The organism is Cobetia sp. MMG027 (assembly GCF_027947415.1).
Lineage (GTDB): Bacteria > Pseudomonadota > Gammaproteobacteria > Pseudomonadales > Halomonadaceae > Cobetia > Cobetia marina.
The window spans coordinates 115,344-173,014 of sequence record NZ_JAQJIO010000004.1 but is presented as its reverse complement, the minus strand read 5'-3'; the positions used below and the strand labels follow the sequence as shown (position 1 = coordinate 173,014).

The 57,671-nt window shown below is 61.2% G+C and carries 47 protein-coding genes and 2 pseudogenes (1 of these 49 only partly in view); 37 read left to right on the top strand and 12 right to left on the bottom strand.

Features of this window, described 5'->3' with window-relative positions; genetic code table 11:
* The 9 genes from PJK54_RS06625 to PJK54_RS06585 form a co-directional block, all read left to right on the top strand.
* On the top strand, positions 1-917 hold the 3' portion of the coding sequence (locus PJK54_RS06625; RefSeq protein WP_077376097.1) for an APC family permease. 508 nt of this gene lie to the left of the window's left edge; the window shows 917 of its 1,425 coding nt (coding positions 509-1,425); the start codon falls outside the window, past its left edge; its stop codon occupies positions 915-917.
* 158 nt (positions 918-1,075) lie between these two features.
* The gene (locus PJK54_RS06620) at positions 1,076-2,569 is read left to right on the top strand and encodes an NAD-dependent succinate-semialdehyde dehydrogenase (RefSeq protein WP_271302525.1); all 1,494 of its coding nucleotides are present in this window, start codon (positions 1,076-1,078) and stop codon (positions 2,567-2,569) included.
* Between the two features lie 111 nt (positions 2,570-2,680).
* Positions 2,681-3,967, top strand: coding sequence for a 4-aminobutyrate--2-oxoglutarate transaminase (gabT, locus tag PJK54_RS06615; RefSeq protein WP_371861075.1), 1,287 nt, complete (start codon positions 2,681-2,683; stop codon positions 3,965-3,967).
* 306 nt (positions 3,968-4,273) lie between these two features.
* On the top strand, positions 4,274-5,698 hold the full coding sequence (locus tag PJK54_RS06610) for an amino acid permease (RefSeq protein WP_271302524.1): 1,425 nt from the start codon (positions 4,274-4,276) through the stop codon (positions 5,696-5,698).
* Positions 5,688-6,683, top strand: coding sequence for a homocysteine S-methyltransferase (gene mmuM, locus PJK54_RS06605; protein ID WP_271302523.1), 996 nt, complete (start codon positions 5,688-5,690; stop codon positions 6,681-6,683). The genes PJK54_RS06610 and mmuM overlap by 11 nt, the downstream gene beginning before the upstream one ends.
* 241 nt (positions 6,684-6,924) lie before the next feature.
* Positions 6,925-7,578: a DsbA family oxidoreductase gene (locus PJK54_RS06600; protein WP_271302522.1), complete on the top strand. Its 654-nt coding sequence runs from the start codon at positions 6,925-6,927 to the stop codon at positions 7,576-7,578.
* A 165-nt stretch (positions 7,579-7,743) separates the two neighbouring features.
* Positions 7,744-8,679 (top strand): pyrimidine-specific ribonucleoside hydrolase RihA, encoded by a 936-nt coding sequence (rihA, locus tag PJK54_RS06595; RefSeq protein ID WP_271302521.1) that lies wholly within the window; start codon positions 7,744-7,746, stop codon positions 8,677-8,679.
* A gap of 16 nt (positions 8,680-8,695) precedes the next feature.
* A complete protein-coding gene (locus tag PJK54_RS06590) occupies positions 8,696-10,363 on the top strand; it encodes a GMC family oxidoreductase (protein ID WP_271302520.1) in 1,668 nt (555 codons plus the stop codon).
* A gap of 15 nt (positions 10,364-10,378) precedes the next feature.
* Positions 10,379-10,744, top strand: a complete 366-nt coding sequence (locus PJK54_RS06585) for a glutaredoxin family protein (RefSeq protein WP_271302519.1) — start codon at positions 10,379-10,381, stop codon at positions 10,742-10,744.
* A gap of 262 nt (positions 10,745-11,006) precedes the next feature.
* Here PJK54_RS06585 and PJK54_RS06580 read toward each other — a convergent pair whose 3' ends face one another.
* The gene (locus PJK54_RS06580; RefSeq protein WP_271302518.1) at positions 11,007-11,714 is read right to left on the bottom strand and encodes a hypothetical protein; all 708 of its coding nucleotides are present in this window, start codon (positions 11,712-11,714) and stop codon (positions 11,007-11,009) included.
* Positions 11,715-11,887: 173 nt separating this feature from the next.
* On the bottom strand, positions 11,888-12,553 hold the full coding sequence (locus tag PJK54_RS06575; RefSeq protein WP_271302517.1) for a GntR family transcriptional regulator: 666 nt from the start codon (positions 12,551-12,553) through the stop codon (positions 11,888-11,890).
* A 420-nt stretch (positions 12,554-12,973) separates the two neighbouring features.
* Here PJK54_RS06575 and PJK54_RS06570 point away from each other — a divergent pair, with 420 nt between their 5' ends.
* The 4 genes from PJK54_RS06570 to madM all read left to right on the top strand — a co-directional run bounded on the left by PJK54_RS06570 (position 12,974) and on the right by madM (position 17,725).
* Positions 12,974-14,455, top strand: a complete 1,482-nt coding sequence (locus PJK54_RS06570) for a malonyl-CoA decarboxylase (protein ID WP_333781910.1) — start codon at positions 12,974-12,976, stop codon at positions 14,453-14,455.
* 180 nt (positions 14,456-14,635) lie between these two features.
* On the top strand, positions 14,636-16,195 hold the full coding sequence (locus PJK54_RS06565; RefSeq protein WP_271302516.1) for a malonate--CoA ligase: 1,560 nt from the start codon (positions 14,636-14,638) through the stop codon (positions 16,193-16,195).
* Between the two features lie 284 nt (positions 16,196-16,479).
* Positions 16,480-16,953: a malonate transporter subunit MadL gene (gene madL, locus PJK54_RS06560; RefSeq protein WP_077376063.1), complete on the top strand. Its 474-nt coding sequence runs from the start codon at positions 16,480-16,482 to the stop codon at positions 16,951-16,953.
* A gap of 10 nt (positions 16,954-16,963) precedes the next feature.
* Positions 16,964-17,725: a malonate transporter subunit MadM gene (gene madM, locus PJK54_RS06555; RefSeq protein WP_077376060.1), complete on the top strand. Its 762-nt coding sequence runs from the start codon at positions 16,964-16,966 to the stop codon at positions 17,723-17,725.
* Between the two features lie 181 nt (positions 17,726-17,906).
* Here the strand turns inward: madM and PJK54_RS06550 are convergent, their stop codons facing one another.
* Positions 17,907-18,788 (bottom strand): alpha/beta hydrolase, encoded by an 882-nt coding sequence (locus tag PJK54_RS06550; protein ID WP_271302515.1) that lies wholly within the window; start codon positions 18,786-18,788, stop codon positions 17,907-17,909.
* A 155-nt stretch (positions 18,789-18,943) separates the two neighbouring features.
* Complete coding sequence (locus PJK54_RS06545) at positions 18,944-21,115, bottom strand: TonB-dependent siderophore receptor (RefSeq protein WP_271302514.1); 2,172 nt, start codon at positions 21,113-21,115, stop codon at positions 18,944-18,946.
* Between the two features lie 135 nt (positions 21,116-21,250).
* Here PJK54_RS06545 and PJK54_RS06540 point away from each other — a divergent pair, with 135 nt between their 5' ends.
* From PJK54_RS06540 to PJK54_RS06500, 9 genes are all read left to right on the top strand, one after another.
* Complete coding sequence (locus PJK54_RS06540) at positions 21,251-22,255, top strand: helix-turn-helix transcriptional regulator (RefSeq protein ID WP_271302513.1); 1,005 nt, start codon at positions 21,251-21,253, stop codon at positions 22,253-22,255.
* A 168-nt stretch (positions 22,256-22,423) separates the two neighbouring features.
* Positions 22,424-23,731: an O-acetylhomoserine aminocarboxypropyltransferase/cysteine synthase family protein gene (locus PJK54_RS06535; RefSeq protein WP_271302602.1), complete on the top strand. Its 1,308-nt coding sequence runs from the start codon at positions 22,424-22,426 to the stop codon at positions 23,729-23,731.
* Between the two features lie 364 nt (positions 23,732-24,095).
* A complete protein-coding gene (locus tag PJK54_RS06530) occupies positions 24,096-25,088 on the top strand; it encodes a TRAP transporter substrate-binding protein (protein WP_191237075.1) in 993 nt (330 codons plus the stop codon).
* Between the two features lie 2 nt (positions 25,089-25,090).
* Positions 25,091-25,684 (top strand): TRAP transporter small permease, encoded by a 594-nt coding sequence (locus PJK54_RS06525; protein ID WP_271302512.1) that lies wholly within the window; start codon positions 25,091-25,093, stop codon positions 25,682-25,684.
* A complete protein-coding gene (locus PJK54_RS06520; protein ID WP_136937720.1) occupies positions 25,681-26,970 on the top strand; it encodes a TRAP transporter large permease in 1,290 nt (429 codons plus the stop codon). Before PJK54_RS06525 ends, PJK54_RS06520 begins: the two co-directional genes overlap by 4 nt.
* A 3-nt stretch (positions 26,971-26,973) precedes the next feature.
* Complete coding sequence (locus PJK54_RS06515) at positions 26,974-27,753, top strand: aldolase/citrate lyase family protein (RefSeq protein ID WP_271302511.1); 780 nt, start codon at positions 26,974-26,976, stop codon at positions 27,751-27,753.
* 90 nt (positions 27,754-27,843) lie between these two features.
* Positions 27,844-29,580 carry a thiamine pyrophosphate-binding protein gene (locus PJK54_RS06510; protein ID WP_271302510.1) on the top strand — a complete coding sequence of 579 codons (1,737 nt, stop codon included), beginning with the start codon at positions 27,844-27,846 and terminating at the stop codon, positions 29,578-29,580.
* 1 nt (position 29,581) lies between these two features.
* Positions 29,582-30,919 carry a Zn-dependent hydrolase gene (locus PJK54_RS06505; RefSeq protein ID WP_271302509.1) on the top strand — a complete coding sequence of 446 codons (1,338 nt, stop codon included), beginning with the start codon at positions 29,582-29,584 and terminating at the stop codon, positions 30,917-30,919.
* The gene (locus PJK54_RS06500) at positions 30,916-32,448 is read left to right on the top strand and encodes an aldehyde dehydrogenase (protein WP_271302508.1); all 1,533 of its coding nucleotides are present in this window, start codon (positions 30,916-30,918) and stop codon (positions 32,446-32,448) included. Before PJK54_RS06505 ends, PJK54_RS06500 begins: the two co-directional genes overlap by 4 nt.
* 149 nt (positions 32,449-32,597) lie before the next feature.
* Here PJK54_RS06500 and PJK54_RS06495 read toward each other — a convergent pair whose 3' ends face one another.
* Positions 32,598-33,602, bottom strand: a complete 1,005-nt coding sequence (locus tag PJK54_RS06495; RefSeq protein ID WP_084208581.1) for a LysR family transcriptional regulator — start codon at positions 33,600-33,602, stop codon at positions 32,598-32,600.
* A gap of 187 nt (positions 33,603-33,789) precedes the next feature.
* Here PJK54_RS06495 and PJK54_RS06490 point away from each other — a divergent pair, with 187 nt between their 5' ends.
* The 5 genes from PJK54_RS06490 (at position 33,790) to PJK54_RS06470 (ending at position 39,444) form a co-directional block, all read left to right on the top strand.
* Complete coding sequence (locus PJK54_RS06490) at positions 33,790-35,217, top strand: sodium:solute symporter family protein (RefSeq protein ID WP_164850310.1); 1,428 nt, start codon at positions 33,790-33,792, stop codon at positions 35,215-35,217.
* A 676-nt stretch (positions 35,218-35,893) separates the two neighbouring features.
* Positions 35,894-36,883: a TRAP transporter substrate-binding protein DctP gene (gene dctP / locus PJK54_RS06485; protein ID WP_271302507.1), complete on the top strand. Its 990-nt coding sequence runs from the start codon at positions 35,894-35,896 to the stop codon at positions 36,881-36,883.
* A gap of 10 nt (positions 36,884-36,893) precedes the next feature.
* Complete coding sequence (locus PJK54_RS06480) at positions 36,894-37,445, top strand: TRAP transporter small permease (protein ID WP_271302506.1); 552 nt, start codon at positions 36,894-36,896, stop codon at positions 37,443-37,445.
* A gap of 3 nt (positions 37,446-37,448) precedes the next feature.
* Positions 37,449-38,753 (top strand): TRAP transporter large permease, encoded by a 1,305-nt coding sequence (locus tag PJK54_RS06475; protein ID WP_271302505.1) that lies wholly within the window; start codon positions 37,449-37,451, stop codon positions 38,751-38,753.
* Positions 38,754-38,775: 22 nt separating this feature from the next.
* Entirely contained in the window at positions 38,776-39,444 is a 669-nt protein-coding gene (locus tag PJK54_RS06470; RefSeq protein WP_024953007.1) for an RraA family protein, read from the top strand.
* Positions 39,445-39,616: 172 nt separating this feature from the next.
* On the opposite strand, the gene PJK54_RS06465 is transcribed toward PJK54_RS06470, so the two are convergent.
* The gene (locus PJK54_RS06465) at positions 39,617-40,123 is read right to left on the bottom strand and encodes an OsmC family protein (protein ID WP_271302504.1); all 507 of its coding nucleotides are present in this window, start codon (positions 40,121-40,123) and stop codon (positions 39,617-39,619) included.
* A gap of 159 nt (positions 40,124-40,282) precedes the next feature.
* On the opposite strand from PJK54_RS06465, the gene PJK54_RS06460 reads away from it, so the two are divergent.
* The gene (locus PJK54_RS06460; RefSeq protein ID WP_271302503.1) at positions 40,283-41,386 is read left to right on the top strand and encodes a hypothetical protein; all 1,104 of its coding nucleotides are present in this window, start codon (positions 40,283-40,285) and stop codon (positions 41,384-41,386) included.
* A gap of 294 nt (positions 41,387-41,680) precedes the next feature.
* On the opposite strand, the gene PJK54_RS06455 is transcribed toward PJK54_RS06460, so the two are convergent.
* Positions 41,681-42,625 carry a hypothetical protein gene (locus PJK54_RS06455; RefSeq protein WP_271302502.1) on the bottom strand — a complete coding sequence of 315 codons (945 nt, stop codon included), beginning with the start codon at positions 42,623-42,625 and terminating at the stop codon, positions 41,681-41,683.
* 204 nt (positions 42,626-42,829) lie between these two features.
* On the opposite strand from PJK54_RS06455, the pseudogene PJK54_RS06450 reads away from it, so the two are divergent.
* A pseudogene (locus tag PJK54_RS06450) lies at positions 42,830-43,838 on the top strand (IS30 family transposase).
* A 161-nt stretch (positions 43,839-43,999) separates the two neighbouring features.
* On the opposite strand, the gene PJK54_RS06445 reads toward PJK54_RS06450, so the two are convergent.
* Both PJK54_RS06445 and PJK54_RS17875 read right to left on the bottom strand, forming a co-directional pair.
* Entirely contained in the window at positions 44,000-44,668 is a 669-nt protein-coding gene (locus tag PJK54_RS06445; RefSeq protein ID WP_271302501.1) for a hypothetical protein, read from the bottom strand.
* The gene (locus PJK54_RS17875; RefSeq protein WP_442870670.1) at positions 44,665-45,327 is read right to left on the bottom strand and encodes a hypothetical protein; all 663 of its coding nucleotides are present in this window, start codon (positions 45,325-45,327) and stop codon (positions 44,665-44,667) included. The genes PJK54_RS06445 and PJK54_RS17875 overlap by 4 nt, the downstream gene beginning before the upstream one ends.
* Before the next feature lie 29 nt (positions 45,328-45,356).
* On the opposite strand from PJK54_RS17875, the pseudogene PJK54_RS06435 reads away from it, so the two are divergent.
* A pseudogene (locus PJK54_RS06435) lies at positions 45,357-45,683 on the top strand (transposase); the annotation flags it as partial.
* A 54-nt stretch (positions 45,684-45,737) separates the two neighbouring features.
* On the opposite strand, the gene PJK54_RS06430 reads toward PJK54_RS06435, so the two are convergent.
* The 3 genes from PJK54_RS06430 to PJK54_RS06420 form a co-directional block, all read right to left on the bottom strand.
* Positions 45,738-46,316 (bottom strand): hypothetical protein, encoded by a 579-nt coding sequence (locus PJK54_RS06430; RefSeq protein WP_271302500.1) that lies wholly within the window; start codon positions 46,314-46,316, stop codon positions 45,738-45,740.
* Positions 46,317-46,588: 272 nt separating this feature from the next.
* Complete coding sequence (locus tag PJK54_RS06425; RefSeq protein ID WP_271302601.1) at positions 46,589-48,247, bottom strand: sigma-54 interaction domain-containing protein; 1,659 nt, start codon at positions 48,245-48,247, stop codon at positions 46,589-46,591.
* A 248-nt stretch (positions 48,248-48,495) separates the two neighbouring features.
* The gene (locus PJK54_RS06420) at positions 48,496-48,636 is read right to left on the bottom strand and encodes a hypothetical protein (RefSeq protein ID WP_176493996.1); all 141 of its coding nucleotides are present in this window, start codon (positions 48,634-48,636) and stop codon (positions 48,496-48,498) included.
* Positions 48,637-48,694: 58 nt separating this feature from the next.
* Here PJK54_RS06420 and speB point away from each other — a divergent pair, with 58 nt between their 5' ends.
* From speB to PJK54_RS06385, 7 genes are all read left to right on the top strand, one after another.
* Positions 48,695-49,645, top strand: a complete 951-nt coding sequence (speB, locus tag PJK54_RS06415; RefSeq protein ID WP_176493997.1) for an agmatinase — start codon at positions 48,695-48,697, stop codon at positions 49,643-49,645.
* Positions 49,646-49,953: 308 nt separating this feature from the next.
* Positions 49,954-51,270, top strand: a complete 1,317-nt coding sequence (locus PJK54_RS06410; RefSeq protein WP_084209696.1) for a YjiH family protein — start codon at positions 49,954-49,956, stop codon at positions 51,268-51,270.
* 161 nt (positions 51,271-51,431) lie between these two features.
* A complete protein-coding gene (locus PJK54_RS06405; protein WP_271302499.1) occupies positions 51,432-53,084 on the top strand; it encodes a 5-guanidino-2-oxopentanoate decarboxylase in 1,653 nt (550 codons plus the stop codon).
* Between the two features lie 151 nt (positions 53,085-53,235).
* Positions 53,236-54,600 carry a purine-cytosine permease family protein gene (locus PJK54_RS06400; protein ID WP_271302498.1) on the top strand — a complete coding sequence of 455 codons (1,365 nt, stop codon included), beginning with the start codon at positions 53,236-53,238 and terminating at the stop codon, positions 54,598-54,600.
* Positions 54,597-55,373: a carbon-nitrogen hydrolase family protein gene (locus PJK54_RS06395; protein WP_271302497.1), complete on the top strand. Its 777-nt coding sequence runs from the start codon at positions 54,597-54,599 to the stop codon at positions 55,371-55,373. The genes PJK54_RS06400 and PJK54_RS06395 overlap by 4 nt, the downstream gene beginning before the upstream one ends.
* Positions 55,370-56,113: an MBL fold metallo-hydrolase gene (locus PJK54_RS06390; protein WP_271302496.1), complete on the top strand. Its 744-nt coding sequence runs from the start codon at positions 55,370-55,372 to the stop codon at positions 56,111-56,113. The genes PJK54_RS06395 and PJK54_RS06390 overlap by 4 nt, the downstream gene beginning before the upstream one ends.
* An 80-nt stretch (positions 56,114-56,193) precedes the next feature.
* Positions 56,194-57,660, top strand: a complete 1,467-nt coding sequence (locus tag PJK54_RS06385; RefSeq protein ID WP_271302495.1) for an aldehyde dehydrogenase family protein — start codon at positions 56,194-56,196, stop codon at positions 57,658-57,660.
* The last annotated feature ends 11 nt before the right edge of the window (positions 57,661-57,671 follow it).

The following is a 57,671-nucleotide window of genomic DNA, read 5'->3' as shown; positions in this document are numbered from 1 at the left end:
AGGTCGTGACCGGAGTGATCCTGATCGCCGGGGTACTGTTCGTGACCGGCGCCCTGTTCGAGGGGGACGTCGCCAACATGACGCCGCTGTTCACCCAGTCTGAGGGTGGCGTGACGGCCGGCATCATCGCGGTACTGGTGCTGGTGCCCTTCCTGTTCGTGGGCTTCGATGTCATCCCCCAGGCCGCCGAAGAGATCAATCTGCCCTACAACGCCATCGGCAAGGTACTGATGATGTCCGTGGTACTGGCAGTGGTGTGGTATGCGCTGATCATCCTGGCCACCAGCCTGGCACTGGATCACGACGCGCTCGTCGACAGCTCCCTGAGCGTGCCGGACGCCATGCAGGCGCTGTTCAACACGCCATGGGCCAGCAAGCTGATGATCCTCGCAGGTATCGCCGGCATCATCACCAGCTGGAACGCCTTCTACATCGGTGGCTCGCGCGCCATCTACGCCCTGGCGCATGCCGGCATGCTGCCGGCCGCCCTCGGCAAGCTGCACCCGAAACACAAGACACCGACCAACGCCGTACTGCTGATCGGCCTGCTGTCCTGCATCGCGCCCTTCTTCGGTCGTCCGGCACTGGTTTGGATCGTCGATGCCGGCGGGCTGGGTATCGTCATCGCCTATCTGTTCGTCGCGATCTCGTTCCTGATCCTGCGCATCCGCGAGCCCGAGATGCCACGTCCGTTCCGCGTGCGTCACGGCAAGCTGTGCGGTGTGCTGGCCATCCTGCTGTCCTTCGGCATGGCCTGTCTGTACCTGCCGGGCAGCCCTTCCGCACTGACCGGCACCGAGTGGATGATCTTCGGCGCCTGGATGGCACTGGGCCTGGTGATGTACGCCATCGCCCTCAAGCAATTCGGCCGTGAATACAGCGACCGCATCATGGCACCGGCCTTCACCGCTCACTGAGCAAAGGCCTCGTCATGTGACCGCCGGGCAGGTCCGTCCGCCTGCCCGGCCCCATCGGACTCGACTACCGCGAGCCGATATCAGGACAGTCCGCGCGATTCGCCAGCGCTGTCCACTCAATGAATGCACTGCACGCCAGACCGCCAGAGGAGCTTCACATGCCCCGTTCCGCCCTCCCGCTCAGCGACTTCCTGAAGCGCTACGTCAACTCGGAAACCAGCAGCGACGTCTTCGTCCCGGCGCTCATTGGTACCGAGCACCGCGAGACCGGCACCACCTTCAACGTGACCAATCCGGCCACCGGCGAGCAGCTGGCCCGTGTCGCCGAGGTCAGCGCCGATGACACCCGTGACGCCGTCGCCGCGGCCGAGGCCGCCGGCAACGCCTGGAAGAAGGTGCCGGTGAAGGAGCGCTCCGCCCTCTTGCGTCGCTGGTTCGACCTGGTGCTTGAGCACCGGGAAGACCTCGCCCAGCTGATGACCCTGGAACAGGGCAAGCCGCTGGCGGAATCGCGTGGCGAGGTGACCTATGGCGCCTCCTTCATCGAATTCTTCGCCGAAGAAGCCAAGCGCATGGCCGGTGAGACCCTGCCGTCCCACGGCGCCGACAAGCGCCTGATGGTGCTGCGCGAGCCCATCGGTGTGGTGGCGGCCATCACGCCGTGGAACTTCCCGCTGGCGATGATCACCCGCAAGTGCGCGCCGGCGATCGCCGCAGGCTGTGCCGTGGTCATCAAGCCGGCCGAAGCCACCCCGCTGACCGCACTGGCACTGGCGGATCTGGCACTGGAAGCCGGCCTGCCGGCAGGTCTGATCAGTGTCGTCACCGCCATGAAGCCGATCGCCATCGGCGAGGTGCTGACCACCGACCCGCGCATCCGCAAGGTCTCCTTCACCGGCTCCACCCCAGTGGGCAAGACGCTGATGGCGCAGTGTGCCTCCACCGTCAAGAAGACCGCCATGGAGCTGGGCGGCAATGCGCCGTTCATCGTCTTCGATGACGCCGATGTCGATGCCGCCGTCGACGGTGCCATCGCCTCCAAGTTCCGCAATGCGGGTCAGACCTGCGTATGCACCAACCGCTTCCTCGTCCAGGACGGCGTCTACGATGCCTTCGTCGAGAAGCTCGCGGCGCGGGTAGCCGCCATGCAGGTCGGCGATGGGCTGGTCGATGGCAACACTATCGGTCCGCTGATCAATGACGCTGCCGTCAGCAAGGTACAGAGCCACGTCGATGACGCCATCGGCAAGGGCGCGCGCCTGGTCACCGGTGGCAAGCCGCACGCCCTGGGCCACAGCTTCTTCGAGCCCACCGTGCTGGCCGATGTCACCACCGAGATGGTGGTGGCGGATGAGGAGACCTTCGGGCCGCTGGCACCGGTGTTCCGCTTCCACAAGGATGAAGACGCCATCGCAATGGCCAATGACACGCCCTTCGGCCTGGCAGCCTACTTCTACGCCAACGATTACCGCCGCATCTGGCACACGCTGGAAGCGCTGGAATACGGCATGGTCGGGGTCAATGAGGGCCTGATCTCCACCGAGCTGGCGCCCTTCGGCGGCATTAAGGAGTCCGGTCTGGGTCGTGAAGGGTCTCACCACGGTCTGGAAGAGTTCACCGAGCTGAAGTACGTCTGCATCGGCGGACTCTAATTTTGTGAGGACGCCTTGAGAGGACGTCTCACAACGTTATCCCACCACGTTTACTAGACAACGGTGACATGGCCCGCGCCATGCCACCGGCAACAAGAAAAGGAACCTGACATGAGCCACTCTCAGCTGAGCAACGAACAACTCGACGTCCTCAAGCACAAGTACGTCGCCAAGGGTGCCGTCACCGCCACGCCGCAATTCGCCGACACCGCGCTGAACGCCGAGATCTGGGATGCAGACGGCAACCGCTGGATCGACTTCGCCGGCGGCATCGGCGTGCTCAACCTGGGTCACCGCCACCCGAAGGTCGTCGCCGCAGTCAAGGCACAGCTCGACAAGGTCATGCACACCGCCGCGGGCGTCATCTCCTACGCCCCGTACGTGCAACTGAGCCAGAAGCTGGCCGAGCTGACGCCGGTGCGTGGCCCGGAACGCAAGACCCTGCTGGTCAACTCCGGCGCGGAAGCGGTCGAGAACGCCATCAAGATCGCACGTGCCGCCACCGGCCGCAGCGGTGTCATCACCTTCGACGGCGCCTTCCACGGCCGCACCATGATGACCCTGGCGATGACCGGCAAGGTGCTGCCGTACAAGAACGACTTCGGCCCGATGCCGGGTGACATCTTCCGTGCGCCCTACCCGAACCCGATTCACGGCATCAGCGAAGAGCAGTCCCTGAACGCCATCCGCACCCTGTTCAAGACTGACATCGCACCGCACCGCACCGCCGCCATCGTCATCGAGCCGGTGCAGGGCGAAGGTGGCTTCTACATCGCCTCACCGAGCTTCCTGACCGCGCTGCGTGAGCTGTGTGACGAGCACGGCATCCTGCTGATCGCCGATGAAGTGCAGTCCGGCTTCGCGCGTACCGGCAAGCTGTTCGCGATGGAGCACAGCGGCGTCGAAGCCGACATCATGACCATGGCCAAGAGTCTGGCCAACGGCATGCCGCTGTCGGCTGTCGTCGGTACCGCCGAGGTGATGGATTCCTCCGGCCCGGGCTCTCTGGGCGGCACCTACAGCGGCAACCCGCTGTCCTGCGCCGCGGCCCTGGCCGTCATCGACGTCATCCGCGAAGAGAACATCCTGGAGCGCAGCACCCAGATGGGCGAGCAACTCGCCGCGCGTTTCGCCCAGTGGGAAGAACGCTTCGCGCATGTCGCTCACTCACGCAACCAGGGTTCCATGGCGGCCTTCGAGCTGGTGGACGCCGATGGCAAGCCGGACCCCGCCGCGACCGCGGCCGTATGTGCCAAGGCCAAGGAGCTGGGGCTGATCCTGCTGTCCTGTGGTTTCTACTCCAACTCCATTCGCGTGCTGGTGCCGTTGACGGTCGAGCCGGAAGTGCTGGAAGAAGGTCTCGACATCGTCGAGAAGGCGCTGGAAAGCCTCGTCTGATCGGTTGCCTTTTCCGACACACGTGTAACAAAACGGCCACCTTCGGGTGGCCGTTGTCGTTTCCAGCGCCACTCGCTGCGCTGGAGGGAAACCCTGGGCCGAGAAATGAATCGCAAGCTCATTACCCATCTAACCATATAGCCAATCAACCCAAGCAGCCTTTTGTGGCAAGTAATTGATTAAATTATGATATTCGCTGCATTTCTGCGTATTCCCGACCGATTCTCGCCATGCCACACGCCATCGTGAACGACGGCTGCCAGAGAGAGACCTTTCTCATCGGCAGCACCTCGAGTGACCCCTACCATGACTGACAGCAACGCCCACGACTTCAAACGCAGCATGCAGCAGCGCCACCTGGTGATGTTGTCCCTCGGCGGTGTCATCGGCACCGGCCTGTTTCTCAGCTCCGGCTATACCATTCAACAGGCCGGTCCGGCGGGGGCGGTGCTCGCCTATCTGATCGGCGGACTGGTGGTCTATCTGGTGATGATGTGTCTCGGCGAGCTTGCCGTGCACCACCCGGAACCCGGCGCCTTCAGTGCCCATGCCACCCGCTATCTGGGCCCGGCCACCGGCTATACCGTCGCCTGGCTCTACTGGCTGACCTGGGCCGTGGCACTGGGCTCGGAATTCACCGCCTCCGCCGTGTTCATGGGGCGCTGGTTCCCCGGTGTCGAACCCTGGATCTGGTGCGGCATCTTCTCGCTGATCGTGTTCGGCATGAACATCGTCTCGGCACGCTTCTTTGCCGAATCCGAATTCTGGCTGTCGTTGATCAAGGTCGCCGCGGTGATCGTGTTCATCGCCGTGGGCGCCGCCGCCATGTTCGGCTTCACGTCACTCTCGGGCAATACCGAGGCGCCGGGCGTCACGCGCATCCTGCAGGAGGGGGTGTTCGATCACGGCGTGATGCCGATCCTGATGACACTGCTGGCCGTCAGCTTCGCCTTCTCCGGCACCGAGCTGATCGGCATCGCCGCCGGCGAAAGCGAGAATCCCGAGAAGAACGTGCCCCTGGCGATCCGCGCCACCCTGTGGCGGCTGATCATTTTCTTCATCGGCACCATCATCGTCATCGCCGCCCTGTTGCCCCAAAACAGCGCCGGTCTCAAGGAAAGCCCCTTCGTGGCGGTCTTCCAGCTCACCGGCATCCCCTACGCGGCGGACATCATGAACTTCGTGATCATCACCGCACTGCTGTCGGCGGCCAATTCCGGCCTCTACGCCGCCTCGCGCATGCTGTGGACCCTGGCGGACCAGAAGACGCTGCCGCGCGTGTTCAGCCGCGTCAATCAACGCGGCATTCCAGTGCCCGCGCTGCTGATCACCATGCTCGGCGGCCTGCTGTCGCTGCTCTCGAGCGTCTATGCCGAAGACACCCTGTATCTGGCGCTGGTGTCGATTTCCGGGCTTGCCGTGGTGCTGGTGTGGATGGCGATCGCCGCCAGCCAGTTCAGCTTTCGCCGTCAGTGGCTGAAGGCCGGCCACAGCGCCAGCGAGCTGACCTACCGCGCCCCGCTGTATCCCGTCGTGCCGATTGCCGCCTTCCTGTTCTGCGCGCTGGCCTGCATCGGCATCGCCTTTGACCCCAACCAGCGCATCGCGCTCTACTTCGGCGTGCCCTTCGTGGCGCTGTGCTATCTGGTCCACTCTCTGACCCATCGCTCGTCTACCGACGCCGCCAATTCCCCGACTCCGACCCCGCAGGAGGCCCTCGATGCCCGCTGATGCCACCCGCAATCCGCTGAGCGCCATCACCGCCCAGCAGCCCTTCCTGATCGTCGATGGCGCCCTGGCCACCGAGCTTGAGCGTGCCGGATTCGATCTCAACGACTCGCTGTGGTCGGCCAGGGTGCTGGCCGATCAGCCGCAGGCGATTGTCGATGTGCACCGCGCCTACTTCGAGGCCGGTGCCGATGTCGCCACCACCGCCAGCTATCAGGCCACGCTCGAGGGCCTGATGGCGCGCAGCCTGAGCAAGACCCAGGCCAGCGCGCTGATCCAGCGCTCTGTCACCCTGGCCGCCCAGGCCCGCAGCGAGTACCTGGCCGCGCACCCGGAGCGTCTGGACTGCCCGCCGCTGGTCGCGGCCTCCGTCGGCCCCTATGGCGCATATCTCGCCGATGGCAGCGAATACCGTGGTGGCTACGCGCTGGACCGCGCCGGCCTGCGCGACTTCCACCGTGCCCGCCTCGCCACGCTGCTCGATGCCAAACCGGACGTGCTCGCCTTCGAGACGCTGCCGTGTGCCGAGGAAGCACTGGCCGTGTGTGACCTCCTGCGCGATGACTTCCCCACAGCGCGTGCCTGGATCGCCTTCAGCGCGCGCAACGCCAGCGAATTGAGCGATGGCACGCCGATCCGAGAGGCTGTGCGTGCCATCGCTGACTGCGAGCAGGTGGTCGCCATCGGCGTCAATTGCACCGCGCTTGAGCACATCGAATCGCTGGTGCGCGAGATTCGCGGCGAGACGGACAAGGACATCGTCATCTACCCGAACTCCGGCGAGGTCTATGACCCGGTCACCAAGACCTGGTCTGCCGCCTGCGCCGTCTCGGTTGAGTCTGATGGCGACGGCTCTGACCACGACCATGACCTCGCCGGCTGGACACCGCGCTGGCTGGCCGCAGGTGCCACGGCCATCGGTGGCTGCTGCCGCACCGGCCCGGACGATATCCGCGCCCTGGCGGATCTGCGCAAGGCGCTGAGTTGATTGAGGTGCTGAGCAGATACGCACGCTGAGCTCCAAGCACTGAATTCCAAGCGCTGAACCCGAACGCCCTGTCCGGTCATGACACATGATCGGTCAGGGCGTTTTCGGTAGCGTCCCACGCCCCAAATCGCTAGGATGGCAGGACACTGATGAGCGATTGCTCAAAATCATTCCGACGTGCTCTCAAGATGGCCTTCAAGCTGCAATGAGGAGCGCGTAAGAGATCAGCAGGAGAATCCCCATGTCACAGCTCGATATCCAGGTCGCCTACGACGTGGTCTGCCCCTGGTGCTGGATCGGCAAGCGTCATCTTGATGACGCCATCGCGCAACTCGACTTCAAGGATGAGGTGCGCGTCAGCTACCTGCCCTTCCAGCTCAATCCGTGGGTGCCACGTGAAGGCATGGCGCGCGCCGACTACCGCGCGCAGAAGTTCGGCAGTGTCGAGCGTGGCGCGGAGCTGGATGCCCAGGTGGCACAGTCAGGCGCGCAGAGCGGCGTCACCTTCCGCCACGCCCTGATGGAGCGCACGCCCAACTCCACCGATGCCCAGCGCATCGTCTGGCGCCAGCAGTCCGCGGGCCTGGCGGAGCGCCCATTGCTGGAAGCGCTGTTCAGCGCCTACTTCCACGATGGCAAGGATGTGGGAGACCGTCAGGTGCTGGCCGAGATCGCAAGCCAGCACGATGCGAATCTGAGCGTCGAACAGGCGCTGACCTTCCTCGAATCCGGCGAGGGCGAGCAGGAAGTCGCCGCCCAGCAGGAAGCGCTGCGCAACGCCGGTATCCAGTCGGTGCCCAGCACCATCGTCGGTCAGTACTACGTGCCCGGCGCCCAGCCGGTGGAAGTGCTGGTGCAGATGCTCAATGAGGCGCGTGCCCAGCAGACGGATTGATCTGCCACGCACTGACGCCACGCACTGACGCCAAGCGCGAATGCCATGAACGGACAGACGACACGCCCTTCGCAAGGATGGCGTGTCGTTTTGCGTTCAGGCATAAAGGAAAGGCTGATTGAGGCAAGTCACGACAACAATACGACTCACGACAAGGACTGCTGCATGCCGCGCCCCATCATTCTCGATTGTGATCCCGGCCACGACGATGCCATCTCGCTGATTCTGGCCCTGAGTTCAGACGCGCTCGACGTGCTGGCCGTCACCACCAGCGCCGGCAATCAGACGCCCGACAAGACCCTCAACAACACGCTGCGGGTACTCACCCTGCTGGGGCGGCATGACATTCCGGTCGCCGGTGGTGCGCCGAAACCGCTGGCGCGTGAGCTGATCATCGCCGACAACGTGCATGGCGAAAGTGGCCTGGATGGCCCCAAACTGCCGGACCCCGCCTTCGCTCCCGTCACCCAGAGCGCCATCGAGCTGATGGCCGAGAAGGTCCGTGCCTGTGAGCAGAAGGTCACGCTGGTGCCCTCCGGCCCGCTGACCAATATCGCGCTGTTTCTCTCCGCCCACCCGGAGCTTCACCACAAGATCGACAGCATCGTGCTGATGGGGGGCGCGGCAGGTGTCGGCAACTGGACCCCCGCCGCCGAGTTCAACATCTTCGTCGACCCCGAAGCCGCCGACATGGTGTTCAAGTCCGGCCTGCCCATCGTGATGTGTGGGCTGGATGTCACCCATCAGGCGCAGATCATGGATGAGGATATCGAGCGTATCCGCGCCATCGACAATCCCGTCGCCCAGTGTGTCGCCGAGCTGCTCGACTTCTTCATGATCTACCACCGTGACCCCAAGTGGGGCTTCAGCGGTGCGCCATTGCATGACCCCTGCACCATCGCCTGGCTGCTGAAGCCTGAGCTGTTCACCGCTGTCGATTGCTGGGTCGGGGTCGAGACACAGGGCGAGCATACCCAGGGCATGACGGTGGTCGATCGTTACCAGCTCACCGGCAAGCCGCACAACGCCAAGGTACTGTTCGATATCGACCGCGAGGTTTTCGTTGACCTGATCGCGCAACAGCTCAAGCACTATCAATGACTACCGATGACTACCGATGACTACCGCTGATCGCCACGCCAGTGCCACTGCGCCACAAGAGCACGACCACGACTACCTGATCGTGGGCTCGGGCTTTGGCGGCTCGGTGTGCGCGCATCGCCTGACCGAGAAAGGCTATCGCGTGGCGGTCATGGAACAGGGCAAGCGCTGGACGCCGGACAACATGCCGCGCTCCAACTGGCGTCTGAGCCGTTGGCTGTGGCGGCCGATGCTGGGCCTGCGCGGCTTCTTCACCATGAGCTTCTTCCGCCATGTCATCGTGCTGCATGGCAACGCAGTGGGCGGCGGCTCCATCACCTATGCGCAGACACTGCTGGTGCCGCCTGACAAGATCTGGGACAACGGCCAGTGGGCGGGGCTCAATGACTGGCATGCGGTGATGCCAGAGCACTACGCCACGGCGCAGAAGATGCTCGGCGTGACGACCAATCGGATCATCGCACCGGCGGATGACGCCCTGAAACGCATGGCGGCGGTCGCCGGCTGTGAGGACACCTGGTACCCCACCGAGGTCGGCATCTTCTTCGGCCCCGAGGGCGAAAGCGCCACGCCCGACGCCGGTAGCCCCCATCCAGACCCCTACTTTGATGGCGAAGGCCCTGAAAGGCACAGCTGCATCGGCTGCGGTGGCTGCATGATGGGTTGCCGCCATGGCGCCAAGAACACACTCGACAGGAACTATCTGTATCTGGCCGAGAAGCACGGTGCCAAGGTGCATGCCGAGACCAAGGTGATCGACGTCGTACCGCTCAATGGCAAGACGGACGGGGCCGATGGCTATGTGGTGACGACGGTGCCCTCCACCTTCGCCGGGCTCTATCTTGGCAGAGGCAAGCGCACGTTCACCTGTCAGTCCATCGTCTTCGCAGGCTCGTCGCTCGGCACCCAGGAGTTGCTGTTCCGCCTCAAGGACAAGGGCGCATTGCCGAACCTCTCGAATGCGCTGGGCAAGCGGGTGCGCACCAATGCGGAGTCCTTGATCAGCTGCCGCATGCCGGGCAGTCGCGATGACATGTCCAAGGGCATCGCCATCGGCTCCGGTATCCATATCGATGAGCACACCCATATCGAAGCCACGCGCTATCCGGCGGGCTCCGATTTCATGGGGCTGCTGTTCACCGCGATGGCCAGGGGCAAGCCCGGCTGGACACGCCCTTTTTCCTGGCTGAGCGCGATGGCGAAGCTCTTTCTCGCCAATCCACTGCGCGCGCTGAGATTCCAGCTGCCGTGGGGCTTCGCGAAGGAGACCATCATCTTCCTGTGTATGCAGACGGCAGAGGGCCACCTCGACATGACGCTCAAACGCCTGTGGTACTGGCCATTTCGCAAGGCGCTGGTCACCGAGGGCAAGCGCATTCCCACCTTCATCCCCGAGGCGAATGACTTCGTCACGCGTGGCGCCAAGGCCATCGGCGCCATCCCCGGCAGCAGCATCCCCGAGATACTCTTCAACATCCCCACCACAGCACACTGCATGGGCGGTGCGGCCATGGCAGCCTCCCCCGAGGACGGCGTCTGCGATGGCCAGAATCGCGTCTTTCATTACCGCAACATGCTGATCTGTGACAGCTCGATGCTCGCCGCCAACCTGGGCGTCAATCCCAGCCTGACCATCACCGCCCTGGCGGAACATGCGATGAGCCATATCCCGCGCAAGGACTGATCTTCAGGATGCCTGGTGTGGGGGGCGCTGATACGGGAAGTGCTGGTGCATGAAGGGAAAGACGGCTGGTATCATTGCCCGCCAACATCTCAGACCAGCGTCTCGGGCCAGGTGCGTACAACGCGCAAGATCAATCAACACGGGAGCACAGCAATGAAACGGGTGTCACTTTTCACCATGGCGAACTGCCCGCACTGCAAGACAGCCAAGCAGTATCTGGAGCAGCAGAAGATCGGCTTCCGCCTGGTGGATGTCCGCTCCCCCGCGGGACAGAAGGAATTCGCCAAGACAGGCTTTCGCAGCGTACCTGTCCTGAAGATTGGCGATCAGTTCCTGAAGGGATTCAGCGTGAAAGGCTTCAATCAGTTGTATAAGGGTTGAGTGAGGCGCTCTTAGCAGTACAGCGTATCTCGGCATATACCCTGTCTAATGCTATGGTGGGTAGGTTTCACAGTAGATTTAAACATTACAGACTCTTCAGGCTTTTATAATTAGAGCATCCTGCACTAAAATAAATTAAAACGCGAAACGGTCCGAAGAAAAATAAACATAAAACCCAAAATTGATTATCTATGCCACACTTTCACCTTTCACTACAACAAACAGTATTTACTTACAGATTCCTTACAAACAAGTAGCTCAATTAACCCATGAGTCGCCTAAATACATCAGCAGCTAAACGCTGCGCTTCATCATTTTTTATCACGTTCCAAAGCAAACTAGTTAATTTCTTACCTGCTATTTTGTACCATACGACTTTAGGATACTGATCAACTTCAGTTTTACTTTTCTCAATTGCATCTTCTATTGTTTTTACCTTACTAGGTTCAACATACTTTTCCTTCTCAAGCTCTTGAATTCTCTTATTTAATTCGTCAAGTTGAGAAAAGATTTCTTCCTTTTCGGCTTCACTAAAATACTCATGTTCGCCATAGTCTTTACCATCTATAGCTTCATCTAAACTATCGAGCATTTCATTTAGCTCTGCGTCACTCTTTTCCTTCGAATGCAGGATGTCTTCTCTTAAGTTTATTATCCAATCATAAACTCTACCTACCGCTTTATTGACATCTTCATGCTTATTAGCTTCTTTATGATAATAATCCCCAGGTATCTCTACTGATCTAATATACTTCCTAGAATCTTTACTATCCCCCATTGCTAAGGCATAAATATTTCCTTCAGTGTACTCTTCAATTACGAAACTGTATTTTGGCAGCGCTAGGAAAACAATCTCAACCAATCTATTTCCATCTTCAGAGAATGAAACATTAAAATCATGTTCTGAAAAGTGCTCATTATTTAGATTAAATAGAATTGCAGACCTAACAGACCTTTTTAATCTTGGCATATCAGCCTCCATACTGGTCAAACATATCAATTTGAAAGATAAAAGTAATCACGAGATCGAACTACCTAAGCACTCAGCCAATATATTAAACTTTTCCTTAATATAAAATATAAACCATATTTCATATCGTCCCAAAGGGCAACACTTATAATAGCAATTACCAAATTAATAAACTATGCAGAATCATGCAATCTCTCAATATTCGCCACCAGATCCGTAAACCTCTCCCCCTGGATATGCACGTGATCCTTTAGCGCCTGCTCGGCAGCAGCGGCGTCGCCAGCTTCGATGGCAGCGACGATGGCTTCGTGTTCAGCATAGGAGCTGTGCATGCGGTGGCGGACGTGAAGTTGCAGGCGGCGATAGGGCTTGAGGATGGCGTGCAGGCGCGTGGCTTCTTCGGTGAGGAAGGCGTTGTGACTGGCGCGGTAGAGACAGTGATGAAAGAGGCCATTCTCGTAGTAGTAGCCATTGGCGTCGTCGGCCTCCAGGCGTTCACGGCAGGCGGCGTGGGCGTCCTTGAGTTCCGAAAGCTCCTGCGTGGTGATGCGCCGCGCGGCGAGTCGGCCGCACATGGCTTCCAGTTCCGCCATGACTTCAAAGCGTTCCACCAGCTCCGAGACGCCCAGCTGCGTCACGAAGGTGCCGCGCTTGGGCACCACCTTCACCATGCCAGAGGCGGCGAGCTGCTGCAGCGCCTCGCGGATCGGGGTGCGGGAACACTGATACTCGCGGCCCAGCGCTTCGGGGTCGAGCTTGGTGCCCGGCGGGAAGCGCCCTTCGACGATGGCATCTTCCAGCAGGTCTCGCAGGCGTTGCGCATGAGACATCTTGATCATCATCGTCGTCCTTGTACTGTGGCCTGACGGCGCTTCTCTCGAAAGCGGCCCTTGAATCCCTGTGAGCCTGAGCGCTGGAACACTGGAGAGCCTGAGAGCTCGAGAGCCTGCAAGCTCGAGCGCGACGGCCTCGTCATTGCGATGATGCTTGATGAGCCGTCATTGATTCACCGCAACCCCGCCCAGCACCACGCCGTTCTCACAGCATTCTGCCCTCGCTCTCCTGCCTTCATTGAACAGGGAAGTGGCCGTGCAGGAAACTGACTTTAGTCTAGTCATGCATGGGATTCCTTGACGCTACCACACGATGCGCCTATCTGTTGTATACAACAAGACGACGCAAATATTTAAGCCTCAGACGCCATACTGAGAGCTTGAGCAGTGAACACGTCGCTTCGTCCCGCGCCTTGAGGAACCGCCATGAACATCAATCTGAGTTTTCTGCAGGATCTGCTGACCCATGTCGGCCAGCGTGCCCGTCAGCAGGTTGGCCTCTCGCCCGGCGCCGGCAATGAAGACACCGCCCTCGCCCGCCTGACCGAGAGCTGCCACAACCTGACCGAGAGCAGCGGTGAAGCCTCGCGCATCATGATGGCCCAGCGTGCACTGGAGGATTATCAGCAGCTGGATCACGAGCAGCGCCTCGTCTTCTTTCAGCTGCTGGCCGAGCACTACGCCGCCGACGAAGCGGCCATTCACGCTGCCTACGCGGCCTATCGCGACTCCCCGGACAACGCCAATCTCAGTGCGCTGTTCGCCGCCAGTGAACCCAGACGCCAATCGTTGCTGCGCCGCCTGAACCTGTGCCCCGGCGGCACCTATGAAATCGTGCGCATGCGTGCCGACCTGCTCAAGCTCATCAAGCAGCATCCGGAATTGAAGCCGCTGGATGCCGACTTCGCGCATCTGTTCGCCTCCTGGTTCAATCGCGGCTTCCTGATGCTGGAGGCCATCGACTGGAACACCCCCGCGGCGGTGCTGGAGAAGATCATCCGCTACGAGGCGGTGCATGCCATCCAGGACTGGAGCGATCTGCGCGGGCGCCTCGACCCCGAGGACCGCCGCTGCTACGCCTTCTTCCACCCGGCCATCGGCGATGAGCCGCTGATCTTCGTCGAGGTGGCGCTGTGCAAGGGCGTGCCCAACAACATCCAGCATCTGCTCGCCAACAGCGGCCAGACCACCGAACGCGAGGCGGACACCGCCGTCTTCTACAGCATCAGCAATTGCCAGAAGGGCCTGAAAGGCATCTCGTTCGGCAACTTCCTGATCAAGCAGGTGGTGCAGGAGCTGCAACGCGAACTGCCCAATCTCAGCCGCTTCGTCACCCTCTCGCCGGTGCCCGGTTTCAGTCAGTGGCTGACACGCGCGCGTGATGAGGAAGGCCTGGAAGTCTCCGACCTGCTGGCCCATCACCTGCAGCACGATGACTGGATGAATGACGAGGAGGCCCAGCAGAAGATGGCACCGGAACTGCGCGCCCTCGCCGCCCATTACCTGGTCAACGTCAAGCACCGCAGCGGCCAGCCGATGGACCCGGTCGCCCGCTTCCACCTCGGCAACGGTGCCAGCCTGCATCGCCTCAACTGGCCGAGTGACACCTCCCCCAATGGCCGCCAGCAGGCCCACGGCCTGATGGTCAACTACCTCTATGAGCCGCACCGCATCGAGCAGAACCACGAGGCCTTCAGCCGCAACGACAGCGTGGTGTGCAGCAGTGAGGTGAAAAAGGAGTCGAAAGCCAACAAGGAGCTGGCCAAGGCGCCGAAGCGCGAGGCCAGGAAGGAAAGCGATACCCTGTCCAGTTCGCCCCTGTCATCAAAAGGGTCCGAGCAGTCGCCCGCGACCAGATCGGCCACGGATGCCAGCGACAGCAAGCCAACGCCGTCACTCGAGGAATAAGTCACTCGAGGAATAAGTCACTCGAGGAAAGCGTCACACAAGGAAAGAGCCGCCCGGCAGACACGCCATCTGCCGGAGCACACCTGATCAGAACGTCGCCTTGCGTCAACGCCTCATGACAAGACAAGGCTCATGACAAGACAACGCCTCATTACAAGAACAACGCCATTGGAGCCAACGATGCCTCACGCCAACCACGCCAACCTCTATCTGCAATTCGCGCGCAACTTCGATGAGCGCCCGGATGCCACCTTCCTCGATACCGTCGAAGGCCACGGCTACAGCTTCGCCGAGGCACGCAGCGCCGCCGGCCAGATGGCCACCGCACTACGCGAGCTGGGCGTGACCCCGGGCGACCGCGTCGCGGTGCAGATCGACAAGAGCTGCGAGACCGTCATCCTGTATCTGGCCTGCCTGCAGGTCGGCGCGGTCTATCTGCCGCTGAATACCGCCTACACCGGCGAGGAGATCCGCTACTTCCTGGGCGACGCCGGCCCGCACCTGTACGTCTGCCAGCCCAAGGTGCTGGAGACGGCACGCGCACTGGGCAAGGAATGTGATGTGCCGCGTGTCGAGAGTCTGGGCACCGAGCAGGACGGCACCCTGATGGAGCAGGCCCGCCAGTGCAGCGCAAGCAGTGAAGTCGAGCCACGCGCCGCCGATGATCTCGCCGCCATCCTCTATACCTCCGGCACCACCGGGCGCAGCAAGGGCGCGATGCTGACCCACGCCAATCTGGCCTCCAACTGTCAGGCGCTGGCCGAGACCTGGCGCTTCACCCGTGATGACCATCTGATCCACGCCCTGCCAATCTTCCACACCCACGGCCTGTTCGTGGCCTGCAACATCGTGCTGACGGTGGGCGCCTCGATGACCTTCCTGCCGAAGTTCGATACCGAGCAGATTCTGGATCTGATGCCACGCTCCAGCGTGCTGATGGGCGTGCCGACCTTCTACACCCGCCTGCTGGAATCCGAACGCCTCAATCGCGAGACGACCGCCGGCATGCGACTGTTCGTCTCCGGCTCCGCGCCGCTGCTCAGCGAGACCCACAGTGAGTTCAGTGCACGTACCGGCCACGCGATTCTCGAACGCTACGGGATGACCGAGACCAACATGAACACCTCCAACCCCTACGACGGCGAGCGGCGTCCCGGCACGGTGGGCATGGCGCTGCCCGGCAGCGAAGTGCGCATCACCGACCGCGAGACAGGTGCCATCCTGCCGCGTGGCGAGACAGGGCTGATCGAGGTGCGCGGTGCCAACGTCTTCAAGGGCTACTGGAAGATGCCGGAGAAGACCGCCAGCGAGTTCCGCGAGGATGGCTTCTTCATCACCGGGGATCTCGGTCATATCGATGCCGATGGCTACCTGTGCATCAGCGGCCGCGACAAGGACCTGATCATCTCCGGCGGCTACAACATCTACCCGAAGGAGGTGGAGCTGCTGATCGATGACATGCCCGGCGTCAATGAATCGGCGGTGTTCGGCGTGCCCCACCCGGACTTCGGCGAAGGTGTCTGCGCGGTAGTGGTCATGCAGGCCGGCCACCAGGGCAGTCTCGATGAAGCGGCGGTGCTTGCCGCCCTCAGCGACAAGCTCGCCCGCTACAAGCAGCCCAAGCGCGTGTTCTTCATCGAAAGCCTGCCGCGCAACGTGATGGGCAAGGTGCAGAAGAAACAGCTGCGCGAGGAATATGCACAGCTGTTTGCCCCTGAGCCGGCCCGCTCACACGGCTGAGCCACCACTATCAAGCCTGACACCCGACACCTTCATGCCACCGGCATGGCGTGACGCCATCACGTCATGCCGGTGGGTTCACTCACCCCGATTCCTTGCAAGGACAGCCAAAGGACGCCCAATAGTCAGATACAAGACACGAGACACGAGACACGCAAAGACAGGCTCGCCAGCCTGGATGGACGTGATGAAAGACACGAATGAGACGACACACATCAGATAGACGACAAGACGCCACACTGATTCACCACCACTTCACCACAACAACAAGAAGGTAATACGCCATGGTGATCTACGGAGTTGCCCTGCTGGCAGGGTGCATGATGGCCGGTCTCGTGATCGGTGATCTGCTCGGAGAAATGCTCAATATCGATTCCAATCTCGGCGGTGTCGGCATCGCCATGCTGCTGCTCATCTTCATCACCGGTGTGCTGAAGGACCGCGGCAAGATGGCCGACAGCACCTCCAGCGGCATCAATTTCTGGAACGCGATGTACATCCCCATCGTGGTCGCGATGGCCGCCAGCCAGAACGTGGTCGCGGCCTTCAGCGGCGGCATGGTCGCGCTGGTCGCGGGCGTGCTGGCGGTGGTGCTGGGGCTGGCACTCGTTCCTCTGCTGACCGGCAAGCGGCCGGAAACCGCACTGGAAGAGGCTCCCCTGCCCGATGAGAACCGCCCCAGAACCTCAGTGACGACAGGCGCCCCGGTGCTGGATCGCAGTCGCCATGCCTCCCCCACTCCTGCGCACAAACACTGAGGGCTGACCCATGATCGATTCACTCGTCCACCTGTTCGACAAGTATCATCTGGTCGCTGCCTTCGCCGTGATCGGGCTGGCGATGTATGTCGCCTACTGGATCAGCAACAACCTGACACGCGGCAAGCTGCACGGCTCCGCCATCGCCATCATCCTCGGCCTGGTGCTGGCCTACGTGGGTGGCGCAACCACCGGCGGCAGCAAGGGGCTCTCGGATGTCACGCTGTTCTCGGGGCTGGGCCTGATGGGGGGCGGCATGCTGCGTGATCTCGCGATCATCGCCACCGCCTACGGGGTCAATCTCAAGGAAATCCGTCAGACCGGCTTTCGGGGTGTCATCGCGCTGTTCGTCGGCGTGCTGATCTCCTTCGTCGCCGGTGGTGGCGTCGCCATCGCCTTCGGCTATACCGATCCTGTCGATATCACCACCATCGGTGCGGGCGCGGTCACCTACATCGTCGGCCCGGTCACCGGTGCCACGCTCGGGGCCAGTTCCGAAGTGGTCGCGCTGTCGATCGCCGCCGGCCTGGTGAAGTCGATCCTGACCATGGTGGCCACGCCGATGACGGCGCGCCTGATCGGGCTCGACAATCCGCGCTCCGCGATGATCTTCGGTGGCCTGATCGGCACCACCAGCGGTGTGGCGGCTGGCCTTGCCGCCACCGACGCCCGCCTGGTGCCCTACGGCGCGATGACCGCCACCTTCTACACTGGCCTGGGCATCCTGCTCGCCCCGACGGTGCTGTTCCTCGCGGTACGTGCGGTGATGTAAGCATCGCGCTGACACGAGAGGCAATGCCACAAGCCGCTCAGACACAAGTGGCGCTGACACAAGACGACGGCGGCATCAGTCAGGACAATACATGTCCCACGCTGATGCCGCCGTCGTGTCGTTTACCGCCCATGTGACTTCCCACTTTACTGCCCAATCCACACCGTGGCGACCGGCCGGATCAGCGTGGCCTCAACAAGCGCTCCATCACTGCCCGCGCGGCGGACCACATCACGCTGCCGTGGTCTTCGCCCTCGAACAGCCGCCACTGGACGGCTACCTGCGGACAGTGCTCGCGCAGCTGGCGTGCATGCTCATGTGCGTTGTCGATCATCGCGCGCTCAACCCGCAGCCTGTCACGCTCAGGGTCCTGCCGCCTGGGCTGCGGCGACTGCTCACGTCCGCCAGCCGCGATGTACACCGGGCCCGCCGTCTCGGAGCAGGCAAGACGCAGCGGCCAGTTGGCCGGGTCATTCTCCTGCCGCCACCACAGCGAAGGGCTGATCGCGAAGATCGCCCCGAAGGCTTCGGGCGCCTTCTGCTGGGCATGGAGCGCGAACAGGCCGCCGAGGGAATGTCCGACCAATGCAGGCCGCTCGAGATCGAGCGGATAGCGTGAGGCCAGTTCAGGCGGCAGAGCCTGGGTCAGATAGGCGAGGAAATCCTCGCCACCGCCGGTACCCTCTGGCGCCGTGCCGGTGGTGAGCGGTGGCGTGAAGTCTTTTAAGCGTAGCTTCGTGACGATGTCACGCGCCGCCTTTGCCTGCCCGTCCGTCTCGCCCGCATAACCGACCGCGACGATGGCGAGGTCTGACGGCACCTTGTCAAATCCACGGCGTCCCAATATGTCGCGCGCTGCCGTGAACAGATCCAGGTGGCGATTGCCATCCAGTACCAGCAGTACCGGATAGCCGCCCTCGGGCGGCGTGACCTGAGGCAACGCGAGCTGAATCAGGTAGTCATGTCCCGTGGCTGATGAGTGCTGCGTGAATGCGGTCGTCGTTCCCTGCAGCACCCTGGCGTCTCCCATGTGGCTCATGACGGGGGCGGATGACAGCAGCACGCCTGACGTCACTCCTGCCATCACCCACCGGCGCCCCCAGCCACGCAGTCGGTCGTGCAATCGGTGGTGCCATCGGTCATGCAACGGTGGACGAGCGCGAGAAGGACGTCCCTGTCCTCCCCTCACTGCCAGTGTCGTCTTGATGAGTGTCATGCTCAGAACTCGTACTTGAGGGTCGCGACGGCGCTGGCCGGACGTCCCACGAAGTTGAAGACACTGGCCGAACCGGCGCGCACGTAATATTCACGATCGAACAGGTTGTAGACGTTGAGCTGGCCACTGAGTTTCGGCGTGAACTGATAGCCCAGCATGGCATCGAACACGGCATAGCCCGGTGCCTGGATGGTGCCCTGGGTGCTGTCGAAATCGCTCAGTGCCGTCATGCCGGCACCGACGGACACGCCATCCAGCAGGTTGCCCTCGAAGCGATACTGGGTCCACAGATTGACCATGTTGTTGGGCATCAGCATCAGCAGTGCATCGGAGCTGCCGGCTTCCAGCACCTCGGAGTCCATGTAGGTGTAGCCGAAGATGACATCCCACTGCGGCGTGATGTTGCCGGCCAGCTCAAGCTCCGCACCGGTGATGCGCATCTTGCCGGAATCCACCGAATAACTGACGCTACCGTCGGTCGAGGAGGCAGCACGGTGATTGTCGGTCAACTGGAAACCACTGATACGCGCATTCAGCGCACCATCCAGATAGCTGCCCTTGATCCCGATCTCGTATTGCTCGCCTTCGCGCGGGTCGATCAGATTGCCATCCTCGCCTTCGCGGGTCTGCGGCTCGAAGACTCTGGAGTAGCTGGCATAGAGGGAGTGGTCGGCGTCCAGGTCATAGACGAGTCCGCCATAGGGAGTGACGGCGGTGTCCTGCATGTCGCTGCTGCCGCCATTGAGCTTGTCTTCGGTCTCGGCCGAGAACTGGCTGACGCGCGCGCCCAATATCACCGCCAGCGGTGCCACGGGACGCAGTGTCACCTTGCCGTACAGGCCCTGCTCTTCCAGGGTGGTCTCGGTGCGCGACAGGCTGTAACCGCTCACGCCATCACGGGCATTGCCGAGAATGTTGACATAGGACAGAGAGTTCAGCTCGCTGATGCTGGCGCTGGAGCCGGTCAGGTTGCCGGTGCGCGCCGCGGTGGTATCCGATTCCGATGTCTTGTAATCGACCCCGACCACGAATTCGTTCTGGTTGCCGAAGGCATCGAAGCCCTGGGTGTAGCTGGCATCCACGCTCACCGAGGTCTCATCGGTGAAACCGGCATAGCCCGCGACACTGCTCAAGTCGCCGGTATCGCTCAGTGCCGAGCCACTGTAGGCGTACTCGTAATCCGCATTGCGATCACTGTAACGCGCCGCCAGGCGGCCATAGCCGCGTGAGCTGAAGCGGTGGGTCAGCTCGGCGATCACATCGGTGGCATCGCTCTCGAAGCTGTTCCAGTCCGCGCCGTAGAATGCCGAACGGCGGCCATAGGTGAAGTTGTTGTCACCATCGACCGGTTGCCCCTGATTGACGGTGATGTCCTTGGTGTTGTGGATCACCCCCAGTGACAGCTCGGTATTCTCGTCGAGATCGATATCCAGCGCGCCATAGAAATCATTCAGCGTGTTGTCATTGTCATCCACCCACTGCGCCTGCTCGGTGGAGCGGGTCACCAGGCGTCCACGGATGCGGCCCTGCTCATCGATGGGCCCGGAGAGATCGACACTGACGCTTCTGTCATCCAGCGTACCGACGCTGCCGCTGATGGCGCCCTGGAAGGTATCGGTCGGGCGCTTGCGCACCAGATTGATGACCCCGCCCAGCTCACTGGTGCTGTTGAACAGACCGGATGGCCCACGCATGACCTCGACCCGGTCGATGGCAGTCAGGGATGGCACCGAGCCCGTCAGACTCGACATCGGCGCGGACAGCCCGTCAATGCTGTAGGCATCGTATTCATAGCCGCGCGCGAAGATCGACGAGCGACCGCTGTCATTGTTCAGCACCCGCACGCCCGGCGTACGTGCCGCCAGCTGATCCAGCGTGATGAAGTTCTGGTCCTCGATGGCATCATGGGTCACCACGCTCACCGACTGCGGAATGTCGCGCAGCGAGGCCGGCACCTTCGAGCCCACCGTGGCAGCGTCAACGCTGTAGCCGCCGCTCTGCTCACTGGACGCCATGTCATACAGGCGCAGCCCCGTCACCCGCTGGGTATCCAGCACCATCGTCGCGTCTTCCGCCTGTGCCGGCAGACTGACCAGCACCACCCCCACCCCGATCATCAAGCGACGCGTGCCTGCCCCGCACAGACCGCGTCCCCGTACCGTCACCTTCTTCATCGTGTCCCCTTGTCTCACCTGGCTATCGCTACTAATGATAATTATTTGCATCTGTGTGACTGACGGGGCATTTTGGCACTCCATGACGACAAAAACCTTTGCGGAACCCTCCCTGATGTTTGCAGGTGCGACAAGATGAGCCTTACTCCCCCTCCCGGCCTCGCCAGCTCTCACACCTCGGCAGGCGCACGCCACCGGATCATCGAGCTCGATCACGTGCACCGCATGGCGCGCGCGCTGACCAGCGACCACCAATGCCAGCCCGCCGAGGGCCAGTCAGCCGATGGCGCGCTGATCGGCAACATGCAGCTGCAGGAAGTGCAGCCGGGCCTGTTCATGCGCCTCAACCGCATCCGCAAGCGGGCGGATCTGATGATTCGCTCCCGCATCGAGCCATCGCTGAAGATCGCCGTGGTATGGGGTGGCGAGCCCAGGGTCAGTTTCGGGCCACAGCACCATGCGCTGAAGCCGGGTCGCGCACTGTGCATCGCGCTCGATGAGCCCACCGAATTCCGACTGCAAAGCCCCAAGGGGGCTTATGAGCACAGCGCCATCCTGACGCTGACACCGGCGTGGCTGACGTGGCATCTGGGGGTCTCAAGCGCCAGCGAGGCGATGCCCGAGGCGCGGCATCTGGCCCATTACCATTGGCAGCCATCTGCGCGTCTGGTCGAGCGCCTGGAGGAATTCAGTCGCCAACGGCCGGGCACGCTGGCGCTTAGGCTCGGCATCGAGTCAGTGGCGCTTGAGGTGATCAGCGAGTGCCTGGCGGCCAGACCGCCCCAGGCGGATGACAGCGCACAGCGCCGCCTGCAGGGCACGTCAGAGTGGCAGGCGAGGCTCGAGGACTGGATCTCCAGCGGGGAAGTGGCCTATCTGAGTCAGGCAGAGATCGCCGCCCGGCTGGGCATGAGCGTGCGCCAGTTGCAGCGCCGCTATCGCGACGCCTACGGCCAGACCATGTCGCGGGACCTGAGGCGGCGGCAGTTGCTCCGCGCGGCGCACCTGTTGCAGGACCGCAATGTCACGGTGGAGGCCGCCGCCGAGATGGCGGGGTATCGCAGCGCGGCCAATTTCGCCACCGCCTTTCGCCGCCAGTTCGGCGTGCCGCCCAGCCAGCGGCCTGTCGTGACGGCGTGAACGACGCATGGACCTGGAGATGCCCCGTTGCTAATGTTGAGCGGCATCGCGGCCTGCGCCATGCCTGCCGATTGCGGCAGCACCTGAACGGCACGCACGAAAACCGCACCCCACAACAAGATCTTCGCCACGCTCTCGCACAAGGACACTGCCATGTCAGTCGACAACATGAAGCTGGAATCGCTCGCCCTGCATCACGGCTACACCTCGGAAGCCACCACCAAGGCGGCGGCGGTGCCGATCTACCAGACAACCTCCTACACCTTCGACGACACCCAGCACGGCGCGGATCTGTTCGATCTCAAGGTGCCGGGCAACATCTATACCCGCATCATGAACCCGACCAATGACGTGCTGGAGCAGCGCATGGCCGCCGTCGAAGGCGGAATCGCGGCGCTGGCGGTGTCTTCCGGCATGGCGGCGATCACCTATGCCATCCAGGCGCTGGTGGAAGTCGGTGACAACATCGTCAGCACCAGCCAGCTGTATGGCGGCACCTACAACCTGTTCGCCCACAGCCTGCCGCGTCAGGGGGTCGAGGTGCGCATGGCAGCCTTTGATGATTTCGCCGCACTCGAAGCGCTGATCGATGACAAGACCAAAGCGGTGTTCTGCGAGTCCATCGGCAACCCGGCCGGCAACATCGTCGATCTCGAGCGTCTTGCCGAGATCGCCCACCAGCATGGCGTGCCGCTGATCGTCGACAACACCGTGGCCACCCCGGTGCTGTGTCGCGCCTTCGATCACGGCGCCGATATCGTGATCCACTCGCTGACCAAGTACATCGGCGGCCACGGCACCACCGTGGGCGGCATCATCATCGATTCCGGCAAGTTCGACTGGGTCGCCCACAAGGACCGCTTCCCGATCCTCAACGAGCCAGACCCCTCCTATCACGGCGTCGTCTACACCGAAGCCTTCGGCCCGGCCGCCTATATCGGTCGCTGTCGCGTGGTACCGCTGCGCAATACCGGCGCCGCGCTCGCCCCGCACAGTGCCTTCCTGCTGCTGCAGGGGCTGGAGACACTCGCCCTGCGCATGGAACGCCACTGCAGCAATGCGCTCGCGCTGGCCGAATACCTTCAGCAGCACCCGAGCGTCAGCTGGGTCAACTACGGCGCCCTGCCGGACAGCCCCTATCACGCCACCTGCCAGAAGATCACCGGCGGCAAGGCCTCCGGCATCATCAGTTTCGGCATCAAGACGGACGCGACAGGGGCCGATCAGGCCGAAGCCGGGCGTATCGCCGGCGGCAAATTCATCGATGCGCTGCAGATGATTCTACGCCTGGTGAATATCGGTGACGCCAAGTCGCTGGCCTGCCACCCGGCCTCCACCACCCACCGCCAGCTCAACGAGGAAGAACTCGCCATGGCCGGGGTCTCGGCGGACCTGATTCGCATCTCGGTGGGGATCGAGCATATCGACGACATCATCGCCGATGTCAGCCAGGCGCTGGACAAGGCGGTGGCCTGACGCGAGCGCGGCTCTTAAACGACAGTCAGGCGACATTCAGACGCCGACCAGGCCGCCTCAGCGAACATCAGTGACATATCAGCGCCCGCGAAGACACGCCTCTTCGCGGGCGCCTTGCGTTGCGTGTCCCGATGACTGCTGCTTCTCTCAGGCCTGCCAGAATCGAAATGGCCACCAGATAAGATAACGGTATATAAAAGAACTGGGCGGTCATATGGTCGGGGCAGCCAGACCCAGCATAAATCTGGTTAATACCAAGAATAAGAATTCGCAACTACCGAAATACACGAGCAGAACACACTCTTGGGTCAAGGCGTACACAGAGACGCCTGTCACGACCATAACAACTCCAAGAGGTGTCCCGATGAAATCCGTCCCGCTGAAGCCTGCCCTGCTGACTGCTGCCATCACGGCGGCCTGTGCCCTGCCGCTGAGCGCCGCCCAGGCCCAGGATATCAAGCTCGGCCACGTGCTGGCGCCGACCCATAGCTGGAACATCGCGGCGGAAGGCTTCGCCAAGGATGTCGCCGAGGCCACCGAGGGCCGCGTCAATTTCCAGGTCTTCCCCAGTGGTCAGCTCGGCAATGAGAAGACCGTCGTCGAAGGCATGCAGATCGGCAGCGTGCCGGCCGGCGTGATCGGCTGTGGTTCCTTCCAGCCGCTGGATGCGCGCTTCGGTATCGTCGAACTGCCCTACTCCTGGCCGGACCGCGAACACGCCTACGCCGCCTATGACGGCAAGCTGGGCGATGCGCTCGAGGACATCGCCGACGAGCACAACATGAAGATCCTGTCGTGGTGGGAGAATGGCTTCCGTCACGTCACCAACAATCGCGGCCCCATCACCAGCCCGGAAGACCTCGCGGGCCTCAAGATTCGCGTCACGCCGGACAAGATGCGTCTGGACACCTTCACCGCGTTGGGCTCAAGCCCGGCACCGCTGTCCTTCGGTGAACTCTACTCCGCGTTGCAGCAGGGCGTGTTCGATGCCCAGGAAAACCCGCTGGCCATCATCTATTCCTCCTCGTTCAGCGAAGTGCAGGACTACGTCTCCCTTACCGGCCACGTCTGGGCACCGGCGTGTCTGACCATGTCCAACTTCAGCTGGAACCAGCTCTCCGAGCAGGATCAGGCCGCCGTGCAGAAGAGCGCCGACGAATGGCGTGACAAGCAGCGCGCGATGACCCAGAAGGATGACGCCGAGCTGGTCGCCAAGCTGGAAGAGGCAGGCATGCAGGTCAACGAGGTCGACACCGCGCCTTTCAATGCCAAGGTGCAGGGTGTGTGGGCTGATTACGCCGACGTCTTCGGGCCTGAGCTGATGGGCCTGGTCGAGCAATACCGCAAGGGCGAGTGACGATGTCTTCCGCCTCTCCCTCCGTCAAGCCGCTGGCCGCGTTGTGTGCCGTGCGCACCTTGATGATCACTCTCTCACGTTGGTGCTGCCGGGGCTGTCTGGCCCTGGCAGCCAGTGGCGTGGCCGCGCTGTCGGCATTGGTGATCTGGACCGTCTTCATGCGCTGGGTGATGGGTCAGCCGCCGCACTGGGCAGAGGAATTGCCGCAGCTGGTGCTGGTCTGGACGACATTGTTGGCCGCGGTGTCCTGTACCCGCAACCGCACTCACCTGAGTGCGGGACTGCTGCCGCTGCTGGTGCGCTCGCTGCGTGTCCAGCGCATCACCGGCCGTATTACCGACGCGATGATCCTGATCATGCTGCTGTTGCTGGCCAAGGCAGGCATGGACCTGAGCGCCATCACGATGCGCCAGACCACCACCGCGCTGCAGATTCCCGCCGGCATCGTCTACCTGTCCGTGCCGCTGTGCTGCACCGCGATGGCTCTGATCCAGCTTGAGCATCTGTTGAGCCCTTCGGCCATCGGAGCCGAGACTCACGAGACGGATGCCACTGCGCCTGACAACGCTCCCTCTCGCCAAGGAGATGCCCCATGACACTCGGTGCCCTGGCTCTGCTCGGCGTATTCGCGCTCGGCATCCTCATCGACATTCCCATCGCCTTCGCGCTGCTGATGTCGGCCCTCTTCTACCTGCTGGCCTTCGGTGCCGCGCCGATGATGGTCTCGGCGCAGCAATTCGTGGCCGGGATGGAAAGCTTCACCCTGCTGGCGATTCCGCTGTTCGTGCTCGCCGCCCAGTTGATGAACCGCGCTGGCCTCACTGAGCGCCTGGTGCGCCTGTGCATGGCGATGGTCGGTGACATCCGTGGCGGCCTGGCGGTGGTCGCGGTGCTGGCCTGCATGATGTTCGGCGCGCTGTCGGGTTCCGGCGTGGCGGACGTGATCGCCATCGGCAGCATGCTGCTGCCCACCATGGCCCGCAACGGCTATGACAAGGGCTTCAGCAGTGCGCTGGTCGGAACCGCCAGCTCCATCGGCACCGTGATTCCGCCCAGCATCGTGATGATCGTCTACGGCACCACCTCCAACACCTCGGTGGGCCAGCTGTTCATGGGCGGCATCATCCCCGGCCTGATGCTGACGGTCGCACTGGTCGGCGTCGCCCTCTACCTGTCACGCAAGCATGGCTGGTCCGGCGGTGTCGCCGCCCGTGTGCCCGGCGAGCGTCGCCGCGCGCTGCTCAGTGCCATGCCGGCGCTGATGGTGCCGGTGATGATCATCGGCGGTATCCGCTTCGGGGTGTTCACGCCCACCGAGGCCGCCGCCTCCGCGATTCTCTACGCCATCATCATCGGTACCTGTGTCTATCGCAGCCTGACCTGGCGCGGCTTTCTGGACAGTGTCCGCGCGACCGCCGAGACCACCGGCGCCATCCTGCTGATCATCGGCGCGGCCGGCATGTTCGCCTGGGGTCTGACCTACGAGCAGGTGCCGCAGGCCATCGCCCAGTTGATCGGCGAATTCACCGACAGCCGCATCAGCGTCCTGCTGCTGCTGACCGCCGTGCTGCTGGTGCTGGGCTCCTTCATGGAAAGCGTGGCGATCATCATCATCGTGACGCCCATCGTGATGCCGCTGCTGGCGCAATACGGCATCAGCCCGGTGCACTTCGGGGTGCTGCTGACCGTCAATCTGGCCATCGGCGCCAACACGCCACCGCTGGGGATCGACCTGATGGCCGCGTGTCGCATCGCCGGGATCAACGTCAGCGACTCGCTGCGGCCGCTGGGCCTGATGCTGGGCGCGATGCTGACCGTGCTGATGCTGATCACCTTCATTCCAGAACTCGTGCTGTTCCTGCCCAACCTGATGGAGGGCTGAGCGATGACCTCTCTTGCCACTCAGCCCCTCCCGCAGCGCTGGCTGTTCGTGCCCGGGGATGACGCCGCACGACTGGAAGCCGCGCTCACCAGCGGTGCCGATGCCATCGTGGTCGATCTCGAGGAATTCACCGCCCCCGAAGGCCGTGCACTGGCGATCAGTCGCTTCGCCGAGTTCGCCAGACGTGCCCGTCGCCTGCATCTGTGGCCGGCGGTACGCCTCAACCTGCTGGAGCACGGCGGTCGCGACGAACTGACCGCCCTGCTGCAGACCGCACTGGGCGAACTGGCCGGCACTCCTACTGCGGTCTTTCTGCCCGCCGTCGAGCAGCGCAGCCAACTGGCCGCACTGGATGAGGCGCTCGCCGAGCAGGAACGCCTGCATGCCCTGCCCGCGGGCTGTCTGAAGAGCATCGCGACCCTGGAAAGCGAGGCCGGCCTGTTGAACGCCGAGGCCTTGCTCGCACCGGGAAGTGACACGTCACGCCTGCTGGGCGCGCTGATCGGCACCGGGGACCTGGCCACTGACCTGGGCCTGATGCCGGACCAGCCCGCCGCCATCATCACCGAAACTCTGAAACCGTGGCGCCAGCGACTGGCCGTGGCCTGCAGGACACATCAGCGACTGGCCATCGATGGTCCGTGGCGCTGGCAGCACGGACTGGGCACCGACCAGCACTGGGCCAACCAGCAGGGACTGCATGCGCGGTGTGTCATCCACCCCGATCAACTCGAAGCGCTCTACGACCTGATGCCCGCAGACAGTCACCGACTGCGCCGCTGACGACATCGCTCCGGCACCCTCTTTCGCTCTGACAGCTTTTATTGCACCGACAGCCTTTTCACCTTACGCAACCACAACGAGAACCTTCCCATGACTCAGGCCGCTGACACCTACACTCACGAATCCACTCTTCCGCTGCGCAATGGCGGACAGATCCTCGTCGACCAGATCCGTCTGCACGGCACCAAGCGTGTCTTCCTGGTGCCCGGCGAAAGCTACCTGCCGTGCATCGATGCGCTCAATGAGCACAAGGGCGCCATCGACCCCATCGTCTGCCGCCAGGAAAGTGGCGCGGGCTACATGGCCGAAGCCTACGGCAAGCTGACCAACGAGCCGGGCGTGTGCTTCGTCACCCGTGGCCCGGGCGCCACCAACGCCTCTATCGCCGTGCACACCGCCTATCAGGATTCCACACCGATGATCCTGTTCATCGGTCAGGTCGGTGGCGACTTCATCGAGCGCGAAGCCTTCCAGGAAATCGATTACCGCCGCATGTTCGGCGAGATGACCAAGTGGGTCGCGCAGATCGACGACACCTCGCGCATTCCGGAATACATCGCGCGTGCCTATCAGGTGGCGCGCAGCGGCCGTCCGGGGCCGGTGGTGCTGGCACTGCCCGAAGACACCCTGTGGGGCGAGGCGCAGGTCGCGGACGTCAAGCCGCACCCACGTCTGGCCACCTACCCGGGTCAGCCGCAGCTGGATGAGCTCAAGAACCTGCTAGCGACTGCCGAACGCCCCTTCCTGCTGGTCGGCGGCAGCGGCTGGACCCGCGATGCCCAGGTCGCGCTGGAAGGCTTCGCCCAGCGATTCGACATCCCCACCGGTGTCGCCTGGCGCCGTCTGGAGTGCGTCGATGCCGAACTGCCGCAATTCGCCGGTCATGTCGGCATGGGCATGCATGACGCACTGCGCCAGCAACTCCTCGAGAGTGACCTGGTGATCGCCGTCGGTACCCGCATCGGCGAAGCCACCAGCGAAGGCTATAGCTGGATGCAGTCACCGGTGCCGACCCAGAAGCTGGTGCATATCTATGCAGCCCCGGAAGAGCTGGGGCGTGTCTATCAGCCGACGCTGGCCATCAATACCGACGTCAACGGCTTCTCATTGGCGCTCTCCACGCTGTCACCGGACAGCGCACCGCGCTGGTCCGGCATCACCCGCGAGGCGCGCGCCGCCTATCTGGCCACGCTGGAAGAGCAGCCGTCGCCGGGTCCGCTGAGCCTGGACAAGGTCAGCCTGACCGTCGACCGCATTCTCGATGGCAAGGGCTGCATCAGCGTCGGCGCCGGCAACTACGCGCTCTACGCCCACCGCTACGTGCGCTTCCGTGGCCTGGGCAGCTCGCTGGCCCCGACCGTCGGTTCCATGGGTTACGGTCTGCCCGCCGCCATTTCCAGCAAGCTCGAATTCCCGGAACGCCCCGCCGTCTGCTACGCCGGTGATGGCTGCTTCCAGATGAACCTGCAGGAACTGGGCGTGGCGCTGCAGTACCGCCTCGGCATCGTGGTGCTGGTGTTCAACAACGGCATGTGGGGCACCATCCGCGCCCACCAGGAAAACGACTTCCCGGGCCGCGAGATCGCCCTGACCTTCACCAACCCGGACTTCGCCGCGCTGGTCACCGCCTACGGCGGCCTCGGTCAGGTGGTGGAGAAGGACGAGGACTTCGAGGAAAGCTTCACGCGCGCGCTGGAATTCGCCGACCGCGAGCGTCTGCCGGCTCTGATCGAGCTGCGCTATGACCCGGACGGCATCGCCCCGGGCAAGCTGCTCAGCGGTATCCGCGAAGACGCCCTGACACGCAACGACAAGGCAGGTATCTGACATGAGCACATCCTCAACTCAAGACGTGCTGGACTCCCTCGCCCTGCGCGTCGATGGCAAGCGTCTGTGGGACGCGCTGATGACACTGGCCGAGATCGGCGCGACGCCCAAGGGCGGCAACTGCCGTCTGGCACTCACCGAAGAAGACCGCGCCGGCCGCGAGCTGGTTACCGGCTGGCTGGAGGCCGCTGGCCTGACGCTGCGCGTCGACGAGATCGGCAACATCTTCGCCCGTCGTCCCGGCCGCGATGACAGCCTGCCGCCGATCGCCACCGGCAGTCACATCGACACCCAGCCCACCGGCGGCAAGTTCGACGGCTGCTTCGGCGTGCTGGCTGGCCTGGAAGTCATGCGCGTGCTGGATGAGCACGGCATCGAGACCGAAGCGCCGCTGGAAGTGGTGATCTGGACCAACGAGGAAGGCAGCCGCTTCGTACCGGTAATGATGGGGTCCGGCGTGCATGCGGGCCTGATTCCGCTGGAGAAGGCGCTGGCCGCCACCGACCGCGACGGCGACAGCGTTGCCGCGTCGCTTGAGCGCACTGGCTATGCCGGCGACGTGGCGGTGGGCAGCCATGATTTCGGCGCCTATTTCGAGGCGCACATCGAGCAGGGCCCGGTGCTGGAGCAGGAGGAAATCACCATCGGTGCCGTCACCGGCTCCCTCGGCCTGCACTGGTTCGACGTGGTGGTCAGCGGTCAGGAAGCTCACGCCGGCCCGACGCCGATGCCCTACCGTCGCGATGCGCTCAAGACCGCCTGCGCGCTGGTCAGCGACATCCTGACGCTGGCCGATGACTACCAGCCCAACGGCCGCGTCACCTGTGGCGAATTCAATGTGCATCCTAACTCGCGCAACGTGATTCCGGGCCAGGTGCGCTTCAGTGTCGACCTGCGTCACCTGGAACCGGCAGTGCTCGCCGAGATGCACGACCAGCTCAAGGCGCTGTGCCTCAAGCATCACGCCGCCAATCAGAGCGACAAGCAGCGCGTCGATGTCGAACTGATCGAAGTGCAGCACATTCCGCCGACGCCCTTCGCGCCGGAACTGATCGAGATGGTGCGCAGTGCAAGTCAGGAACTGAACCTCAGCTTCCGCGACATGGAAACCGGTGCCGGTCACGACGCCGTGCAGATCGCCGGCATCAATCCGGTGGCGATGATCTTCGTGCCCTGCGAGGACGGCATCAGCCACAACGAGAGCGAGAACGCAGAGCCTGCCGATCTCGAAGCCGGCGCCAACGTGCTGCTGCTGGCGATGCTCAAGCGCGCCGGTGTCGTCAGCCGCGGCTCTCTCGCCGACAGCGCCAACACCACGACCGCGGAGAACGCCCAATGAGCACTGCCACTGCTTCGACCACTGCCGCCCCGCTGACCCATGCCGACTGGCAGCAGCGCGCGGCAGCGCTGACCTTCGAGACCCGAGCCTTCATCGACGGTGCCTATGTGGAAAGCACCGGCTGCGACACCTTTCCGGCCTGGAATCCGGCCACCGGAGACGTGCTGGCACATGTCACCGCCTGCACCGAGCAGGACATCGACCGCGCCGTGATGGCGGCGCGGCGTGCCTTCGACTCCGGCGTGTGGTCGCGCCAGTCACCCCAGGCGCGCAAGGCCGTTCTGCAACGCTTTGCCCAGCTGATCCGCGAGCATGCCGAAGAGCTGGCGCTGCTGCAGACACTGGAGATGGGCAAGCCGATCGGCGACAGCCTGGGCTTTGATCTGGCGGAAACCGCGCGCGCGGTGGACTGGTATGCCGAGGCCATCGACAAGCATTACGACGAGATCGCGCCCACCGGCGAGAACGTGCACGCCACCATTACCCGTGAAGCGCTGGGCGTGGTCGCGGCGGTGGTGCCGTGGAACTTCCCGCTGATGATCGCCTCGTGGAAGTTCGCCCCGGCGCTGGCGCTGGGCAACAGCGTGGTACTCAAGCCGGCCGAATCCTCAAGCCTGAGTGCGCTGCGTCTGGCGGCACTCGCCGATGAAGCCGGCCTTCCGGCGGGCGTCTTCAACGTCACGCCGGGGCTGGGCGCGGTGGCGGGCCAGGCGCTTGGCCTGCACATGGAAGTCGATGCGCTGGCCTTCACCGGCTCCACCGCCACCGGCAAGCGCTTCATGCGCTACGCCAGCGACTCCAACTTGAAGCGGGTGTGGCTGGAGTGTGGCGGCAAGTCGCCGCATATCGTGTTCGCCGATTGCCCGGATCTCGACATGGCCGCACGCGCTGCGGCAGACGCCATCTTCATCAATCAGGGCGAAGTCTGCATCGCTGGCTCCCGCCTGTATGTCGATGAGGCCATCTTCGATGACTTCATGCCGCGCCTGATCGCCTGCGCCCGCGCCATGCCGGCCGGTGATCCGCTCGACCCGGCCACGCGCATGGGCGCACTGGTCAGCGCGGACCACCACGAGAAGGTGCTCGGCTTCGTCGAGACGGCGCTCTCGGAAGGCATGACGCTGCATCAGGGCGGCCGCGCCATCGCCCCCAGCGACGCCACCTCCGGCGGCTGGTATCTGGAGCCGACCATCGTGGAAGGCGGCCAGAACAGCACCGTGATGCACGAGGAAATCTTCGGCCCGGTGCTGGGCGTGACCCGCTTCAACGGCGAGGAAGAAGCCATCGAACTGGCCAATGATTCCATCTATGGCCTGGGCGCTGGGCTGTGGACGCGGGATCTGGCGCGTGCCCATCGTGTCTCGCGGCGTTTGAAGGCGGGGCTGGTGTGGGTCAATTGCTACGCCGATGGCGATATCAGCGTGCCCTTCGGTGGCGTCAAGCAGTCCGGGTTCGGGCGTGACAAGTCACTGCACGCGCTGGACAAGTACTCCGACCTGAAGACCACCTGGATCAATCTGGCCTATTGAGCCGTCGGTCGGCCCTCGAGGGGGGCCCCCGAAGCGCCGCTGCCACCCGGACTCTCTGGTGACAGCGGCGCGGGCCATTCAGAACGCGCTTCAGGACGGGTTTCAGGACGGGCTTGAGAGCAAGGTCTTGATCGAGCGCCAGGGGTGGCTCAAGTGGCGGGCGCGCCGTCACTGGCCAGCACGGCATTGGGGTCCGGCAGCTGCATTTCCAGACCGCGATGCAGACGCTCCTCCAGCGGCACCTTGGCCAGCGCGTTGTGCAGGAAGTCGACGAAGGTGGATTCGGCGGCGCTGAAACGCGCCTCACGGTGCCACATCAGGTGCAGGTCGATATCGGCCACGCCACCGTAGGGTGGCAAGGGCCACAGCTGCTGCTCCTCGACCTCACGCCGCACGATGTGCTCCGGCATGCAGCCGATGCCCCAGCCGGCCAGCACCATGCGGCGGATTTCCTGCAGGCTGCTGGATTGACCGATCACCGGGCCCTGCAAGCCCTCGCGGGCGCGGAACATCGCCAGCGGAGACAGCACGCCATCGAGCTGCTCGCTGCCGAAGGAGACATAACGCTCATTGCGCAGCGCCTCCAGCGGCAGATTCTGCTGACCGAAGAGCGGATGCATGCGGCCACAGAAGTAGCGGTAATTCTGGCGCGCCAGCACCTGGGACATCAGTGGCTCCGGTGTCTGCTGCGCCAGGCAGATGCCCAGCGCGCCCTGGCGCTGCAACAGGCCCTGCTGCACCTCGTGACTGGACATCTCCTGGATCGAGAAGGTGACCTGGGGGAAACAGCGATGAAAGCGCGCGAACACGCTATCAAGGAATCGGCATTCGATGCCGGTAATGAAAAGGAGCGAGACATGCCCGGAAATCTCCGTATGACTGTTGCCCACCTCAGAGGCGAGACGCGCCACGTTGGCGTAGATCTCCACGGCCTCGCGATAGACCACCTGCCCCGCCCCCGTCACGCGAAAGCTGTGACTGTCTCGTTCGATCAACCGTTGCCCGAGACGCTCTTCCAGACGCTTGAGTGACAGACTCACCGCCGGCTGGGACAGATAGAGACGGGCTGCCGCTCGACTGACACTTTCCTCCTGAACGATGACGATGAAGGTTCTCAGCAGGTTCCAGTCCAGAGTGTCATGGATGGGTCGCATGGCGAGGATTCCTGTCCAGAAAATGACGCACCCGGCGTGGCAATGGCCACGCAACGTCTTCGTGACGAGCCAGGTAGCATGAAAGTCAGCACTGCCTCGCCATTGCCATCCACTTGAGTGATATATTGCCTTTCTCTCAAGCTGGCAATGACGATCAATACAACATCAACAATGCGGAAAAATGACAATGTTCGATAGCCGAGAAACCGAGATTCTCTCGATCATGATCATAGCATGTGGCCTATTTCTGATGGGGCTTTCGCTGTATTTCTTTCGCCGTATCAAGACCTATGATGACTACAATGTCGCCGGCCGTTCCACCGCGACCTTTCCGCTGATCTGCACGCTTGTCGGCACTGCCGTCGGCGGCTCCACCCTGCTGGGCTTCGTCTCCAAGGGCTACACCTTCGGCATGGGGCAGCTGTGGCTGCCGGTGGGCATGACCGTCGCCGGCATCGCACTGTACTTCTTCATCGGCAAGATCCACGCCGAAGGCCGGCGCCTGGAGATGGTGACACTGGCCGACTTTCTGGTCAGCCGTTTCGGCGAGGGGGTCAGACTCCCCACTCTGCTGAGCATCCTGTGCGCCTACGCGGCCATCACCGGCATGCAGTTCGTGGCGGTGGCCACGGTGCTCAAGCTGGTGTTCGGCCTGGCGCTGCCGGTGGGTATCCTGCTGACCTGGGCGCTGCTGACCGCCAAGACATGGCTGGGCGGCCTGATGGCGGTCATCTGGTCGGATGCGATTCTCGGTACCCTGCAGACACTGGGCATCTTCTTCCTTCTGGTCACCGTCTACTACGCCAGCGGCAGCTGGGAGATCATCAGTGCATCGCCCACACCACAGGGCAGCCCTGACTTCCTGAGCCTGACCGGCATCTCCGGCCATGAACTGGCGGTCTACATGCTGACCATCGGCGCCTATCAGTTCGTGCGCCAGGACCTGTGGCAGCGCTTCTGGGCCGCGCGCAGCCTCAAGGCGGCACGTACCGGCTACGCCGTGGCCATCGTCTTCACGCTGCTGGTCGGTGGTGCCGTGGTGTTGATCGGTGCCTTCGCCAGGCTGGGGCTGGACATCGCGGTGGCCAATCCGGACCTGTCCTTCTACGCCATCATCAAGGCCACCCTGCCACTGCCGCTGATGGTCAGCATGGTCGTGGTGCTGCTGGCGACCATCATCTCGTGTGCGGATTCGTTCTTCATCGCCGGCGCCTCGTCGATTGCCAATGACGTGATCAAGCCGCGCATGAAGGGCCGTGATGATGCCTTCATGCTGCGCATGAGCCGTCACTCGGTGATCGCCATGTCCTTGATTTCGCTGGGCCTGGCACTCTACGCCCCGCGCCTGCTGGATATCTGGATTCTCGGCAGCGCGATGCTTGTCTGCGGGGTACTGGTGCCGACGGTGGTGGCCCTGTGTCGCCGCTCGCCAGACCCGCGCGGCGGGGTGATCATGATGTGGGGCGGGCTTGCCACCGCCATTCTCTGGCAGCTGCTGGGTCATCCCTTCGGGCTGCATCCGGTGATGATCGGCCTGCCGGTCTCGCTGGCACTGATGCCGTTGGCGCTGCGCAAGCCGAGTCTGAACCTCGCGACCGACACCGCCACGCGCTGAGCCTGATGAGCGGGGCTCGCGCCGCTGTCAGACGCTGGGGCACGCCTCGTCATGCATGAGACCTGATGCAACATGCACGATGCATGAGACCTGATGCATAGGACCTGATGCATGCAACATGAAGCCTCGGTTCCCGATGCTGTCATCACGACATCGAGAACCGGGGCCTTGTTGCGATCTTCGCTCGATGCTCTACGGTTCTTGTCTTTCTTGCAGTGGTGTCTGTTCTTTCCTCTTCTTCTCCCCCCTTCCCTTGCGTTCTCACCTTGTATTCCATCGCTTCCCACCAGATTCATCCCCCTTTATCGACCAGAAGTATTCTGGGCTATCTGCCAGTATCACTCTGGATTCTCTACCAGGATCATCTCGTGTTGCCTTGTGGTTCGCACCGAGACTTTGCCTTGAATTGCCAAAATATTCCCCTCGAATTTACGCTGTAAGTCACTGGACCAAACACACAGGTTTTCTTACATAAATCTCGCAAATACTGCATATTGAAATTTGAAAGCCCAAAAGGCTGATGATTCGTTGACCGCAGCCAAGGCGGCTCATAGATTGAAGACGTACCATCAACGACAAGTCGCAAGGGACGCCGCTGCACCTCCTGGCTATCTGATCCCACCAGGTACGTGCAGACAGCATCGCCCGACACAATAACGATAAAGTGGAAACTGCTATGAAAACCCTCAAGCCCGCTCTTCTTCTCCCGCTGCTCGCGCTCCTCCCGGCCACCCAGTCCATGGCCACCGAATTGCGCATGCTGTCCAGTTACGACCAGACCACCGCCTACTCCCGCGAGATTGCCCAGCGATTCATCAAGGAAGTCAAAGCCAACAAGGCAGCCGACCTCACCATCAAGCTGACCGGCCCGGATGTGGTACCGCCCTTCGAGCAGCTGCAGCCCGTCGCTGCCGGTGTCTTCCAGCTGCTGTATACCCATGCCGCCTATCACACCAACACCACCGGCGTCGGCGCCGCGATGGATGGCGTGGCGGTGAACCCGGAACAGACGCGTGAATCCGGCCTGTGGGACATGGTCGATGAGCACTACAACGGCCTGGGCCTCAAGCTGATCGCGATTCCGCCGCTGGGCAGCCACGGCTTCCAGTACGTGCTGAAGGAGCCGATCACCGGCACGCCGGGTCTGGATGGCCGTCGTCTGCGCGGCAGCCCCACCTATACCAACGTCACCAAGGGCCTGGGCGGTACGCCGGTGCTGATGTCCAGTGGCGATGTCTATTCCGCGATGGACCGTGGCGTGATCGACGGCGCCGCCTGGGGCCTGAATGGCGTCAAGGACATGGGCTGGCAGGAAGTCGCCGGCTATTACTCCAAGCCGACCTTCGGTCAGACCTACAACTTCGTGCTGATGAATCTCAACGCCTTCAACACCCTGTCGCCAGAACAGCAGCAAGTGCTGCTCGACGAAGGGCGTGAGCTGGAAACCGAGATCGTCCCGATCCTGGATGAGCTGGCGGTCGAAGAGTGGAAGGCGTTGGACGAAGCCGGCATGCAGCCGACCGAATTCGCACCGGAAGACGCCGAGCGTCTGGATGCGCTGGTCACCGACGGTATCTGGCAGCTGGGCATCGACAAGTCACCGGAAGCCGTGACCGCCATGCGCGAGCTGGCGATCGAGAAGCACCTGACCACCGTCAGCGAGTAAGGAATCCACCATGCTAACCCTGCTTGCACGTGTGCATGACGGCGTGACGCGAGCAGGCTTCCTTCTGGGCGGTGTCACCTTGTGTGGCATCGTCCTGTGCTTCTGGCTGGAAGTCATCGCGCGCTACTTCTTCAACTCACCCACCCTGTGGTCCGGCGCGATGGTGGCCTACCTGCTGTGCCTCTCCATCTCGCTGGCCGCGCCGGAACTGGCTCGTACCCATGGCCATATCGCCATCACCGTGCTGCCGGAACGCCTCAGCTCTGCCACCCGCGCCCTCTATGACCGCTTGCTGGCGCTGATCACCGGTGGCGTCTGCGCCGTGGCCGGCTGGATCTGCCTGCAGGAAAGCCTGCGTCAGTTCCAGTACCACACCACCACCGCCATGGGGCTCGATATCCCCAAGGTCTGGGTGTCCTCCTTCATCGCCTACGCGTTGATCAATGCGGCCCTCTACTTCCTGCGCCACGCCTTCACGCGCGCCGCGCCCGAGGCGACCCCATCGGACGACTCCGACTCCGCCGCCTCCTCGGCGACCACCGACGCCAGAAAAGGACCCTGAGTCATGGAATGGTATTTCTCTCTGGGCCTGGCCATCGCCTTGCTGATGGGCCTGTTCGCCCTCGGCATCCCCGTCTTCGCCGCCTTCCTGACCATCAACGTGCTGGGCACGCTGTGGTTGATGGGCACCGCCGGTTTCGGCATGTTCGCCAACAGTGTCTACGACAGCATGACCTCGGAGACGCTGACCACCATCGCGCTGTTCGTGCTGATGGGGGAGCTGCTGTTCCGCTCCGGCTCCATCGATGTGATCTTCGACTCGCTGGATGCCCTGATGGGCCGCATGAAAGGCCGCCTCTACTTCTTCGTCGTCGCCCTCTCGACCCTGTTCGGCGCCCTGTCCGGCTCGGCACTGGCCGTGACCGCCATGCTCAGCCGCTCGGCGCTGCCGACCATGCAGGAGCGCGGCTATGACGACAAGCTCTCCATCGGCCTGATTCTGGGCGGGGCGAGTCTCGCGCCGATCATCCCGCCGAGCCTGTTGGTGATCATCATCGGCTCGATGGTGGATGTCTCCATCGCGCGGCTGCTGATCGCCGGCATTCTGCCGGGTATCCTGCTGGCTGCGCTGTTCATCCTCTACGTGAAAGTGCGCATCACGCTGGACCCGCGCCGTGCGCCGCCGGTCGATGAAAGCGGTGGCGGCACGGCAAAGGAAAAGCGTCGCGCCCTGATCAACATGCTGCCGTTCAGCATCATCATCTTCGCCGTGCTCGGGTTGATCCTGCTCGGTATCGCCACACCGTCCGAGTCCGCTGCCACCGGCGTGCTGGGCTCACTGCTGGTCGCCGCCTACTACCGCAAGTTCTCCTTCAAGATGGCGGGCGAAGCGGTGATGTCGTCGCTGAAGGTCAGCACCATGATCATCCTGATCCTGGCGTGCTCGAAGCTGTTCTCGCAGCTGTTGAGCTTCACCGGCGCCACCAGCGGGCTGGTGAGCAGCGTGACCGGACTGGATCTCGACCCGGTGTGGATGCTGCTGATCCTGATGCTGATTCCGCTGATCGCCTGCATGTTCATCGACCAGATCGCCTTCATGATGGTGGTGATCCCCATCTACGCGCCGCTGGTCAAGCTGTATGGCTTTGACCCGGTGTGGTTCTGGACGATGTTCCTGATCAACATCTCGGTGGGCAGTCTCACCCCGCCCTTCGGCTACAACCTGTTCGCGGTGAAAGGAGCCGCCCCCGCGACCCCGATGCAGACCATCTACGCCGCTGCCTGGCCCATCGTCATCTGCTTCCTGTTCGCGATGCTGATGCTCTACTGGGTACCGGCACTCACCACCTTCCTGCCCAGCCTGATCTGACCGACTACGCCGAGAGACTTCCATGTACCAACTCAATGACATGCCAGACCAGGTCGCGCCGGAGCTGCTGGCCCAGCTCACCCAGTGCGAGACGGCCACCATCGGCCACTTCCACACCCACGGCTTCGTCGAACCGGCGATTGCCTGCATGCTGCCCCAGGTACGGATTGCCGGTACCGCCGTCACCGTCTCGCTGCCACCGGAAGATGGCACCCTGCTCAACCACCTGATGCGTCTGGTGCGCCCCGGCGATGTGCTGATCGTGCATCGTCAGGGCGATCGTCACCGCGCCTGCTGGGGCGGCGTGATGACCACGGTCGCCTCGCGCCTCGGTGTGGCCGGCGTGGTGATCGACGGCATGGCCACCGATGCGCTGACCATTCGCGACAAGCACTTCCCGGTGTGGAGTCGCGGGGTCGCCTCGCTCACCACCCGCTTCGCCGGGATCGGCGGCGCGCTCAACGTGCCGGTCAGCATCGGCGGCGTGGTCGTCAATCCGGGCGATGCCATCCTCGCTGACGAGAGCGGTGTCATCGTCATGGCCCCCTCAGAAGTCTCCGCCATCGCCACCCACGCCATCGAGGTGCAAGAAGCGGAAGACGTACTGCTGGCGAAGATCGCCGACGGCGCCTGCCTGCCCGACCTCACTGGCGCAAGCCAACTGATCGAGGAAGTGAACGCACGCGGCTGATCACCCCGTATGATCAGGTCGCGCGACGCTGTTTCTTTAGAGAAATGCTGAAAGCAAAAAAGGCCACCAGATTGCTCTGGTGGCCTTTCGGGTTCTGACACGGTCAGTCTGACACGGTTAACTGACACGGTTAACTGACACGGTCAGTCTGACGCGGATAGTCTGCCACGTATCACTGATGGGTGATCACCGCTTCACAGCTGACCGGGAAATTCAGCGAATTGGCGATGAAGCACAGCGCATGCGCCCGGTGGTGCAGCTCATGGGCGAACGCGATATCGTCACCGGCGGCCAGCGTGATCTCGGGGCGCAGCACGATGGAGGTGAAGCGTCCCGCCTCGCCCGGGTTCTCTGTCTGAGTCTTGTCATCAGCGTCGGACGCGCCTTCCTGCATCGTGCCCTCGGCGTGATCGTGATAGCTCATGACACGAATGCCGGCCTCGGCACACAGGTGCAGATACCAGAGCTTGTGGCAGGCCGAGACGGAGGCCACCAGCATGTCTTCGGGGTTCCAGCGGGAAGCGTCGCCCCGAAAGGCGGGATCAGCGGAGCCTTCCAGGCTCGGCTTGCCGCTGACACGGGCCACGAAATCGCGCCCATAGGCGGTGTAATGGCGGGTGCCATCACCGCAATTGCCGGTCCACTCAAGTTCAACCGAATACTGGTGTCGTCTGGACATCGTTGTCTGCTGCTCTCTCTCAAGGGAAACCACGTGCGCCGCATGACGCGCAGTCTGATACTTCTGCCTGATTAGGCATCTGAACAGCATCAGCACGCAAGAAATCACCGTAGGCCGATGATAGGATTGAATCAATCGCACTCTGACAGGATGTCACGCATGGCGTTTGCCGCAACACGCTCCTTTGGGGCAATTCCCGGGCTGGCCGCCGCCGCCCTGACGCTCGGACTGGGCCTGAGCCTGAGCCTGGGCTTATGTCTCATTACCCCCGGTGCCTCGGCACGCGCCGAAGCCGCACAGTTTCGCCCCACGCCCCAGGTCATCAATACGCTGAGCAGTACCTACGGCTTCGTCATCGCCCAGGACATCACGCTGTCACGCATCGCCGACGAGTATCCCGGCCTCGCGCCGGATGCGGAGCTGGCCTCCGCCTACTTCAAGAATGCCTTCCCGAACATCACCCATCGTCTGGCGGAAAACCTCGCCACCTTGATGGGCAAGGACCACGCGCGCGAAGTGCTGGATGACATTCGCCGTCAGATAAAAAAGGAACTGGATTCGCAGCTGACCACCGACAAGCTGACCAGCGACTTCGCGGCCCGCTTCATCGAGGCCATTCATCTGCGCTCCCAGGGGGAATACCTGCCCTCACCGTTCAAGGAATTTCTGCTGGCGACCAAGTATCAGATCGAGCCGGTGTACGAGCTGTACGACGGCTATTTCCAGCAGTTCCACACCAAGGGCCATCCCAAGTCGCTGGGCATCAACCTCGCGCTGCACCTGCCCGCCTCGTGGTCTGCCGCCGAGGGTCGCCTGCCGCATATCGTGCAGAAATGGCAGAGTCAGGCCGGTACCGGCACCGACATGATCCTCCTCGAGATCTATGACCTGCATGGCGACACCGTCAGTGACGCGCAGCTCAAGGTAATGGCCGCCACGGACCAGCTGGCGCAATGGGCGCCCATCAACAGTCAGATGCTCGACTCCGGCCTGACCCGAGTGGATCACCGTCAGGTCTACTGGTTCGATATCGCCATGACACAGCGACACCAGGGCATGCCCATCACCTCGCAGACCCGCGAATACGGCCTCTTCCTCGACGACAAGCTGATACGCCTGCACTGCACCAGCTACCACCCCGCCGCCGACGGCACCACCTACGCCAAGGCCAAGACAGACCTCACCGTCGAGGAAGGCTTCAGCGAGATCAAGCCGCTATGTGAAGGAGTAATGGGAAGCCTGGTGGTGATGCAAGATTACTGACACTAAGTGGATTCATCTCGCGTCGACTGCCGCATATCGTGCAGAAATGCCAGAGCCCAGGCTGATACTGGCACTGACTCCTCTCGGGAGAGTCTTAGGGACTTCGCAGTAAGCTCATTATCGTTGGTCAATACAAGTCCATCGCCGATACTAAAAACTCGGCCAATGAGTGATCACCAAAGGAGAGGTCCAGGGTTCTGGCTTGGTTATGACCGGTCATAGCTTCCTTAGAGGTAAGTGATTTTCCTGCTAACAGACCTCCACCTAACGATCAGAAGCAATAGACCATCAAACTCACAAGTCTTCTACAGTTACCACTCCTTCCTTACTATCTATAATATCTGTACTAGGCCATGTGGGCATATCAGCCACAGTATTCCATTTCTCATAGTACTGTTCTTTCAAGTAAAATAAGTCATTTTCCCAATTAGCTATAGCTATAGAGAAGTCTGAACTTCTAGATTTTGATATACGACAAAGCTGGGCAATCACATTAGCAGTTTTCATAAGTCTAATCCAAGAGCCTTCTCTTCCCCAAGTAACCAAATAAGAATTTTCAAATGGACTATCAAAAGAGAGAGGAGCATTCAATATAAAATCTAGTATTTTTCTTCTATCCTGTGCTGACAAACCACTTTTACCTACATGATAGCCGTAGTGTGATAATAAACCATGAGAAACCCAAGCTTGATTAAATATATCTTGCAGACCATTATTCATTTCAGAGTTAGGAAACTTTAAACATCGTACAAGATCTTTCCTCCAATCCTTCGAGCCCTTGAACTCTTCTCTAAATCTTAACAAAGCAAGCGATGGTTTATTCCTAGTATATTCACAAACTTTCTTAAATACAGATAGCGGGACCAGATTATCAACATGATACCATAGCATACTATTAACATTACCGGTCACTTTTGAGTTCGGCATGAAAGTACGTGAGTTCCAACTCCTAAGAGCTGTGGATTTCTTCCTACGCACCAAAGGAAAATAAACCATCAAATAATGATGTAAAATTGCAGACTTATTAGTCAGGTCATAAATTTGACAAAGCTGATCGAGCTTACGAAAATTTCCAACTTTAGCATCTTTTATTATACACTCATATTTATCCATCATAATATTATAGAAGCAAGTCGTATTTATTGTAACTAGCTTTCTACTAGCAAGATTTTCAATACTCCCCATTGACTTATCGGGAGATCCTGTTACTGCCGGCACTTTTAATTTCTTTTTAGACATGCAATAACCTTAATTATTCACATTAGTAGCAATGAGAGTTAATAAACACATTTAAGTAAAAATTAGACTAGCAAAATACATCTTACACAAACCTCATAAAAACAATCACCATTTGACGAGATACAAACTATTACTTAAGGTTAATTTCCCTTGGCGGCAGATTCTGAGTGCAACACCCGATTCCCCCTGTAAGGTATTGTGCTCATATTATACTCAGAACTCAGCGTTACCGATCGTGTCACTATTCAGGATTCAGGTTTGCCTCTCTCAAGGCTTGAGCCTTCGAGCCATTGCTCAATGCCTGAGTCGTTCCTCCTCCATTATCAGCCTCGAAATTCGCTAAATATTGAGCCGGGCAACGACTACCGAGCTGGACGCGCGCAAACGTCGGCGCTTTTGCCGGCCCAAGCGTAAGCTTTCCATCGGTAGTGAGCGGTTCAGGCTTGTCGAATACCCTCTTCGCCGCTACTTGTCTCCCGAGCAGATCGCCGGCAAGCTTCGACGCATGAATTTACCCAAGCTTGAAGATGCCTACGTCTGTCGCGAGACGATTTACACCGCCACCTATGCGCTGCCGGTTGGGCAACTGCGCAAATAGCTCATCCATTGCCTGCGGCAAGGAAAAAGTACGCGTAAGCCTCGGCGTGGTGAGACGGACCCTCGAGGTCAGATTCCCGACATGGTTAGCATGCACCTTCGCCCGCCCGAGGTGGACAAGCGCGAGATGCCTGGGCATTGAGAAGGCGATCTAATCAAGTGCAAAGGCAATGCCTTAGCGGTTGGTACTCTTGTAGAGCTCAGTAGCGGATACTTGATACTGGCAAAGATGCATGATGCGACTGCGACCTCAGCCATAGAGGGCTTCAGTGCCGCGCTGAATAGAATGCCATTGGCAGAACGAAAAACCCTGACGTATGACCAAGGACGGGAGGTGACTAGGCATGCCGCTATTACGCAAAACACAGGCGTCGCTATATACTTCTGTGATCCTCATAGCTCTTGGCAAAGAGGCAGCAACGAGAAAATCAATGGGCTGATTCGCCAGTACCTCCCTAAGGGAACGGATCTGTCACTGACCAGTCAGGAAGAGCTGGATGCCATTGCCTTCGAGCTGAATATGCGGCCTCGAAAACGCTTCGACTTCAAATTCCCTATCGAGGTGATGAATGAACTGATGTCAAAGCACAATGAAGCACCGCCCTCAATTCCATAGGGTGGTGCACTCAGAGCCTGCACCCGTTCTAAACATAATCAGCTAATGTATCGTAATAGACAAGCACGCCCTACAGAAGTCTATTCTTGCTTGATTATTTGTGTTTCCAAAGGAAACATTATCACCCAACGTATTTTCAATACTTGTCAGAGACAGCAGGACTAAATAAAACCATATACAACAAATGAAACCACTGAGATAATAGACAATAAAAAAGGGAACATTACATCCAGATACTCTCTATGCTTAAATATAGAAGCCAAAGTATATTTTAGCTCATATGAAAGCAACTTGATAAAATCTTTGCGCCTCCAGTCTCCACTATATTCATTTAAACATATACATACATTAACCAGATACTCGCCTTCCTCCTCGTCTACTGCGTTGGATTCATATAAAATTGACCTACGAAACACTCCTGAAACAATATAAATGGCATCTAGAACTCCAGGCTCATCACCGACCCATAACTCAATCTTTTTACCTAACAAACCTCGAATACTCTCATTTCTAGAATCATAGCTAAAAACACGATAATCATTCATCATCCTACTAAATGTCAATTTAACCAAATGCTTTCTATATTCTTCAGCATAGGCATAATATCGTAGTATAAAGTACACGACTGTACCAACAATAATATAGTTTAGACCATCAGGATTAGTGAATTTTATTTTGAAAATGAAAGTGTTTGCCTCTAGTATACTCGCGCCTCCTATACTTAAAGCTAACAATATGGTAGAAAAAATCAATAGCAATCTACGATGATATAGAAAACCTTTATCATCATCCATCTTAGATCTGAAAGCCTCTACCATACCTTCATTCATATTTCACCATAATAACCGTCAACAAAAAGGATGCAAGCTAACACACATGAACAAAACTCGAATATAAAATCTAAAAACCTATTACATGCTGATTTTTTCATCTTCCTCACCACTGTCGGCTGACTCACCCCTGCCCTCTTGGCTATCGCATAGGTACTGGGCAACTCGACTGCCATTTCACGTAGCCATTGTGCTTCGATGCGTGCCAGGCCTTCCTTGAGGGTTTCGTTGGGGCCGAGTTTGGGGATTGGCATGGCTACCGCCCCCTCAGCGGCAGGCGCTGAGAGGGAATTGGGACGATAAGAGTTATCGGCAGTGGGAAAACTTTCATTAACGCCTATTCCATTGGATTTTTCATTACTGAAGCCAAATGAATTGCCTAGTCCATTAGCGTTATTCGTGGAACAAGTGTTGAGCAGTGATTTCACTGAGTCGCTGTCGATGACATCACTGGGGGCGCTGAGCCAGGCGCGTTCCAGCCAGTTTTCCAGTTCGCGGATATTGCCGAGCCAGTCCTGGCGCATGAGGATGGGCCATAACGAGGCGTCAAGGAGTTTGCGGCGACCGTGACGTTGATTGAGGCGGGAGAGGTGTTGCTCTATCAGGGCGGGAATGTCTTCGCGGCGTTCGCGCAGCGGCGGCAGGCTGACGGGGAGCACATTGATGCGGTAGTAGAGGTCGGAGCAGAACTATGACTACCGAGACGGTCATCGATGCATTCGACCAGTTTGCCGATCAGAAAGCCCCTGATACCTTCGCTGTCGTGGTGCTGGACAATGCCAGCATGCATCACTCCAAAGTGTTCGGGAGGATGATGGTTGAGTGGATGTCGCAGCGTGTGTGCTTGACCTACCTATCGGCGTAAACGCCGGAGCTGAATCTGATTGAGATTCTCCGACGGCAGATGAGGTATGCATGGCTGCCACTGAGTGCATATCTAGCATTTGAGCACCTATGCGATGAGGTACACCGGCTGCTCGACGGTTATGGCGCTGAGTGCATGACTAATTTTTGAATAGGCATTTAACTCCCTCATATGTTGAGTGAGGGAGTTACCAAATTATATGGATTATCGCCCAAGCATAAAGACGACAGGCGTTGCGAAGTATCCCAACACGCCAATAAGCGAATAGGCATAATGAACATGCGATTTACTGATTAAATAACCATTACCAAAAATTGAGATTCCAAGGTAGCCAAAGCCAGAGACGATCACCAGTACAATGGTGTTATACATGTTGTTACTAGTGGAAGTTAAGCCCATGGCCAGAATCGCAGCTGCTATTACCTGACCGACTATAATACAGTTACATCTCAACTCAATTTTCTCTTTGAGAGCTTCTTTGTCTTTCGATTTCGAGCTTTCATCTGTCAATTCGGAGCCAGGGCCCGCAATCTTGCAAGTAGCCGGGGGGGCTTCTGGAGCCTTCTCCTGGTTGGCCGTATTCGCCTCATCGGGAGTTGCCCCAGACTTTGCATGAAACCCGATATACATGATGACAATCCCAAGCACCGCCAAAATACGTGACGGTGTCGGGTCAGTATTGGCGAAATGATGCCAGAAGGCACCCACGAGGAGAAACACCCCAGACCAGACCAAGATTGGATTGGGAGTTTTCTTCACCTTACGCTGTGTGGGGTTGCTCATGAGGCACTCCCCAACATGGCATCGTGCACCTCATTCTTCTCAGGAAGCTTTATTATCGTAGAAGGTAAATCCTCAGCAGAAGCTTTGGAAAGTATTTTTTCGGACATGACACATTTCTCTGATGGCGGTGTTATGTGGAACGCTCAGCATTCAATCCCAAATTGTACAATAAATCCCTAATAAAGTGAATATAATTGTGTTTCAGGTAGCTGTCGGGCCCCGTGTGATTGGCTAATCGATTGGTCAATCACATGGAATCCGACACATGGTAATTATTTTAATAACATATGCTTCAACTTCCTTACTACCGACGGCTGACTAATCCCTGCTCTCTTCGCTATCGCATAAGTACTGGGTAACTCGGCAGCCATCTCTTGGAGCCATTGCGCTTCGATACGTGCCAGGCCTTCCTTGAGGGTTTCGTTAGGGCCAAGTTTGGGGATTAGCATGGCTACCGCCCCCTCAGCAGCAGGCGCTGAGAGGGAATTGGGACTATGAGAGTTATCGGCAGTGGTAAAACTTTCAGTAACGCCTATTCCATTGGATTTTTCATTACTGAAGCCAAATGAATTGCCTAGTCCATTAGCGTTATTCGTGGAACAAGTGTTGAGCAGTGATTTCACTGAGTCGCTGTCGATGACATCACTGGGGGCGCTGAGCCAGGCGCGTTCCAGCCAGTTTTCCAGTTCGCGGATATTGCCGAGCCAGTCCTGGCGCATGAGGATGGGCCATAACGAGGCGTCAAGGAGTTTGCGGCGACCGTGACGTTGATTGAGGCGGGAGAGGTGTTGCTCTATCAGGGCGGGAATGTCTTCGCGGCGTTCGCGCAGCGGCGGCAGGCTGACGGGGAGCACATTGATGCGGTAGTAGAGGTCGAGGCGGAACTGGCCCTGCTCCACGCGGGCGGCGAGGTCTTGATTGGTGGCGACGACCAGCCGGAAGTCGGCGCGGCGGGTGGTGGTGTCGCCCAGACGGGTGATCATTCCGTCCTGAATCACCTTGAGCAGCTTGGTCTGGGTGGCGAGCGGCAGCTCACCGATTTCATCCAGAAACAGGGTGCCGCCTTCGGCCTGTTCCATCAGGCCCGCCTTGCCGCGATTGCCCGCGCCGGTGAAGGCACCGGCTTGATAGCCGAACATCTCGGACTCGAACAGGCTTTCGGGGATGGCGCCACAGTTCACCTCGATGAAGGGGCCGTCGGCGCGTTGGCTCCAGCGATGCAGTTGATGGGCGAAGGCCGTCTTGCCGACCCCGGATTCGCCCAGCATCAATACCGTGGCGTTGGTGGGCGCGACCCGCTTGAGCAGCAGCGCTATCTCACGCATCACGGGGCTTTTGACCTGTAGCTCGCCCAATTCCAGCGCGGCGTCTTCACACTCGGCCTGCTCACGCGCGGCCTGCTCGCAGAGGGCACGCCCCTGCTGCCGCGCGTCATGGGTGGTCTGCTCGGCACCGGAGCGCGCACTCCCCACCGCCCCCCAATCACTTTCCCCCGCACTCCCCCCGCCCAGCTCACTGCCCCGCGAGTTGCGCCGCAGGTGATCCGTGAAGCGCTGCTGGAGCACGGCATATTCCTGCTGCAGCAGCTGGATATCGGTGAGATCCATCGAGCGGCTGACCACGCACTCGAGCTTGCCCGCGACGAATACCGGATGCGCCTGCGCCACCACTCGCCGTCCAGTGGCGGTGAGCTGCATCATCTGCAGCGTTCGCCCCGTGCGCAGCACCTCCAGGCTGATGGAGGGCTTGAGCACCCCGCTGGCTTCCAGGTCATGCACGTTGGCGGCACACAGCGCCTCACGCGTCATGCCATAGACCGCCGCGGCGCCGGGGCTGACATCCAGCACCTGGCCATCCGCGCTCACCACGAAATAGTGGTCATGGGCGGTGTCGATGATGGTCTTGAGAATCTGGTGGTCGAGCTCTGACATGGCGGGCACCTCATGGTCGAGCCTGTGAATCGGGGCGGGGCTATCTATCAGGTCTTTCCAGCACTTCTTTTTACCGGCTCTTTCTTGCACGTCTTTCAAGAGGTGCTTTTGACGACAGCGCACTACCTGACAGTGCGCTGCAAGTACTGCGCTAAAAGACACTCTCGATGATGCCTGAATGTGATCCACAAATGAATCGACGATCCATTTTTGAATCGGTATTAGCGGAAGAGTGATCCACAAATGAATCACTCGACAACCACCTCTTTAAAAAATCCAATAAAATCAATCGTCTGAAAATTGGCATGGTTACTGCAATGCTGGGGTATGCGCCAAGGAAGATCGCCGGCTTTCATGACACCGTCCGGCCAGGCGATCAGGCGAACCATCACAATACCCCGCTCGTCGTCAGAGAATTACGAGCGACTCAAGACCCTGGAGAGACAGATGAGCGAATTCAATCAGCCACTGGGCGGCAACGACATGCCACGTTTCGGCGGCCCGGCCACCATGATGCGCCTGCCGGCTCAGGAAACCGCAGAAGGCCTGGATGCCGCCTTCATCGGCATTCCGCTGGACATCGGTACCTCCAACCGTCCGGGCGCGCGCCTCGGCCCGCGTCAGATCCGTGATGAATCGCGCATGCTGCGCCCCTACAACATGGCCACCCGCGCCGCGCCCTTCGACAGCCTGCAGGTGGCGGACATCGGCGATGTGCCGATCAACACCTTCCACCTGCCCAAGAGCATGGACATCATCGAGAAATTCTACGATGAAGTGCTCAGACACGATTGCGTGCCGCTCACCCTGGGCGGTGACCACACCGTCACCCTGCCGGTGCTGCGCGCCATCGCCAAGAAGCACGGGCCAGTCGGTCTGATCCACATCGATGCCCACGCCGACGTGAATGACCACATGTTCGGCGAGCCCATCGCCCACGGCACGCCGATTCGTCGCGCCCAGGAAGAAGGCCTGCTCGACAGCCACCGCGTGGTGCAGATCGGCCTGCGTGGCACCGGCTACTCCGCCGATGACTTCGACTGGTGCCGTCAGCAGGGCTTCCGCGTGGAAACCGCCGAGATGTGCTGGTTCAAGTCACTCGCCCCGCTGATGGCCGAAGTGCGTGACATGATGGGCGATCGCCCGGTGTACATCACCTTCGACATCGACGGACTGGACCCCTCCGTCGCCCCCGGCACCGGCACCGTGGAAGCCGGCGGCCTGACCATGCCCCAGGGCATGGAAATCGTGCGCGGCGCACGTGGCCTCAATATCGTCGGCGGTGACCTGATGGAAGTCTCCCCACCCTACGACACCAGCGGCAACACCGCGCTGATGGGCGCGACCCTGCTCTACGAGATGCTCTGCGTACTGCCGGGCGTGCAACAGCGCGACTGAGTCGCACCGCGCCTCCATAGCCAGTGAAAGACCCCGCCGGAGGGCGGGTCGCGTGCCAGGGGCCTGTCCCGTCCCTGGCACGTGAAGAATCCCCCGCGAAGACGGCATGTCGCATGCCGAATGACCGATCAGAGCCTGACCATTACAACAAGATCAAGGTGACCCGAATGACAACCAGCATCGACCCGACGGCGGAGCACGCACCGTCCCAGCATGACTCCGCGTCTGACTCCGCCGCGACCCCAGCGGCCCGCCCGAAGAAGGACCTGATCGCCACCCGCCCGGTGCCGCTCACGGCCAGGGGGCTGATGAAATTCCTGGTGCCGTCACTGCTCGGCGTCAGCTTCTTCCTGGTGCCGTTCAGCGTTGGCGACACCATCAACATCGGCATGGGCCTGATGGCCGATTGGCTCAAGGCCACGCTCGGCAGCGCCTTGCCCGCCATCGCCGTCGCGGTGCTGTGTCTGTCGGTGATCCTCACCGGCTTCGTCAAGCTCGCCAAGCCGAACTGGGCACGTCAGGGCGCGGCACATGAGCTGTTCGATGTCGCGCCGGTGTGGTTTGCCATGCGCGCCCTCGGCGCCATCTTCGCGCTGATGACCTACTTCCAGTGGGGGCCAGCCGCCGTCACGGCGGCCTTCACCGGCGGCGTGATGCTCAATGATCTCGCCCCTGTCCTGCTGACCTTCTTCTTCTTCGCGGCCATTCTGCTGCCGCTGCTGGTGGACTTCGGCTTCATGGAATTCATCGGCAGTCTGGTGCGCCGTCCGTTCCGCGCCATCTTCAATCTGCCGGGACGCAGTGCCATCGATGCCACCGCTTCATGGATGGGCTCCGGCACCGTCGGCGTGCTGATCACCACCCAGCAGTACGAGCAGGGCTTCTACAGCAAGCGCGAAGCGGCGGTGATCGCCACCAACTTCTCGGTAGTCTCGATCGCCTTCGCGTTGCTGGTCACCAGCTTCATGAACATCAATCACCTGTTCGTGCCCTTCTATCTGACCGTCGTCATCGCGGGCCTGATCGCCGCCGTCATCGTGCCGCGTCTGCCGCCGCTGTCGCGCAAGCGTGATGACTACCATGAGCCGGTCGGCTGTCAGATCAGTGAAGAGAACCAGAGCGACTGTGGCGTGCTGCGCTACTCACTCGGGATGGCCGTCGCGCGCGCCGAGCATGCCCCGGGCCCGCTCAAGCTGGTGAAATCGGCCGGTTTCAACGTGGCGGACATCTTCCTCGGTCTGCTGCCGGTGGTGATCGCCATCGGGACCGTGGCGCTGATGCTGGCCGAGTTCACGCCGGTCTTCACCTGGCTCTCCTACCCGATGATTCCGCTGCTGGAACTGCTGCAGATTCCCCACGCGGCAGAGGCAGCCCCGGCGACGCTGGTCGGCTTTGCCGACATGTTCCTGCCGGCGGTGCTGGCCAAGGACATCGACAGCGAACTGACCCGCTTCGTGATCGCCTGCCTGTCCCTGACCCAGTTGATCTACATGTCCGAGATCGGTGCCCTGCTGCTCAAGTCGAAGATTCCGCTCAAGATCTGGGAACTGGTGGCCATCTTCGTGCTGCGCACGCTGATCACCCTGCCGATCATCGCCGGTATCGCCCACGTCTTCGTATTCTGAGCCGAGGCCAGCACGCCGCAAGAGCGCTGTGCCACCACCAGCCTCCTGTGCCTGGACTCCTGTTCCTTGGACTCCTTTTCCTTGGACTCCTTTTCCTTGGACTCCTTTTCCTCATGACTTCCGGGGGCGCCACGGCGCTCCCGTCTGCCGGATAGCCTGCCATGACCTGTGCTGAACTCCTGATCCGACTGCTGCGTGACACCTACGGCGTCGATACCGTCTTCGGTATTCCCGGCGTACATACCGTCGAACTCTACCGGGGCCTGGAGCCGGATGCTGATCCCGCCGCGCGCACCATTCGCCACGTCACCCCGCGCCATGAACAGGGCGCCGGCTTCATGGCCGATGGCTATGCCCGCAGCACCGGCAAGCCCGGAGTGTGCTTCATCATCACCGGCCCGGGGATGACCAACATCACCACCGCGATGGGCCAGGCGCTGGCCGACTCCATCCCGATGCTGGTGATTTCCAGCGTCAATCGCTCCGACACCCTCGGGCGGGGCCAGGGGCGTCTGCATGAGCTGCCCAGCCAGCAGCAGCTGATCTCGGGCGTGGCGCGCTTCAGCCACACCCTGCTCGACCCGTCCGCGCTGCCGGAAGTGCTGGCCCGTGCCTTTGCGCTGTTCGAGGGTGCCCGCCCCGGCCCGGTGCATCTCGAGATTCCCATTGACCTGTTCAATGCCGAGATTCCACTGCCTGCCGGTCGTAGCACCCATGACGTCACGCGCTCACGCATCGGGCGTCTCGCGCCGGACCCGGCGCTGATCGACGAGGCCGTGGCCCTTCTGACAGGCGCCCAGCGCCCGCTGGTACTGCTGGGCGGTGGCTGTGTCGCCGCGCCCGAGGCCGCGCGTCAACTGGTGGAGGCGCTGGATGCTCCCACCGTCACCACCATCAATGCCAAGGGCCTTCTGGGCAGCGCCCACCCGCTGGATCTCGGCGCCAATGCCGCACTGCCTGCGGTACGCGATCTGGCGCGCGACGCCGATGTGGTGCTGGCGATCGGCACCGAACTTGGCGAGACCGATTACGACGTGGTGTTCGATGATGGCTTCGTGATCGGCGGAGAGTTGATCCGCATCGATATCGACCCCGAGCAGCTGGCGCGCAATCATGCCGCCGCGCTGGGTATCGTCGCCGATGCCGGCCTGGCGCTGGAGACGCTCGCCGATCGACTGACTGACCTCGAAGGCAGCCCCCAAGGCACACGTCGCGGCGCGCAGATCACCGCCGCGACGCTGGAAGCGCTTGCCCTGCCGACCGACCCGGCCTTCGCGCCCTACGTGCCGCTGTTCGACACCCTCCAGCAAGCGCTGCCGGAGGCCATCTGGGTCGGCGATTCCTGCGCAACGGTCTACGCAGCCAACCACCTGCTCAGCCAGCCGGCACCGCGCCGCTACTTCAATGCCTCCACCGGCTACGGCACGCTCGGCTACGGCCTGCCCGCCGCGATGGGCGCGACCCTGGGCCGCCCGGACCTGCCGGTGATCGCGCTGGTCGGCGATGGCGGCATCATGTTCACGCTGTCGGAACTCGCCTGCGCGGTGGAAGAACAGCTGCCGGTCGTCATCGTGCTGTGGCACAACCAGGGCTATGAGGAGATTCGCCGCTTCATGGACAACGCCGGCGTCACGCGCCTGGGCGTCGACATCCAGGCCCCCGACTTCCAGCTGCTGGCCCGCGGCTTCGGCTGTGCCGCCGTCGCCATCGATTCCCCCCAGGCACTGCAGGTCGCCTTGGACGAGCGCGACGCAAGCGCCCCGCTGCTGGTGGAAATCGACGCGGCCGGGTGGCATGCCGCCGTCTCGCCCTGATGACACCTGACGCTGGTGGCGGCGCCGAACGCCGTAAACCAGCGTCCCTGACATAGCCTCCAACAGAGAGCGCCACGCCCCTGCGAGCCTGAACGCCAGACAGTCACTCATTCGAAGCCATAACCACAACAACATACATGAGACTACTGACATGTCATTCCTGACCAGATTCATCGGCAAGGACACCCTGAGTCATCAGCAGAACAAGAGCCTGGGTGCGCTTGGCACCATGGCGTTGTGGCTGGGGGCCAACGTGGTCGTGACCACGATCCTGACCGGCATGCTGCTGGTACCTGACCTGACCTTCTCCACCACCATCGGCAGCATTCTGATCGGCTCGCTGATTGGCGCCATCCCGCTGTTGCTGGTGGGCCTGATGGGACAACGTACCGGCCTGACCAGCATGGTGCTGACCCGACGCGCCTATGGGCCATCGGGCAGCAAACTGATCTCGCTCATCAACATGGGCGTGCTGATCGCCTGGAGCTGGATCCAGGCGCTGCTGGCAGGCATGAGTCTGGACTACGCCATCAGTGAGATGACGGGATATTCCAACCTGCCGTTGATGACCGTGGCGTGTGAGGTCATCGTCGTGATGATCGTGCTGCGCGGCCATCTGGGCATCGAGCGGGTGGAGCGCTGGGCGGCACTGGCGATGGGCGGTCTGGCAGCGCTGGTCATCTATCAGCTGAACCATCACTACGATCTCACCACCCTGATCGATATTCCTCAGGAATCCCGTAATGGCATCACCCTGGGCATCGCTTTCGATATCGTGATCGCCACGGCGTTCTCCTGGATTTCCTCCTCGGCCGATTACAACCGCAACTGCAAGAGCGGCAAGATCGCGATCTGGGCGACCTATGCCGGGTATGTGCTCGCGGCATTGATCGCCATGGGTCTGGGCGCTGCGGTTTCCGGTCTTTCCGTACTCAACGGCCTGGAACAGACCTATGATCCCACTCGTCTGCTCTCAGGATTCGGGTTCGGGCTGCCTGCCGCGTTGGTCATCTTCTTCTCCGTCATGACCACCAACGTGATGGCCGTCTACAGCGCTACGCTGTCCTGCATGAACGTGGCCCCTAAGATGAGCTTCTGGAAGCCGGCATTGATCATCGGCGTGGTGACCGTCTTCGGCGCGCTGATCCCCGGGATTCTCGATCAGTTCCAGAACTTCCTGCTCATCATCGGAGCACTGTTCATTCCGGCCTTCGCGGTCATGATCGCGGACTACTATCTGGTGGGTACCCAGGGCTATGACGCGTCACTGCTGGAAGCGACGCATCAGGTGGGCCGCAAGACGTCCGGCGTCGCCATCGGGGCTTACCTGATGGGCGCCGCACTCGCCGCCTACTGGACTCTCGTTTCACCTCTGGCCTTCGGTGCCTCTCTGCCAGTCTTCCTGATCACCGGGGGGCTCTACTGGCTGGGCACTGCGCTGCTGACACAGCACGAAGACAACAGTGCCGACCTTGCCGCCCGCCCCGCCACTCTGCCGACGGACCGTGCCGCATGAGACTTTGCATCGCACAGACAGACCCGATTCGCGGCGATATCAGACGCAATCTGGAGACGCTAGACCGCCTGTGCGAGCAGGCGGTACTAGCCGGGGCGGATCTCCTGGCTCTTCCCGAGCTGGCACTGACCGGCTACAACATCTTCGCGCAACTCGACGTCCTGGCCGACGACGGCACCCTGCAACGCCAGGTGGCAGAGCTGGCGCGCCGTCACGGGCTCTTTCTCCTGTTCGGCGTCGCACAACGCCACGTCGACGGCAGCCTGAGAAATTCAGCGGTGCTGATCGGAGAGGATGGTACGACTCTGGCCAGCTATCACAAACGCCACCTGTGGGATGAGGAGGCACGCCATTTCACTCCGGGAGAGGCACTGTGCGTCGTGGAGACACGCCTGGGGAGGCTGGGATTGATGATCTGTTATGACAATGAATTCCCGGAGATGGCGCGAGCGCTGGCACAGTCAGGCGCCCAGGTGATTCTTTCGCCGACCGCCAACATGCTGCCGAATGCGGAGCGTCAGATACTGCAGATCCGGGCCCGCGCCATCGACAATCAATGCTTCGTCGCCTGTATCAATCGCGCAGGCCGCGAGGATAATCTCCACTATTGCGGGCACAGCCTGGTCGCGGGGCCTGATGGCGAAGTCATTGGCCAGCTGGGCACGCAGACCGGCACGCTGATGATAGATATCGATCTACAGCGGATTGCCGAAAGCCAGCGACATCAGCACTACCTGAAAGATCTGCGTCCGCCGACGAGACCCCAGTCATGACACATTTCTCACTTCCACGGGGCAATGCTGAGCACTGGTACCGGACACGTCGCCTGAGTGATGACATCACGTTGATCGATGAACCGGGGATCAAGCCCTTCTATCGCTGCAACATCTGGCACGTGCGTGGCCGAGATCGCGATCTCGTCGTCGATTTCGGGCTGGGGGCGGTGCCATTGCGACAGCAGGTCGCCTTGCTGGCAGAGCGTGACATCACGGCGATCGCCAGCCACTGCCATTTCGACCACATCGGGGCGGCGCATGAATTCGGCTGCTGCCATGTGCACGCGGCGGAAGCCGGTATCCTGGCCGCACCGGACAATCAACACACCCTGGCCGACCTGTTCCTGGACGATGAGATGTTCGACATCCTGCCGCCTGCCCCCTATACGCATACCGGATATCGCATCACAGCACCCGCCAGCATCGCCGAGGTAGAAGATGGTGATGTGATTGACCTGGGAGGTCGCACTTTCACGGTATTGCATACCCCGGGCCACTCGCCAGGCGGACTGGCACTCTGGGAGTCACGGACCGGCACCCTGATATCAGGCGACGTCATCTATGACGGCGAGCTCATCGAGGATGCCTACCACAGCGATCTCGATGAATACACAAAGAGCCTCAGACGCCTGCGCGAGTTACCGGTGAGGATGGTGCATGGCGGACACTTCCCAAGTTTCTCGGGGGAACGCCTGCACACCCTCATCGATCAATGGCTCAGAGGTCATCAGCGCTGAGTCACTTTCGTCTTCACGACAACTCGCATCACTTCATTCCAGAAATTCTCAGGCCAGAACCATCAATGCAAGGAACTCCCATGTCAGCTACCTCATTGCACAAGCTCGATCAGCAGTTCATCAACAACGAGTGGGTCAAGTCCCACGGCGAGCGCCGTCTGGCGGTCACCAATCCTTTCGAGGAAACCGTCATCGCCGAGGTGACGGCGGGGGATGCGCGTGATGTGGAGGCCGCCGTCACGGCGGCTGCCAATGCCTTCGAGGGCTGGCAGGCACTGAGTGGCGCCGAGCGTGCGGTCTATCTGGAGGCCTTCGCCGAGGGGCTGACATCTCGCCGGGAAGCGCTGGTGGAAATGTCGTGCCGCAACAACGGCAAGATTCGCGCCGAGGCCGAGATCGATCTCGATGACGCCATCGGCTGCTACCGCTACTACGCCGAGCAGGCACGCGCGCTGGATGCGCGTCAGGGCGCGGTGGTAGCGCATGATGTCGAAGGCTATGCGGCGCACAGCTATCAGGAGCCGGCCGGCGTGGTGGGGCTGATCACGCCGTGGAACTTCCCGCTGGTCACCAGTGCCTGGAAGGTCGCGCCGGCGCTCGCCGCGGGCTGCACCCTGGTCATCAAGCCGTCTGAAGTGACGCCGTTGCCGGAACAGGTGATGGCCGAGATCGCGCTGGAAGTCGGACTGCCGGCAGGCGTGTTCAACCTGCTGCACGGCGATGGCGAAGGCATCGGCGCGCCGCTGACGCGTCATCCGCGCATCGACAAGATCTCCTTCACCGGCAGCAATGTGGTCGGCGAGAAGGTCATGCAGGCGGCGGCCTGCGGTACGCGTGGGGTGTCACTGGAACTGGGCGGCAAGTCAGCGATCATCGTGCTGGAAGATGCCGACATCGACGACGCCGCTGACTGGGTGATGGCCGGCATCTACTTCAATGCCGGGCAGATCTGCTCCGCCACCTCGCGCCTGCTGGTGCATGAGGCCATCGCCGATGACCTGCACACCGCCCTGGCCAGTCGTATCGATGCACTGGTGCTGGGTGACCCGCTGGACGCCGCGACCCAGATGGGACCGATGACCAGCGCCCGCCAACGTGACACCGTGCTGGGCTATCTCAATGTGGCGCGCGAGGAAGGTCTGACGGCGCTGCGCGATGACACCCATCGCAGCCTGCCGACCAAGGGCTACTTCGTGGCGCCGACGCTTTACACCGATGTCCCGGTGGAGAGCCGTCTGTGGCGTGAGGAGATCTTCGGGCCGGTGCTGTGCTCACGTCGCGTGGCGGATGAGGCCGAGGCGATTCGCCTCGCCAACGACAGCGATTTCGGGCTGGTGGCCACGGTGGTCAGCGGTGATGCCAGGCGCGCCCAGCGAGTCGGCCGCCGTCTGCGCGCAGGCGTGGTGTGGTACAACAGCGAGCAGCTGCCGCTGGTACAGGCCAGCTGGGGTGGCTTCAAGCGCAGCGGCATCGGCCGTGAACTGGGCCCGTGGGGCCTGGCGGGCTATCTGGAGGTCAAGCACATCATCGGGCCGGTACTTGACTGAACGTATTGGCT

What these genes read in the sequence shown, in the direction of transcription:
- PJK54_RS06620 (WP_271302525.1), top strand. Translation starts at nt 1,076, where the DNA reads ATGCCCCGTTCCGCCCTCCCGCTCAGCGACTTCCTGAAGCGCTACGTC.
- gabT (WP_371861075.1), top strand. Translation starts at nt 2,681, where the DNA reads ATGAGCCACTCTCAGCTGAGCAACGAACAACTCGACGTCCTCAAGCAC.
- PJK54_RS06610 (WP_271302524.1), top strand. Translation starts at nt 4,274, where the DNA reads ATGACTGACAGCAACGCCCACGACTTCAAACGCAGCATGCAGCAGCGC.
- mmuM (WP_271302523.1), top strand. Translation starts at nt 5,688, where the DNA reads ATGCCCGCTGATGCCACCCGCAATCCGCTGAGCGCCATCACCGCCCAG.
- PJK54_RS06600 (WP_271302522.1), top strand. Translation starts at nt 6,925, where the DNA reads ATGTCACAGCTCGATATCCAGGTCGCCTACGACGTGGTCTGCCCCTGG.
- rihA (WP_271302521.1), top strand. Translation starts at nt 7,744, where the DNA reads ATGCCGCGCCCCATCATTCTCGATTGTGATCCCGGCCACGACGATGCC.
- PJK54_RS06590 (WP_271302520.1), top strand. Translation starts at nt 8,696, where the DNA reads ATGACTACCGCTGATCGCCACGCCAGTGCCACTGCGCCACAAGAGCAC.
- PJK54_RS06580 (WP_271302518.1), bottom strand. Translation starts at nt 11,714, where the DNA reads ATGCCAAGATTAAAAAGGTCTGTTAGGTCTGCAATTCTATTTAATCTA.
- PJK54_RS06575 (WP_271302517.1), bottom strand. Translation starts at nt 12,553, where the DNA reads ATGATCAAGATGTCTCATGCGCAACGCCTGCGAGACCTGCTGGAAGAT.
- PJK54_RS06570 (WP_333781910.1), top strand. Translation starts at nt 12,974, where the DNA reads ATGAACATCAATCTGAGTTTTCTGCAGGATCTGCTGACCCATGTCGGC.
- PJK54_RS06565 (WP_271302516.1), top strand. Translation starts at nt 14,636, where the DNA reads ATGCCTCACGCCAACCACGCCAACCTCTATCTGCAATTCGCGCGCAAC.
- madL (WP_077376063.1), top strand. Translation starts at nt 16,480, where the DNA reads ATGGTGATCTACGGAGTTGCCCTGCTGGCAGGGTGCATGATGGCCGGT.
- madM (WP_077376060.1), top strand. Translation starts at nt 16,964, where the DNA reads ATGATCGATTCACTCGTCCACCTGTTCGACAAGTATCATCTGGTCGCT.
- PJK54_RS06545 (WP_271302514.1), bottom strand. Translation starts at nt 21,115, where the DNA reads ATGAAGAAGGTGACGGTACGGGGACGCGGTCTGTGCGGGGCAGGCACG.
- PJK54_RS06540 (WP_271302513.1), top strand. Translation starts at nt 21,251, where the DNA reads ATGAGCCTTACTCCCCCTCCCGGCCTCGCCAGCTCTCACACCTCGGCA.
- PJK54_RS06535 (WP_271302602.1), top strand. Translation starts at nt 22,424, where the DNA reads ATGAAGCTGGAATCGCTCGCCCTGCATCACGGCTACACCTCGGAAGCC.
- PJK54_RS06530 (WP_191237075.1), top strand. Translation starts at nt 24,096, where the DNA reads ATGAAATCCGTCCCGCTGAAGCCTGCCCTGCTGACTGCTGCCATCACG.
- PJK54_RS06525 (WP_271302512.1), top strand. Translation starts at nt 25,091, where the DNA reads ATGTCTTCCGCCTCTCCCTCCGTCAAGCCGCTGGCCGCGTTGTGTGCC.
- PJK54_RS06520 (WP_136937720.1), top strand. Translation starts at nt 25,681, where the DNA reads ATGACACTCGGTGCCCTGGCTCTGCTCGGCGTATTCGCGCTCGGCATC.
- PJK54_RS06515 (WP_271302511.1), top strand. Translation starts at nt 26,974, where the DNA reads ATGACCTCTCTTGCCACTCAGCCCCTCCCGCAGCGCTGGCTGTTCGTG.
- PJK54_RS06510 (WP_271302510.1), top strand. Translation starts at nt 27,844, where the DNA reads ATGACTCAGGCCGCTGACACCTACACTCACGAATCCACTCTTCCGCTG.
- PJK54_RS06505 (WP_271302509.1), top strand. Translation starts at nt 29,582, where the DNA reads ATGAGCACATCCTCAACTCAAGACGTGCTGGACTCCCTCGCCCTGCGC.
- PJK54_RS06500 (WP_271302508.1), top strand. Translation starts at nt 30,916, where the DNA reads ATGAGCACTGCCACTGCTTCGACCACTGCCGCCCCGCTGACCCATGCC.
- PJK54_RS06495 (WP_084208581.1), bottom strand. Translation starts at nt 33,602, where the DNA reads ATGCGACCCATCCATGACACTCTGGACTGGAACCTGCTGAGAACCTTC.
- PJK54_RS06490 (WP_164850310.1), top strand. Translation starts at nt 33,790, where the DNA reads ATGTTCGATAGCCGAGAAACCGAGATTCTCTCGATCATGATCATAGCA.
- dctP (WP_271302507.1), top strand. Translation starts at nt 35,894, where the DNA reads ATGAAAACCCTCAAGCCCGCTCTTCTTCTCCCGCTGCTCGCGCTCCTC.
- PJK54_RS06480 (WP_271302506.1), top strand. Translation starts at nt 36,894, where the DNA reads ATGCTAACCCTGCTTGCACGTGTGCATGACGGCGTGACGCGAGCAGGC.
- PJK54_RS06475 (WP_271302505.1), top strand. Translation starts at nt 37,449, where the DNA reads ATGGAATGGTATTTCTCTCTGGGCCTGGCCATCGCCTTGCTGATGGGC.
- PJK54_RS06470 (WP_024953007.1), top strand. Translation starts at nt 38,776, where the DNA reads ATGTACCAACTCAATGACATGCCAGACCAGGTCGCGCCGGAGCTGCTG.
- PJK54_RS06465 (WP_271302504.1), bottom strand. Translation starts at nt 40,123, where the DNA reads ATGTCCAGACGACACCAGTATTCGGTTGAACTTGAGTGGACCGGCAAT.
- PJK54_RS06460 (WP_271302503.1), top strand. Translation starts at nt 40,283, where the DNA reads ATGGCGTTTGCCGCAACACGCTCCTTTGGGGCAATTCCCGGGCTGGCC.
- PJK54_RS06455 (WP_271302502.1), bottom strand. Translation starts at nt 42,625, where the DNA reads ATGTCTAAAAAGAAATTAAAAGTGCCGGCAGTAACAGGATCTCCCGAT.
- PJK54_RS06445 (WP_271302501.1), bottom strand. Translation starts at nt 44,668, where the DNA reads ATGAATGAAGGTATGGTAGAGGCTTTCAGATCTAAGATGGATGATGAT.
- PJK54_RS06430 (WP_271302500.1), bottom strand. Translation starts at nt 46,316, where the DNA reads ATGAGCAACCCCACACAGCGTAAGGTGAAGAAAACTCCCAATCCAATC.
- PJK54_RS06425 (WP_271302601.1), bottom strand. Translation starts at nt 48,247, where the DNA reads ATGTCAGAGCTCGACCACCAGATTCTCAAGACCATCATCGACACCGCC.
- PJK54_RS06420 (WP_176493996.1), bottom strand. Translation starts at nt 48,636, where the DNA reads ATGGTTCGCCTGATCGCCTGGCCGGACGGTGTCATGAAAGCCGGCGAT.
- speB (WP_176493997.1), top strand. Translation starts at nt 48,695, where the DNA reads ATGAGCGAATTCAATCAGCCACTGGGCGGCAACGACATGCCACGTTTC.
- PJK54_RS06410 (WP_084209696.1), top strand. Translation starts at nt 49,954, where the DNA reads ATGAAATTCCTGGTGCCGTCACTGCTCGGCGTCAGCTTCTTCCTGGTG.
- PJK54_RS06405 (WP_271302499.1), top strand. Translation starts at nt 51,432, where the DNA reads ATGACCTGTGCTGAACTCCTGATCCGACTGCTGCGTGACACCTACGGC.
- PJK54_RS06400 (WP_271302498.1), top strand. Translation starts at nt 53,236, where the DNA reads ATGTCATTCCTGACCAGATTCATCGGCAAGGACACCCTGAGTCATCAG.
- PJK54_RS06395 (WP_271302497.1), top strand. Translation starts at nt 54,597, where the DNA reads ATGAGACTTTGCATCGCACAGACAGACCCGATTCGCGGCGATATCAGA.
- PJK54_RS06390 (WP_271302496.1), top strand. Translation starts at nt 55,370, where the DNA reads ATGACACATTTCTCACTTCCACGGGGCAATGCTGAGCACTGGTACCGG.
- PJK54_RS06385 (WP_271302495.1), top strand. Translation starts at nt 56,194, where the DNA reads ATGTCAGCTACCTCATTGCACAAGCTCGATCAGCAGTTCATCAACAAC.